Origin of the sequence: Serratia sp. C2(1), from assembly GCF_036352655.1 — a bacterium.
Lineage (GTDB): Bacteria > Pseudomonadota > Gammaproteobacteria > Enterobacterales > Enterobacteriaceae > Serratia > Serratia inhibens.
Genome location: NZ_JAZFBA010000001.1, coordinates 2,296,225 through 2,353,895 on the forward strand (window position 1 = coordinate 2,296,225; position 57,671 = coordinate 2,353,895).

At 54.1% G+C, this 57,671-nt stretch carries 50 protein-coding genes and 1 tRNA gene (2 of these 51 only partly in view); 26 read left to right on the forward strand and 25 right to left on the reverse strand.

The window, feature by feature from the left end; all coding sequences use genetic code 11:
* The 6 genes from V2S86_RS10810 to V2S86_RS10835 all read right to left on the reverse strand — a co-directional run.
* Positions 1 to 950 carry the 5' portion of an OmpA family protein gene (locus tag V2S86_RS10810; RefSeq protein ID WP_330762405.1) on the reverse strand. Its footprint begins 766 nt before the window's first position, so only the first 950 of its 1,716 coding nucleotides appear in the window; it begins with the start codon at positions 948 to 950; its stop codon lies beyond the left edge, outside the window.
* Positions 947 to 1,636 carry a type VI secretion system protein TssL, short form gene (gene tssL / locus V2S86_RS10815; protein WP_330762406.1) on the reverse strand — a complete coding sequence of 230 codons (690 nt, stop codon included), beginning with the start codon at positions 1,634 to 1,636 and terminating at the stop codon, positions 947 to 949. The genes V2S86_RS10810 and tssL overlap by 4 nt, the downstream gene beginning before the upstream one ends.
* Positions 1,633 to 2,973 carry a type VI secretion system baseplate subunit TssK gene (gene tssK / locus V2S86_RS10820; RefSeq protein ID WP_330762407.1) on the reverse strand — a complete coding sequence of 447 codons (1,341 nt, stop codon included), beginning with the start codon at positions 2,971 to 2,973 and terminating at the stop codon, positions 1,633 to 1,635. The genes tssL and tssK overlap by 4 nt, the downstream gene beginning before the upstream one ends.
* Before the next feature lie 16 nt (positions 2,974 to 2,989).
* Positions 2,990 to 4,537 (reverse strand): type VI secretion system contractile sheath large subunit, encoded by a 1,548-nt coding sequence (tssC, locus tag V2S86_RS10825; protein ID WP_330762408.1) that lies wholly within the window; start codon positions 4,535 to 4,537, stop codon positions 2,990 to 2,992.
* Between the two features lie 34 nt (positions 4,538 to 4,571).
* Positions 4,572 to 5,069, reverse strand: coding sequence for a type VI secretion system contractile sheath small subunit (gene tssB, locus V2S86_RS10830; protein ID WP_330762409.1), 498 nt, complete (start codon positions 5,067 to 5,069; stop codon positions 4,572 to 4,574).
* An 807-nt stretch (positions 5,070 to 5,876) separates the two neighbouring features.
* Positions 5,877 to 5,964, reverse strand: a tRNA-Ser gene (locus tag V2S86_RS10835).
* Positions 5,965 to 6,192: 228 nt separating this feature from the next.
* Here V2S86_RS10835 and yccA point away from each other — a divergent pair.
* The gene (yccA, locus tag V2S86_RS10840) at positions 6,193 to 6,852 is read left to right on the forward strand and encodes an FtsH protease modulator YccA (RefSeq protein WP_004942825.1); all 660 of its coding nucleotides are present in this window, start codon (positions 6,193 to 6,195) and stop codon (positions 6,850 to 6,852) included.
* Between the two features lie 111 nt (positions 6,853 to 6,963).
* Positions 6,964 to 7,293: a sulfurtransferase TusE gene (gene tusE, locus V2S86_RS10845; protein ID WP_004942823.1), complete on the forward strand. Its 330-nt coding sequence runs from the start codon at positions 6,964 to 6,966 to the stop codon at positions 7,291 to 7,293.
* A 3-nt stretch (positions 7,294 to 7,296) separates the two neighbouring features.
* Here tusE and yccX read toward each other — a convergent pair whose 3' ends face one another.
* A complete protein-coding gene (gene yccX, locus V2S86_RS10850) occupies positions 7,297 to 7,575 on the reverse strand; it encodes an acylphosphatase (protein WP_037419320.1) in 279 nt (92 codons plus the stop codon).
* A gap of 118 nt (positions 7,576 to 7,693) precedes the next feature.
* On the reverse strand, positions 7,694 to 8,662 hold the full coding sequence (locus V2S86_RS10855) for an acyltransferase (RefSeq protein ID WP_330762410.1): 969 nt from the start codon (positions 8,660 to 8,662) through the stop codon (positions 7,694 to 7,696).
* Positions 8,663 to 8,898: 236 nt separating this feature from the next.
* On the opposite strand from V2S86_RS10855, the gene rlmI reads away from it, so the two are divergent.
* The gene (gene rlmI / locus V2S86_RS10860; RefSeq protein ID WP_330762411.1) at positions 8,899 to 10,089 is read left to right on the forward strand and encodes a 23S rRNA (cytosine(1962)-C(5))-methyltransferase RlmI; all 1,191 of its coding nucleotides are present in this window, start codon (positions 8,899 to 8,901) and stop codon (positions 10,087 to 10,089) included.
* A gap of 61 nt (positions 10,090 to 10,150) precedes the next feature.
* On the forward strand, positions 10,151 to 10,468 hold the full coding sequence (hspQ, locus tag V2S86_RS10865; RefSeq protein WP_004942817.1) for a heat shock protein HspQ: 318 nt from the start codon (positions 10,151 to 10,153) through the stop codon (positions 10,466 to 10,468).
* 61 nt (positions 10,469 to 10,529) lie between these two features.
* On the opposite strand, the gene V2S86_RS10870 is transcribed toward hspQ, so the two are convergent.
* Positions 10,530 to 10,943, reverse strand: coding sequence for a CoA-binding protein (locus V2S86_RS10870; protein WP_330762412.1), 414 nt, complete (start codon positions 10,941 to 10,943; stop codon positions 10,530 to 10,532).
* Positions 10,944 to 11,201: 258 nt separating this feature from the next.
* On the opposite strand from V2S86_RS10870, the gene V2S86_RS10875 reads away from it, so the two are divergent.
* Together V2S86_RS10875 and V2S86_RS10880 are read left to right on the forward strand one after the other, a co-directional pair.
* A complete protein-coding gene (locus tag V2S86_RS10875) occupies positions 11,202 to 11,873 on the forward strand; it encodes a DUF2057 family protein (RefSeq protein ID WP_330762413.1) in 672 nt (223 codons plus the stop codon).
* 121 nt (positions 11,874 to 11,994) lie between these two features.
* Complete coding sequence (locus V2S86_RS10880) at positions 11,995 to 12,453, forward strand: methylglyoxal synthase (protein WP_006320716.1); 459 nt, start codon at positions 11,995 to 11,997, stop codon at positions 12,451 to 12,453.
* A gap of 33 nt (positions 12,454 to 12,486) precedes the next feature.
* On the opposite strand, the gene helD is transcribed toward V2S86_RS10880, so the two are convergent.
* Positions 12,487 to 14,541 (reverse strand): DNA helicase IV, encoded by a 2,055-nt coding sequence (gene helD / locus V2S86_RS10885; RefSeq protein WP_330762414.1) that lies wholly within the window; start codon positions 14,539 to 14,541, stop codon positions 12,487 to 12,489.
* Between the two features lie 166 nt (positions 14,542 to 14,707).
* On the opposite strand from helD, the gene V2S86_RS10890 reads away from it, so the two are divergent.
* Both V2S86_RS10890 and yccS read left to right on the forward strand, forming a co-directional pair.
* Positions 14,708 to 15,160 carry a YccF domain-containing protein gene (locus V2S86_RS10890; protein ID WP_330762415.1) on the forward strand — a complete coding sequence of 151 codons (453 nt, stop codon included), beginning with the start codon at positions 14,708 to 14,710 and terminating at the stop codon, positions 15,158 to 15,160.
* A gap of 26 nt (positions 15,161 to 15,186) precedes the next feature.
* Complete coding sequence (yccS, locus tag V2S86_RS10895; RefSeq protein ID WP_330762416.1) at positions 15,187 to 17,322, forward strand: YccS family putative transporter; 2,136 nt, start codon at positions 15,187 to 15,189, stop codon at positions 17,320 to 17,322.
* Here the strand turns inward: yccS and V2S86_RS10900 are convergent, their stop codons facing one another.
* On the reverse strand, positions 17,323 to 17,982 hold the full coding sequence (locus V2S86_RS10900; protein ID WP_330762417.1) for a TfoX/Sxy family DNA transformation protein: 660 nt from the start codon (positions 17,980 to 17,982) through the stop codon (positions 17,323 to 17,325).
* Positions 17,983 to 18,215: 233 nt separating this feature from the next.
* Here V2S86_RS10900 and sulA point away from each other — a divergent pair, with 233 nt between their 5' ends.
* Together sulA and ompA are read left to right on the forward strand one after the other, a co-directional pair.
* Complete coding sequence (sulA, locus tag V2S86_RS10905; RefSeq protein WP_006320722.1) at positions 18,216 to 18,722, forward strand: SOS-induced cell division inhibitor SulA; 507 nt, start codon at positions 18,216 to 18,218, stop codon at positions 18,720 to 18,722.
* A 358-nt stretch (positions 18,723 to 19,080) separates the two neighbouring features.
* Positions 19,081 to 20,157, forward strand: coding sequence for a porin OmpA (ompA, locus tag V2S86_RS10910; RefSeq protein WP_330762418.1), 1,077 nt, complete (start codon positions 19,081 to 19,083; stop codon positions 20,155 to 20,157).
* 96 nt (positions 20,158 to 20,253) lie between these two features.
* Here ompA and matP read toward each other — a convergent pair whose 3' ends face one another.
* On the reverse strand, positions 20,254 to 20,712 hold the full coding sequence (gene matP, locus V2S86_RS10915; protein ID WP_126481688.1) for a macrodomain Ter protein MatP: 459 nt from the start codon (positions 20,710 to 20,712) through the stop codon (positions 20,254 to 20,256).
* A gap of 209 nt (positions 20,713 to 20,921) precedes the next feature.
* Between matP and V2S86_RS10920 the strand changes: the two genes are divergently transcribed.
* The 4 genes from V2S86_RS10920 (at position 20,922) to fabF (ending at position 25,192) form a co-directional block, all read left to right on the forward strand.
* Positions 20,922 to 22,673: a Lon protease family protein gene (locus V2S86_RS10920; protein WP_330762419.1), complete on the forward strand. Its 1,752-nt coding sequence runs from the start codon at positions 20,922 to 20,924 to the stop codon at positions 22,671 to 22,673.
* Positions 22,674 to 22,741: 68 nt separating this feature from the next.
* Positions 22,742 to 23,260 (forward strand): bifunctional 3-hydroxydecanoyl-ACP dehydratase/trans-2-decenoyl-ACP isomerase, encoded by a 519-nt coding sequence (gene fabA / locus V2S86_RS10925; protein ID WP_006320726.1) that lies wholly within the window; start codon positions 22,742 to 22,744, stop codon positions 23,258 to 23,260.
* A 130-nt stretch (positions 23,261 to 23,390) separates the two neighbouring features.
* Entirely contained in the window at positions 23,391 to 23,918 is a 528-nt protein-coding gene (locus tag V2S86_RS10930) for a winged helix-turn-helix transcriptional regulator (protein ID WP_330762420.1), read from the forward strand.
* Positions 23,915 to 25,192 (forward strand): beta-ketoacyl-ACP synthase II, encoded by a 1,278-nt coding sequence (fabF, locus tag V2S86_RS10935; RefSeq protein ID WP_330762421.1) that lies wholly within the window; start codon positions 23,915 to 23,917, stop codon positions 25,190 to 25,192. Before V2S86_RS10930 ends, fabF begins: the two co-directional genes overlap by 4 nt.
* Before the next feature lie 60 nt (positions 25,193 to 25,252).
* Here the strand turns inward: fabF and rmf are convergent, their stop codons facing one another.
* From rmf to rlmKL, 6 genes are all read right to left on the reverse strand, one after another.
* The gene (gene rmf / locus V2S86_RS10940) at positions 25,253 to 25,423 is read right to left on the reverse strand and encodes a ribosome modulation factor (protein ID WP_006320734.1); all 171 of its coding nucleotides are present in this window, start codon (positions 25,421 to 25,423) and stop codon (positions 25,253 to 25,255) included.
* Positions 25,424 to 25,696: 273 nt separating this feature from the next.
* A complete protein-coding gene (gene pqiC / locus V2S86_RS10945; RefSeq protein ID WP_330762422.1) occupies positions 25,697 to 26,254 on the reverse strand; it encodes a membrane integrity-associated transporter subunit PqiC in 558 nt (185 codons plus the stop codon).
* Complete coding sequence (pqiB, locus tag V2S86_RS10950; protein WP_330762423.1) at positions 26,251 to 27,897, reverse strand: intermembrane transport protein PqiB; 1,647 nt, start codon at positions 27,895 to 27,897, stop codon at positions 26,251 to 26,253. The genes pqiC and pqiB overlap by 4 nt, the downstream gene beginning before the upstream one ends.
* The gene (pqiA, locus tag V2S86_RS10955) at positions 27,884 to 29,200 is read right to left on the reverse strand and encodes a membrane integrity-associated transporter subunit PqiA (RefSeq protein ID WP_330762424.1); all 1,317 of its coding nucleotides are present in this window, start codon (positions 29,198 to 29,200) and stop codon (positions 27,884 to 27,886) included. The genes pqiB and pqiA overlap by 14 nt, the downstream gene beginning before the upstream one ends.
* Before the next feature lie 74 nt (positions 29,201 to 29,274).
* Positions 29,275 to 31,182 carry an ABC transporter ATP-binding protein gene (locus V2S86_RS10960; protein WP_330762425.1) on the reverse strand — a complete coding sequence of 636 codons (1,908 nt, stop codon included), beginning with the start codon at positions 31,180 to 31,182 and terminating at the stop codon, positions 29,275 to 29,277.
* Between the two features lie 5 nt (positions 31,183 to 31,187).
* Entirely contained in the window at positions 31,188 to 33,308 is a 2,121-nt protein-coding gene (rlmKL, locus tag V2S86_RS10965) for a bifunctional 23S rRNA (guanine(2069)-N(7))-methyltransferase RlmK/23S rRNA (guanine(2445)-N(2))-methyltransferase RlmL (RefSeq protein ID WP_330762426.1), read from the reverse strand.
* 103 nt (positions 33,309 to 33,411) lie between these two features.
* Here rlmKL and V2S86_RS10970 point away from each other — a divergent pair, with 103 nt between their 5' ends.
* Positions 33,412 to 34,515: a YcbX family protein gene (locus V2S86_RS10970; RefSeq protein WP_330762427.1), complete on the forward strand. Its 1,104-nt coding sequence runs from the start codon at positions 33,412 to 33,414 to the stop codon at positions 34,513 to 34,515.
* 6 nt (positions 34,516 to 34,521) lie between these two features.
* Here V2S86_RS10970 and V2S86_RS10975 read toward each other — a convergent pair whose 3' ends face one another.
* Together V2S86_RS10975 and pyrD are read right to left on the reverse strand one after the other, a co-directional pair.
* Complete coding sequence (locus V2S86_RS10975; protein ID WP_330762428.1) at positions 34,522 to 35,070, reverse strand: cell division protein ZapC; 549 nt, start codon at positions 35,068 to 35,070, stop codon at positions 34,522 to 34,524.
* 174 nt (positions 35,071 to 35,244) lie between these two features.
* On the reverse strand, positions 35,245 to 36,255 hold the full coding sequence (gene pyrD, locus V2S86_RS10980; protein WP_330762429.1) for a quinone-dependent dihydroorotate dehydrogenase: 1,011 nt from the start codon (positions 36,253 to 36,255) through the stop codon (positions 35,245 to 35,247).
* A 247-nt stretch (positions 36,256 to 36,502) separates the two neighbouring features.
* Between pyrD and ssuE the strand changes: the two genes are divergently transcribed.
* From ssuE to ssuB, 5 genes are read left to right on the forward strand one after another with little or no spacing between them, the layout of a single operon-like run.
* On the forward strand, positions 36,503 to 37,081 hold the full coding sequence (gene ssuE / locus V2S86_RS10985; protein WP_330762430.1) for an NADPH-dependent FMN reductase: 579 nt from the start codon (positions 36,503 to 36,505) through the stop codon (positions 37,079 to 37,081).
* 34 nt (positions 37,082 to 37,115) lie between these two features.
* Positions 37,116 to 38,081: a sulfonate ABC transporter substrate-binding protein gene (locus V2S86_RS10990; protein WP_330763189.1), complete on the forward strand. Its 966-nt coding sequence runs from the start codon at positions 37,116 to 37,118 to the stop codon at positions 38,079 to 38,081.
* Between the two features lie 16 nt (positions 38,082 to 38,097).
* Entirely contained in the window at positions 38,098 to 39,246 is a 1,149-nt protein-coding gene (gene ssuD, locus V2S86_RS10995; protein ID WP_330762431.1) for an FMNH2-dependent alkanesulfonate monooxygenase, read from the forward strand.
* An 11-nt stretch (positions 39,247 to 39,257) separates the two neighbouring features.
* Positions 39,258 to 40,052, forward strand: a complete 795-nt coding sequence (gene ssuC / locus V2S86_RS11000; protein WP_330762432.1) for an aliphatic sulfonate ABC transporter permease SsuC — start codon at positions 39,258 to 39,260, stop codon at positions 40,050 to 40,052.
* Entirely contained in the window at positions 40,049 to 40,825 is a 777-nt protein-coding gene (gene ssuB, locus V2S86_RS11005) for an aliphatic sulfonates ABC transporter ATP-binding protein (RefSeq protein WP_330762433.1), read from the forward strand. The genes ssuC and ssuB overlap by 4 nt, the downstream gene beginning before the upstream one ends.
* 41 nt (positions 40,826 to 40,866) lie before the next feature.
* Here the strand turns inward: ssuB and pepN are convergent, their stop codons facing one another.
* Entirely contained in the window at positions 40,867 to 43,482 is a 2,616-nt protein-coding gene (gene pepN, locus V2S86_RS11010) for an aminopeptidase N (protein ID WP_330762434.1), read from the reverse strand.
* A 424-nt stretch (positions 43,483 to 43,906) separates the two neighbouring features.
* On the opposite strand from pepN, the gene V2S86_RS11015 reads away from it, so the two are divergent.
* The 5 genes from V2S86_RS11015 to V2S86_RS11035 all read left to right on the forward strand — a co-directional run bounded on the left by V2S86_RS11015 (position 43,907) and on the right by V2S86_RS11035 (position 51,541).
* Positions 43,907 to 45,607 (forward strand): GGDEF domain-containing protein, encoded by a 1,701-nt coding sequence (locus V2S86_RS11015; RefSeq protein WP_330762435.1) that lies wholly within the window; start codon positions 43,907 to 43,909, stop codon positions 45,605 to 45,607.
* A 255-nt stretch (positions 45,608 to 45,862) separates the two neighbouring features.
* Positions 45,863 to 47,068, forward strand: coding sequence for a nicotinate phosphoribosyltransferase (pncB, locus tag V2S86_RS11020; protein WP_330762436.1), 1,206 nt, complete (start codon positions 45,863 to 45,865; stop codon positions 47,066 to 47,068).
* A 227-nt stretch (positions 47,069 to 47,295) separates the two neighbouring features.
* The gene (gene asnS, locus V2S86_RS11025; RefSeq protein ID WP_330762437.1) at positions 47,296 to 48,696 is read left to right on the forward strand and encodes an asparagine--tRNA ligase; all 1,401 of its coding nucleotides are present in this window, start codon (positions 47,296 to 47,298) and stop codon (positions 48,694 to 48,696) included.
* A 300-nt stretch (positions 48,697 to 48,996) separates the two neighbouring features.
* Complete coding sequence (gene ompC / locus V2S86_RS11030) at positions 48,997 to 50,106, forward strand: porin OmpC (protein ID WP_330762438.1); 1,110 nt, start codon at positions 48,997 to 48,999, stop codon at positions 50,104 to 50,106.
* A gap of 244 nt (positions 50,107 to 50,350) precedes the next feature.
* The gene (locus V2S86_RS11035) at positions 50,351 to 51,541 is read left to right on the forward strand and encodes an amino acid aminotransferase (RefSeq protein ID WP_330762439.1); all 1,191 of its coding nucleotides are present in this window, start codon (positions 50,351 to 50,353) and stop codon (positions 51,539 to 51,541) included.
* A gap of 70 nt (positions 51,542 to 51,611) precedes the next feature.
* On the opposite strand, the gene V2S86_RS11040 is transcribed toward V2S86_RS11035, so the two are convergent.
* From V2S86_RS11040 to ldtD, 3 genes are all read right to left on the reverse strand, one after another.
* Positions 51,612 to 52,259, reverse strand: a complete 648-nt coding sequence (locus V2S86_RS11040; protein ID WP_004942704.1) for an MBL fold metallo-hydrolase — start codon at positions 52,257 to 52,259, stop codon at positions 51,612 to 51,614.
* A 65-nt stretch (positions 52,260 to 52,324) separates the two neighbouring features.
* The gene (locus tag V2S86_RS11045) at positions 52,325 to 52,873 is read right to left on the reverse strand and encodes a YcbK family protein (RefSeq protein ID WP_006320781.1); all 549 of its coding nucleotides are present in this window, start codon (positions 52,871 to 52,873) and stop codon (positions 52,325 to 52,327) included.
* A 181-nt stretch (positions 52,874 to 53,054) separates the two neighbouring features.
* On the reverse strand, positions 53,055 to 54,767 hold the full coding sequence (ldtD, locus tag V2S86_RS11050; protein WP_330762440.1) for a L,D-transpeptidase: 1,713 nt from the start codon (positions 54,765 to 54,767) through the stop codon (positions 53,055 to 53,057).
* Between ldtD and V2S86_RS11055 the strand changes: the two genes are divergently transcribed.
* Positions 54,766 to 54,987: a hypothetical protein gene (locus V2S86_RS11055; protein ID WP_006324566.1), complete on the forward strand. Its 222-nt coding sequence runs from the start codon at positions 54,766 to 54,768 to the stop codon at positions 54,985 to 54,987. The genes ldtD and V2S86_RS11055 overlap by 2 nt on opposite strands.
* A gap of 125 nt (positions 54,988 to 55,112) precedes the next feature.
* Here the strand turns inward: V2S86_RS11055 and mukB are convergent, their stop codons facing one another.
* Positions 55,113 to 57,671 carry the 3' portion of a chromosome partition protein MukB gene (gene mukB / locus V2S86_RS11060; RefSeq protein WP_330762441.1) on the reverse strand. 1,890 nt of this gene lie beyond the right edge of the window, so only the last 2,559 of its 4,449 coding nucleotides appear in the window; its start codon lies off the right edge, out of view — the gene reads right to left on this strand; the stop codon is at positions 55,113 to 55,115.

Sequence of the window (57,671 nt, forward strand, 5' to 3'; positions counted from 1 at the left end):
CGCCCCCGCGAGGTTAATCCCCGCCCTTCCGGCAGCAACGGCAGGACAAAGTCCGGGAAGGGTGATATCACCGTACTGTCCGTTCCCACCGGCTGCCAGCCCGTCACCTGCTGCATGGCGGTGTGACGGGACAACCACGCCGTCCAGGCCGATGACGCCAGGCTCCCGGCAAGGATAGGGCCCATTCCCCACAGTATCGCTGTAGGTGCAATGGCCGGAACATCGGGGTTCTCATCCAAAAAGACGGCTTTGACGTGCTGATGGAACCAGCTCATCAGGCTGTTAATCAGCACCTGATGCTGCATCGCAGGCGTTCCGCCGGTGGTGACCCATGCGGCGATAGAGCTCGGTGCTGAAGACTCACGCCAGACCCTCACCCCTTCCCCCGGGATAGCCGCCTGCCAGAGCAGATCATTCGTCATCGCGCTGCCAACCTGACCATTCAGAACCAGCGGCACGGAATGCCCGATATCCTTACGCAACTGGCTGATTTGCCAACGCAGAGTCAGCAGGCGGCTGGTCAGTGCTTCGCAGTCAGCGTGCTTCTGCGGGCAGACACTGATCATCACCGACAGCTGACGCCCCCAGTCAGGGCGCTGCCACAGTACCTGTCGGGCCACCTGTTCCAGGCTCTGGTGGTTTTCTACCCGGATCCAACACCCCTGAGTGACAGTCAGCACCGGTAACGGTTCCGGCCAGGCCTGCGGCAGATCGCCGCAGACCAGCACCACCGGCTGGCGATATGTCGCCTCCGGGAGACCTTCCAGACTCAGGGTGACGTCGTGCTGAACACGACGGCCGGCGACGTACCAGGACGCCGCAATCAGCCCCAGAGCAACCAGAAAAACAAAAACGGACACCAGCCGGGATGCAGGCAGAAAAACCAGGCAGACCACTGCACTCAGCAGGACGGCCCACAGCGCAAGCCCGCGCTGTTGTGCTGGACTCATTTCACGGCTCCCGGCAACAGGGTCAACAGCATCTGATCGAGCCAGTTGCTCAGCCCCCACCATAGGGCGGCGACCGCAATCACGCTCAGGCCAATACGCACGGGCCATGACGCCAGCCATCCCCCCATTCCACGCCCGGCACGGCTTTCCGCCAAGACAGGATGGGTTTGTGGATAGCTGAAGGTCGGGACATGTTCACTGAGTGCGCTGACGAGTTTCTGGCGCTCCGGGTCGTTAAGTGAGCGGAAACTGCCGAGAAATCCCAGCATCATGACCCGCTGAAAGCAGGTCACGACAGCCTGGTCAGGAGCCGGTTCACGCAGCACATCGCGCATCCGATCGCACAGGGTGTCACCGGCATCCATGGTGCCGAGGAAATGCCCCTGCAGCGGAATGTCATACCACTGTACGCAGGCATCATCTTCCACGCCGCGACCTTTGACCGCCTCGTCGAGCAGCGCACACTGTGCAGTGAGAATATGCTGACAGCTGGCCTCATCGAGTTCGTTCGCTTTCAACTCACGCTGCACACGCTCGACATCAGCAATACAGCGCTCCCACAGCTTGCGTCCTTCCCCGTCCTGGAATTTCGGGCCGTGGCGCAGGCTGATGACCTGCAGCCAGGTGTCTTGCAGCAGGGCATCGATATCAATGGACGCGGCTGTCCCGCGTTGACGCTCACTCATGTTCTCAGTACCGCAAAGAGTTCGAGCTCCGGCTCACCAAGCATGCCCGGGACATAAAACATGCAGTTGCCGCTGTCGAGCATGTCAGTTGCCAGGGGATGGGAGACATCGAGGCTGAAATATTGGTTCTCCAGACGCAGCGGAATGGCCGCCGGCACGTGGCGCAGCGGTGTCAGCGGAACCCCGACGCGTGAGGAGTTCACGATACCCCTGACATGATCCGGGCTTCCCACTTTGCACTGACGCGGGAACTGCTCCTGCAGCTGCGCCACCGGCATCGGGGAGCGCACCGACAGGTAGTAGTCGGCACCTTCACGCAGACGGGGATCGTGCAGACGTGCCTGCCAGAAGTGCAGCCGCTTATCGTGCTCAAGCTCAATGGACACCACCCGTGACGGCAGGCTCGCTTCCAGCAAGTCGCTCAGTAAATCAAACAGCGGTGGGAAAACGGCATTCAGTTGCTCGTGCTGATAGGCCGGTATCGCACTCACCTGATGTTCCAGGGAGAAGGTCAGCAAACTGCCGGCCAGACGGGACAGTTCGGTATGAAGGCGTTCTGCCGGGCTCTGCAGATTGCGCTGGAACTGACCCAGCACCGGCTCAGCACTGTTGAGGGCATTCAGCAGCCAGAAGAGAGACACGTCAGCCACCGCAAAATCCGCCATCCGCTCATTGCTTTCGCGGCGCATGGCCATCAAACGGGCCAGACGGGCGCGCAGTTGGGTCATCAGCTGTTCGAGTTGAGTCGCCAGCCAGTGGCTGCTCTGTACGGTCAGCAGCGGCGGAAGAAAGCTGTCATCAAGCCGCCAGACGCCCTGCAAATCCTGCTGCAGACGGGCCACCGGGCAGGTCAGATAATCACTGTTGTTCTGATGGGCAAAGCGCAGCGTCAGTTCCGGCTGCATCACCGCTATCTGGCGGGTGTCTTCACCAAACTGGTTACGCACGTCCCGCCAACGCTGACGGAAACGCACCGGACGATCGGCTACCTCATCAGGTTTCAGGCAGTTACCGCCATTCGCCCGCAGCAGAGGCAGAGCCAGTAGCACCACCACATCATGCGATTCGCTGTCCAGTGACAGAACCGGGGGCAACGCATCGGCATTATCCGTATCGATAAGTGTCCCGTCCTGGAAACGGACATGCAGCTTATGGGCCTGCAGACGACCGAGCTTCAGTGCGCCCGGTTCAAAGGCAGACTCAATCATCCCCCAGGGATGATTGAGTCCCATTCGGGCAATGCATTCCGCAGACCAGGTCGCATACGCGGCCTGTTGCTGGAAATGCTGGGGAGAGATCATGATGCCCCTGCCCCATAACGGTTGTTCCGTTTTCATCGGCTTCCTGCCTTATTTAGGCTTTCGCTTTCGGCATCTGGGAAACCAGCGACAGATTCACGTCCATACCTTCCACCTGGAAATGCGGTACGGCATACAGCTTCACGCGGAAGAAACCCGGGTTGTCCTCGATATCTTCCACGATGACTTTCGCATCGCGCAGCGGGTGAGACGCCTGCAGGTCGTCGCCCGGATCGGTCATTTCTGTCACCAGGCTACGCACCCAGGTATTGAGTTCCAGTTCCAGTAGTCGACGGTCCTTGGTGGTGCCGATATTTTCACGCTGAATAAGCTTCAGGTAATGCGCAATACGTGACAGCAGGAAGATATACGGCAGACGCGCGTTGATGCGGCTGTTGGCCGTCGCATCGGCGGTGTCATACAGCGCCGGTTTCTGGGTGGAGTTGGCGGAGAAGAAACAGGAATAATCACGATTTTTGTAGTACGACAGCGGGATAAAGCCCAGGTTGGCGAATTCAAATTCGCGAGTTTCCGGGATCATCACCTCACTTGGGATCTTCACCTGATTGCCGGTGCCCAGATCGTACAGATGGATAGGCAGGTCCTGAACGGCACCACCGGCCTGCGGGCCACGGATTTGTACACACCAACCGTTGTTGATGAAGCTGCGCACCATGTTGGCGGCAAACGCAAAGGAGGCGTTGGTCCACAGGTATTTATCGTGATCCGGGCCTTTCACTTCTTCGACGTAGTTGAAGCTGCGTACCGGCACGGTGTCCGGGCCGTACGGCAGGCGGCCCAGCACGCGCGGTATCACCAGGCCGATATAGCGGGAGTCATCCGTCTCGCGGAAGGATTTCCATTTGATGTATTCGGCCCTGTCGAAGTAGTTGCCGATATCTTTAATCGCCGCCACGTCTTCCATATTGTCTTTGAGGAAAAACTTAGGTCCAGCCGAGCCGATAAACGGCATATGAGCGGCAGCGGAGACTTTGGAGATATTGCGCAGCAGCGCCACGTCCTGGGCAGACGCATCAAATTCATACGCGGAAATCAGTGCGCCAATAGGTTCGCCACCCGGGGTGTCGTACTCATCGATATAGGTATGTTTATACAGTCCGCTCTGAATGATTTCCGGTGCGTCCTCGAAATCCTGACGCAGGTCGTCTTTCGAGAGGTCAAGCAGCTCGATTTTGACGTTCTGACGGAAATCGGTTTTATCCACCAGAGATTTGGCACCACGCCACAGCGATTCAACACGCTGAAATGCCTCATGATGCATGACCGCATCCAGTTGGCGGCTAATCTGATAATCAAGCTCCGCGATATGGTGGTCAATCAGGGTTCTGTCCAGCTTCTCGATTTTTGAACCCGATTTAGTCAGGCATTGCAGAAAGACCTGCATACCGGCCGTCAGCCGCTCATCCGCCGTGGCATCGGACATTGCCTGGTTATCCTGCCAGATATCCAGTGCACTCAACTCGGAGACCGGACTTAAGTTGATTTTCTCAAACAGGGAAGCATACACACCGCTCGCTTCCGGACGCTCCTGCACCACGTTCTCACCGCCAGCGGTATTCTCATTTTTTACAGACATCAGCATTTTCTCTTCGTTAATCCGTTAAACATCGCGACCGTTATGCTTGCTTCGGTGCCAAAGCAGACAGCTCGCGGCGCAGTTCAGCGCTAAGCGCCGGGTCGAGCAGGATTTTTTCCAGCTCTTTGCGGAAAGCCTGGTTATCCAATAGGTTGGCTTTCAGGTCGCGGAGGAGATTGCGCATGGCAAGCATGGCTTTAAGCTGAGGGATCTGGCGAGCTACCTGTTCCGGCGTGAAATCGTTCATCTCACGGAAAGTCAGGCTGACGGTATCGAAGCTGCCGTCACCGGCCAGGGTATTTTCAACGGAAAGATTTACAGAGGGAGAGAATTCGGCCAACACGCTGTCAAAATTGTTTTTATTAACGTTGACCTTTTCACGCTCAGACACCGGACGTTGTTCCGTACCGTGACTGTAATCCCCCACCACCATCAGCTTGAGGGGCAATTCGGTTTTCTTCTGAGCACCACCGGTGTGCAGATCGAGTTTTATGTTGACGCGAGCTTTGGGGATCTCGGACTGGTAGGAGTTAGACATAGCTATCCCTGTTCTATGGAAGAATAGAAATGGTCAATGCCACTGAGAAATTAATAAGAAAGACTTACCCTGTCAGAACAACATCCCGGCTTACGTCATCCAACGCAAATCAAAATCCGGGGTCAAAAGCGGGTACATTCCCTTCACCAGCTAGCATGACACAGTATTTAGGCCTCTATCTGAAAAGTGAAAATTTCAGAAAAAAACCTATTGATTGAAGTGTAAAAACATTAACCAAGTGATGGAAAATTAACATTTGTAACCAAATGTTACATTCATGTGATTTAACAAAAATAGATCATCAATATGATTTATAAGAACTTTCTGACAAAAACTCTTTCAGGCCGCACAGCGCAAGGCTGAATGATAAATGATCAAATTGGCTTGAGTTTAAAAATTGAACAGGGTTAAGCCGGAAGTGAGAAATTTCCGATTTTGGACTTTTTTCGAAAAATGAGACATTGGCGCTCCCACCTTGTCCTTTCATTGAAGGGGAAAACAAAAAACATTCTCATTACTTATGACTCTTAAAAACTCCATTAAACAAGGCTTATAGTTTCGTACCTAAATAAGCTTGAATCTACGGCTGGGGGAGCCCAACCAATGCCCGCAGGCGGTGTTTGAGAGCAGCATTGTCAATGTGTTGAAAGATGTGTTTCTGAATTATAAAAAACAATTAGTCGTGTAAATCAGTTAAGGGGGTTCACAAAGAGGTTGCTCAGTAGCGAGGGAAACGGAAGGAAGGTGTTTCAGTGTACCAGATACAAAAAACCCCGCGCTCGAATAAGAGCACGGGGTCAGAATGTATGGCGGAGGAGCAGAGATTCGAACTCTGGAACGGTTTCCCGTCGACGGTTTTCAAGACCGTTGCCTTCAGCCACTCGGCCACCCCTCCGCAACGAGCCGAACTATAAACAGAGCCGATCCGCTTGTAAAGCCCATTACCGTTCAACCGAACGAAAAAACAGCGACTGGCGCGCGAACGTTGAAGAAACCGCCACCGTTCGCTCAGGGTTGCAGCAATGATAACTAACGGTAAAGATTGGTAAACAAACTTTAATCAAACGCTTGCGCTGCCTATCATCGGAACTAATTTTGTGATGACCTGATAAGAGAGATCATTATGGACCGTATTGTCGTCTCATCCTCCTCGCGCGACTCGTTGCTCAGCACGCATAAAGTTCTGCGCAATACCTACTTCCTGCTTTCGTTAACGCTGGCGTTTTCCGCGCTGACCGCGACTGCCAGCACCATGCTGGGGCTACCGGCACCGGGCTTGTTGCTGATGCTGGTCGGGTTCTATGGCTTGATGTTCCTGACCCACAAACTGGCGAACAGCCCGGCGGGTATCCTGGCAGCATTTGCGCTGACCGGTTTTATGGGGTACGCGCTGGGTCCAATCCTCAGCTCGTTCATTAATACCGGGGCCGGCGATCTGATCATGTTGGCGCTGGGCGGCACCGCCGTGGTGTTCTTCTGCTGTTCAGCCTATGTGCTGACTACGCGCAAGGATATGTCGTTCCTGTCCGGGATGATGATGGCGGGCTTTGTGGTGTTGCTGGTTGCGGTAATCGCTAACCTGTTCCTGCAAATTCCGGCCCTGCATCTGGCGATCAGTGCGCTGTTCATTCTGTTCTCCGCCGGCGCAATCTTGTGGGAAACCAGCAATATCATCCACGGCGGCGAGACCAACTACATCCGCGCCACCGTCAGCCTGTATGTGTCGCTGTACAACATGTTCATCAGCCTGTTAAGCATTTTGGGCTTCGCGCGCAGCAACTGAGCCAACGCTTGCTAAACACTCAAACCCCGCCTCGGCGGGGTTTTGTTTTTTGCGACAACCAAAAATTTGTTAAACTGGCGGACGTTCTGAATCATTCGTTATCGAGGCAGTATGTTGGAGTTTGAAGGCCAGATTATTGAAACTGATGCGCAAGGTTACCTGAAAAACAGCGCTGACTGGCATGAGGGCCTGGCGCCGCTGTTGGCTGCGCAGGAAGAGATAACGCTAAGCGAGGCGCATTGGGAAGTGGTGCGCTTTGTGCGCAATTTTTACCAGGAATTTAATACTTCACCGGCAATCCGCATGCTGGTGAAAGCCATGGCGCAAAAATACGGTGAAGAGAAAGGCAACAGCCGTTACCTGTATCGCCTGTTTCCAAAAGGCCCGGCCAAACAGGCAACCAAAATCGCCGGCTTGCCAAAACCGGTAAAATGCATCTAAACGTTAATAGCGAATACTGAAACCCTGGTAATCGGCCGTGCCGCGGGGCTCTACCAAAACGCGATCGACACGTGCGCTGCGCGGGCCCCCCTTCTTCAGCCATTCCACCAGTTTATCCACCTGCGGTTGTTCACCGCAGGCCACCACTTCGACGCTGCCGTCATCAAGATTGCGCGCATAACCGCTTAACCCCAACGCCGTCGCCTGATGCTGGGTGTTATAGCGAAACCCCACCCCTTGCACCACGCCATAGACATACGCAGCAATGCAAACTTGTGTCATTTTCGTCTCCTTCCGACGCCCTTCAAATATATAAGCATAGAAGACCGACAAATTTTAGAATGGGGACAATGCAGGAAGGTAACATCAGGCCGAGTCCATTCAGCCATATAATTCACATTTACTTATCGGACAGCCACTTGGCACGTTCGCCATAAAAATAAGAATCCAAAAATCGGCTTTTTCCTCGCAGCAAGATGAAGCAAAGTATCAATGCAATGATAGCGGTTACGACACCGATGTAAAAATTAGGCGTCTCTGCCTCAAAAAACATCCCAATAATGAGAATTGGGAGTACATGCCAGAGATAAATAGGTAGCGACACCTGCCCCATTTTCACCAGAACATTATCGGTCTCCAGGCTAATGTTTTTGCACAAACCAAGTAACATGCAAAGTAACGATGCGTTAAAAATAAACCATAACGCCGCATCGTGCAGAGTTCCATTCGCAGTGTAGTAACTCAGCACACCTGAAACCAGTACTACAGGAAGGAATATCAACGGTTTTATCTGTAAAGAACGGTCGGCAATGCAGAACCCCAACAGGAAAAACGAATAGTAATAATAGAATCGTTTATCCCCAATAAATTTCAATAACGCATATTTATCCTCCATCACATCTGCATAGCAATACCACCACACGGACAGTACGGTGGACAGCAACAGAAATACCCCCAGAGCAAAACTGTTGCGATAGATCAAAAAGGTATAAATCACGAAAATAATCACCGCGGGGATATACCACAGATGATAATAAGGATACAAAATTAACCCTATTATCGTTTTCGCACTGATCCCATCAGACTCATAGGCCATATATAAAGCATATGCGCTATAGATAACGAATGCCAACAGGTAAGGAATAATCATCCTCCATTGGTATTTTTTTAATATACTTACTATGCCAGCATCAAGAAAATAGCGTCGAATAAAGTAACCCGTTACCCCCAAAAACAACGGCATATGGAAAAAGTAGATCGCACCGCGCAGCCCAACGTCAGCACTCCCGGGCAACACATGCCCGATGATCACAAGTAAAATAAGAGTTCCTTTCAATAAATCGAATGATAAATCTCTTTTCTTCGACATGTAAACTACATCCTAAACGATTCGATGAATGGGAAATAAAGTAGTTAATAACAGAAGAATAGGTGACTTTTGTCAATGCGAAAGAACCTAAAGCTTACAAAAAAATTACAAAAAAAATACAAAAATCAGATTAATCTCACATCGTATAAAGCCGCTCAAAGAGATTTAGAATTGCATTTTTGCGACCGCAGCCAGACAATGGCGCTCATTTTTCTTAGCTGGCAGCATTCTTGATTATGACCGTACGCCTGTTTCTCGCCAAAGGACGTGAAAAGTCCTTACTCCGTCGCCACCCATGGGTATTCTCCGGTGCCGTTCAACGTATTGAAGGTAAAGCTCTTTCTGGCGAAACCATTGATATTCACGACGCCCAGGGCAAATGGCTGGCGCGCGGTGCCTACTCGCCGGAGTCGCAAATCCGCGCCCGTGTCTGGACATTCCAGCAGGACGAAGAGATTAACATCGATTTCTTTGTCCGCCGCTTGCAGCAGGCACAAAACTGGCGTGATTGGGTTGCGAAACGTGATGGGCTGGATGGTTATCGCCTGATTGCCGGAGAATCCGATGGTATGCCAGGCGTTACCATAGATCGCTTCCAGAATTTCCTGGTCCTGCAATTGCTGTCCGCAGGTGCCGAATACCAACGCGCGGCGCTGATTACCGCCTTGCAGCATTGCTATCCTGAATGTGCAATCTACGATCGTTCAGACGTAGCGGTACGTAAAAAAGAAGGTTTGCCGTTGGCCCACGGGCCGGTGCTGGGCGATCTTCCCCCTGCTTTGCTGCCAATTACCGAGCACGGCATGAAGCTGTTGGTGGATATCCAGCAAGGCCATAAGACCGGTTTTTACCTCGATCAGCGCGACAGCCGCCTGGCGGCACGTAATTATTCCGCCGGCCGTCGCGTACTCAACTGTTTCTCCTACACCGGTGCCTTTGCCGTTTCAGCTCTGATGGGCGGTTGTTCGCAGGTGATCAGCGTAGATACATCGCAAGCAGCGCTGGATATCGCCAAGCAGAACGTCGAACTGAATCAGTTGGACCTGAGCAAAGCTGAATTTGTGCGCGACGACGTATTCCAGTTGCTGCGTGCCTACCGTACGCAGGGCGAAAAATTCGACTTGATCATTATGGATCCACCGAAGTTCGTCGAAAACAAAAACCAACTGGCCAGTGCCTGCCGCGGTTATAAAGATATCAATATGCTGGCGTTGCAGTTGCTCAATCCGGGCGGCATTTTGCTCAGTTTCTCCTGCTCCGGCCTGATGCCAACCGATTTGTTCCAGAAAATTTTGGCCGACGCCGCTGTAGATGCCGGGCGTGATGTACAATTTATAGAGCAGTACCGTCAGGCTGCCGATCACCCGGTTATCGCAACTTATCCTGAAGGGTTGTACTTGAAAGGGTTTGCGTGCCGAGTGATGTAACTTGAAATACGCTGCTTTGCCCTCATATAGAGAGCAAAGCACTGTTTCTCAGGAGGTCATCATGATTGCCAGCAAATTCGGCATCGGACAACAGGTTCGGCATAAGTTGCTGGGGTATTTGGGAGTGATTATCGATATCGACCCTGAATACTCCCTCGAGCAGCCCAAAGCTGATGAGATAGCGGCGAATACCGATCTGCGGTTCGCCCCTTGGTACCACGTGGTGATGGAAGACGAAGAAGGCCAACCGGTACATACCTACCTGGCAGAAGCCCAGTTGGATGGTGAAGCCCAGGACGCCCACCCTGAACAACCCTCGCTGGATGAATTGGCGGAATCCATCCGTCACCAGTTACAAGCGCCACGCCTGCGCAACTGATGCGTAATGGCCTGAGAAACTCGCCTTAAAGGCCTGACGCGATGTCAGGCCTTTATTTTACTCAGCGCTCTAGACCCAGACGCGGGATTTCGATTTTAGGGCAACGATCCATTACCACCTTAAGCCCCGCTTCGTTCGCCAATGCCTCTGCCTGTTCATTAATCACGCCGATTTGCAGCCACAACGCCTTGGCACCGATGGCAATAGCCTCTTGCGCCACTGCGTATGCAGCCTCTGAATTACGGAATACGTCAACCATATCGATCGGGTGGGGAATATCCGCCAGTTTCGCATAAGCCTGCTGGCCCAGGAGCGCCTGCCCCGCCAGCTTGGGGCTAACCGGTGTCACCTGGTAGCCCTGTGAAAGCAAATAGGCCATCACGCCAAAGCTGGCGCGCGCCGGATTATCACTGGCACCCACCAGCGCAATGGTTTTCACCTGTTGCAGCAGGCCGGCAATTTCGTTGTCTTGCATTTTCCGCTCCCAATAGTTGACAGGGATTCCCCTATGATGAGTGTAACTCATTGACCTTGAATCGACGAAACGCGATACCCCGGAAACTCCCTGCCACTTTTGCGGTCTGATGCTGTCACTGCCAACATTCATTCGGCGAATGATGTCAAAATAAATATAAATGTGTATATTTGTAAATAAAATGCGCCATCGAAAAATTCTGACACATTACAGGGTGTATTCGACACTAATAGCGATGCCACTTATAAGGAGATAACGATGAAATTTGGTCTGATGGTTGCGGGGCTGCTCAGCATCAGTATCAGCATGCCTGCCGTAGCTACGACCCTGAGACTCTCCTCTGATATCGACCTGCTGGTGGTTGATGGCAAGAAAATGACGGGTTCGTTGCTAAAAGGCGCCGACAGCCTGGAGCTGGATGGCGGGCAACATCAGTTGCTGTTTAAAGTCGTCAAGTCCGTTCGCTCGGGCCAGCATGAGCTAACGGCCTATTCCTCCCCACCGCTTATCGCCACCTTCAATACGCAGAATGTCAGCTCCGTAGCCATTGAGTTGCCACGCATTGAGAATGTGCGTGATGGCCAGATGTTTGATAAAATGCTTAATTATCAGGTTATTGATAAAAAAGGTACCGCGTTGGCGATGAGACACGACGTGCTGCACCCCGATGGCGTGACGCTCAATGTTGATCTGGAAAAACTGATGGCAGATTACAACAGCCAGAATCGCCCAGCCTCGGTGCCGTCCTTCGCGCAGGTTCGTGCAGGTACGTCGGCCTCCCCACTGGGCAACACGACATTAAACTCCCCCACGGTGACGTTGAAGGGTGAAAACGTTTCCGAACAAATGCTGCAATACTGGTTCCAACAGGCGGATAAAGACACCCAAAAACGTTTCCTGCAGTGGGCCAATAAGCAGGCTGCCCATTAGAATGAGTGGTGTCTTTTATACAAAGGCACGCTTTCTTCGCATTTTCCGGTGTAAACGCTAGGCAGTGAAAAACAGTTTAAGTAATCTGTCGCACATCCCCCGATTAGCGAAGGACATCGAGATGGAATTTACTACCCGCACTATCGCCGCGCGCAAACACATTGCATTGGTGGCACACGATCACCGCAAGCAAGCCCTGCTCAAGTGGGTTGAAGACAATAAATCCGTATTGGAGCAGCATCAGTTGTACGCCACCGGCACCACCGGCAACCTGATCCAGCGGGCCAGTGGCATTCCGGTACAAAGCATGCTGAGCGGCCCGATGGGCGGCGATCAGCAGGTCGGCGCACTGATTGCGGAAGGTAAAATCGATATGCTGATTTTCTTCTGGGACCCCTTAAATGCGGTACCCCATGATCCGGACGTAAAAGCCCTGCTGCGCCTGGCAACAGTATGGAACATTCCCGTCGCCACCAACCGCTCCACCGCAGATTTCCTGATTGATTCTTCGCTGTTTAAAAGCGAAGTGGAAATCGCCATTCCAGATTATCAGCGTTATTTGCAGGATCGCCTGAAGTAGCGATTGCGGCCTGGCAAACACCAGGCCCTGAACTTAAGGTTTTTTCTGCAGCGGCACGCCGAGATCCTGCAAATGCTCAACGAACACCGACGGACGTTCGCGATCCTGCAATAGCCAGACCTGATGCTTAGCGCGCGTCAGCGCCACATACAGCAAACGCCGCTCCTCTGCATCCGGGAAATCTTCCGGTTGGGGCAACAAGACATCCTCCAGTACCGACTCACGCGCTACCGCCGGGAAACCATCGTTGCCTTCGTGCAAACCGGCGATGATCACATATTCCGCCTGCTGCCCTTTGCTGGCGTGAATCGTCATAAATTCGAGGGTCAGTTTTGGCCACCGAGTCGCCGCTTTCGACAACACTTCCGGTTTCAGATGGTGATAACGCGCCAGCACCAGAATGCGCTCATCCGGTTTGGCATAACCGCTCAACTTGTCGAGCAGATTCTCCAGTTGCTCATGCGGTAAAATTACCACCGATTTCTTGTTGCCTTTACTCAGGCTGTTCAACGGTTTTTTTAACTGGTGTGGATTCTGTTGTACAAAGCGGTTTGCCACCTCACCAATACGTTCATTGAAACGATAAGTGGTATCGAGCGCACACTGGGCACCTTCGCCAAAGTTTTCGGCAAACGCCGTGGTTAGCGTCAACTCCGCACCGCTAAAGCGGTAAATAGCCTGCCAATCATCACCCACCGCGAACAGGCAAGTTTGCTTATTTTGCTTGCGTAGCGCTGCCAGCAACTGGGCTCGCTGCGGCGAAATATCCTGGAACTCATCCACCAGGATGTGCTTCCACGGGCTGACAAAACGCCCTTTTTCCAGAATATGGACCGCCTGATGGATAAGGCCGGAGAAATCCACCGCCCCTTCATCTTTCAGCGCGCTTTTCCAGGCTTTCAGCAACGGTGCCATCAGGCGAATGCGTTTTGAAAACAGGTCACGAATCTCTTCATCCGCCTGTTCGATCATTTCCGCCTGGCTGCCACCGTGCATACGCATCAGTCCCAGCCAACGTTCAAGCCGGCCGGCCAACCGATCGGCCAGGCGTTTATCCTGCCAGAAGTCGCCTTCGGGCACGTCCCATTCCAGCTCCTCAATCAGCCACTGACGCCATCCTTTGGCCTGCGTTTTTTTCTCTGCACACTGTTGCTGCCAATGGGTAATCAATAAAGCACGCCGGGCCTTGCTGTCGGTTTCCAACTTGCTGATGGCAGGTACCTTGCGGTTGCCCTGTTGAATGATCTGCAGCGCCAGCGCGTGAAAAGTCTTGGCTTGAATCGCCACGCTGCCCAGACGCTCCTGAATACGCTCATTCATCTCTTCCGCTGCCTGGCGACCAAACGCCAACAGCAGTATCTGCCCGGGGTCAGCCTCCTGACGGCGTAACAGCCAGCCGGCTCGCGCCACCAGTACCGAGGTTTTTCCGCTGCCGGCGCCCGCCAGAACCAGCACCGAGTCTTCACCGTTGACCACTGCACGACTTTGCGAGTCATTCAACGGTGAACTTTCGATAGTCTGGAAGAAATCGTGATATGTCTCCAGCATGCGCTCTGTCCACTGTTGATTACGCTGCCCCACACTGCGCAGCCCGTGCTGCAACCATTGCTGACATAGCAGGTAATCATCCCGACAGTTGTCGAACTCATCCAACCGCGCTACCGGCATTGGCAAGGCGCCAAACGACTGCCGGATCTGCTGCTGCAATTTGCCCAGTTCAGACTTTTTGAACCACTTGTCCTGCTGTTCAATACGTTGGATATGTTCTACCTGCTGTTGTAAAACGCCGGCGCTGATTTCGCTCATCTCGGCGCTCCATTGCTGCCAGGCCTGTTGCAGGTAATGGTAGAAACGCTGAGTTTCTTGCCATTCGGTACCATGCAGACGTACCACTTTTTCATCGGGCAGCTCAAATTCCAGCTCGCCCCAGACGATGCCACGCTTGCATCTGACTTGAATCAACTGATTGAAAGGAATCAGATATTCATGCTTTTCACCGCTCACCTCAACCCCGGCGTGCAGCAACCGCACGCGGTTATAAGGATGCTGAGCCAGGTGTTTCCCCAGCGATGTCGCTTTAAGTTCCATATCGGCGCGCCATGACTATGTTGAGATTAAATAACGGATATCTGCCAGTTTACCTGTGATAAGCAGTGGCACTCTAGCGCTAAAAAAAGGGTAGAATAGATTTTGCGTTTTGATACCAAACGCAACCGCTTCGCGGTTTGGCCATCATTAGAGCAGAATGACGACTATGCGTACTGTACTGAATATTCTTAATTTTGTGTTGGGCGGTTTTTTCACTACCTTTGGCTGGCTGGTCGCAACGGCGTTCAGCGTGATACTGATTATTACCCTGCCCCTGACCCGCTCATGCTGGGAAATCACCAAATTATCGTTTCTGCCTTTCGGCAACGAAGCCATTCACGTTAATGAACTGTATCCGGAAAAAAGCAACGCGCTGCTTTCTGCCAGCGGTTCACTGCTGAATATTGTCTGGCTGATACTTTTCGGTTGGTGGTTGTGCCTGTCCCACATCGCCGCCGGCATTGTGCAGTGCGTGTCGATTATTGGCATCCCTGTTGGCATTGCCAATTTCAAAATCGCCGCCATCGCACTGTGGCCGGTGGGTCGCCGCGTGGTATCGGTTGAGATGGCTCAACAAGCCAGAACTGAAAATGCCCGGCGTCAGTATCAACAGCGTTAATTTTTTCTCCGTCTGAGGAGTTTTTCGTGCTCTCTTTTGCACCAGCAATACGCCGTTATACCTACAACAGCAATCTGCTTTATAACCTGCGTATTTTTATTGCGCTGGCCGGCGCAGCCGCCATTCCTTGGTGGCTAGCCATTCCCAAACTCACGATTCCCCTGACTCTGGGAGTAGTAGCTGCAGCATTGACCGATCTGGATGACCGTCTGAGCGGCAGGCTGCGTAACCTGCTGATCACGCTGGTGTGTTTTTTTATAGCCTCCGCCTCGATTGAGTTGCTGTTTCCTTATCCATGGTTGTTCGCCCTTGGTCTAACCACCTCTACCTGCGGCTTTATTCTGCTGGGGGCCTTGGGGCAACGCTACGCCACCATTGCGTTTGGTGCCTTACTGATCGCGATTTACACCATGCTTGGGACATCAATGTATGACGCCTGGTATCAGCAACCGATACTGCTGATCGTGGGTGCCCTGTGGTACAACCTTCTGACGCTGATTGGTCATCTGATATTTCCTATTCGCCCTTTACAGGAAAATTTGGCGCGCTGTTACGATCATTTGGCGAATTATCTGGATGCCAAGGCCAATCTGTTTGACCCCGATGCCGAGCATGCTGCGGACCTGCCGTGGATGGATGTAGCGATGGCCAACAGCACGCTGGTGACCACTCTCAATCAGACCAAAGTCTCATTGCTGACGCGGCTGAAAGGCGACCGTGGCCAACGCGGTACACGTCGTACCTTGCATTATTATTTTGTAGCTCAGGATATTCACGAACGCGCCAGTTCCGCCCATGTTCAGTATCAGGCGCTGAGCCGACAATTCCGTCATAGCGATATCCTGTTTCGATTCCAGCGCTTGCTCAGCATGCAAGCGCGCGCCTGTAGGCAGTTGGCACAATCGATCCTGCTGCGGCAAAAATACCAGCACAACCTGCGTTTTGAGCCGGCCTTCAGCCGCATTGATGAAGCTTTGGCTCGCGTTACTGTCACCCCGGAAAATCGTGAGCTGACCAAAGCACTATCGCACCTGTTGAAAAACTTGCGAGCGATTGACGCACAATTGGCAAATATCGAATCCGAACAGGCGTTGGCCGACGGTCAGACGGAAGAGAACAGCCTGTCAGATGACCGGCTCACGGGTTGGAGCGACATCCGCCTACGTATTAGTCGCCATTTGACACCCCAATCAGCCTTATTCCGCCATGCCATTCGCATGTCGGTGGTGCTGTGCATCGGGTATGCTTTCATTCAATTTACCGGCATGCAGCACGGTTACTGGATCCTGCTGACCAGCCTGTTTGTTTGCCAGCCAAATTACAATGCCACCCGCCGCAGACTAGCGCTGCGTATTATCGGTACGCTTGCCGGCATTCTTATCGGCCTGCCGGTCCTCTATTTTGTGCCTTCACAGGAAGGCCAGATGGTGTTGATCGTCATTGCCGGCGTCCTGTTTTTTGCTTTTCGCACCGTTCAGTACGCACACGCGACCATGTTTATCACCTTGCTGGTACTGCTATGTTTTAACCTGCTGGGTGAAGGCTTTGAAGTGGCTGCACCACGTGTTTACGACACCCTTTTGGGATGCGCCATCGCTTGGGCAGCGGTCAGTTTTATCTGGCCAGATTGGAAATTCCGCCAATTGCCGGCCGTGGTAAACAAAACGTTGAACGCCAACTGCCGCTATCTGGATGCGATTTTGGTGCAATACCATCAGGGTAAAGATAATGGTCTGCCGTACCGTATCGCCCGTAGGGACGCGCACAACAGCGACGCAGAGTTGGCCTCGGTGATTTCAAACATGTCGGCCGATCCCAAGACCGATAAAGTGGTTCAGGATGCCGCTTTTCGCCTGCTATGCCTGAACCACACCTTGTTGAGTTATATCTCCGCATTGGGTGCACACCGTGAACGCATGAACAATCCCGCCACGCTGGCGTTGCTGAATGATGCCGTATGCTATGTCGATGGCGCCTTGCATCAGGAAGAGCAAGGCGGCCTCTACATCGCTCAGGCGTTAGAAAACCTGACTGAGCGTATCCAACTCGGGGCTCCAGAACCAGAAAGCAAAGAGCAACTGGTATTGCAGCAGATCGGCCTGGTCATTGAACTGCTGCCGGAACTCATGACGCTAAAAACGCAGATAGCTAAATCGGCATAATCACGCGAGATCTTTCATCACCCCCCTGATTCCTGGAGTGTGCCCATGGCTAAGCAGAGCCATGGTATGTTCAAACCACTGGGTTAGCTCACTGCGCAGGGCCAGGGGCAAAGCGGCATAGTGATAACCGGCAATCGCCCCACCTAACGAAAGCAGCACCCGCAATCCTAAATTGCGTTGCTGTTGCAACAGCCGCAGAAAGCTGCGCTTGGCACCGTTCAAGCGCAAGTCATAAACATTGCGAATGCCGGCGCGCCATAGTAAACGCTCCATGTTAATGTCGATGTTCGGCAACGTTTTCAGCCGCCCATGAGTACCCGTTTTGACCTGAAGCTCTTGGCAGGCCTCCAGGATAGCCTGCCTCGCCAACCCGATAAGCTCATCCCTTTCCCGCCACAAATATTCATCGACCCAATAATAACGCAGGGTTATCGGTACGCCCCGCTTGGAGTAAACCATATTGACCATTCCGCGGGCGCGAAAAGCGGGCTCCAGGCTACCCGTCGCACGAAGATACAGCTCGCCTTCCGCTACCACCCCAAACATAACGCCATCAGCCAGCAGCCCATAACCGCCAAACTGCGAACGCGTTGTAATGCTCCCTAATGCGCAGAAACACGCTTTGGCCTGTTTGACCCTTTCTATTGATATCCCTTTCATAGAACTTCTCCTTGTGTAGGTTCTAATTGTATTATTTCTCACATCAATGAAATAAAAGTAACGTGAACAAGTAATTAGAAAAATACGCACTATCCGCAGTCCTGCCAATCATAAATACAGTACGTATAAAAAATAATCGCAATTATGCGAGGTACTACGAAAATTTGGGTTGATCTTACTTATCGTTAGCTATACTGTATAAACATACAGTGACACTACGGGCGGGATACTTTATGCGTACTCAATCACTCTACAAACCCCATTTCAGCCACACCTCTTTTGCGGTGAACAATGCTGCGAAAAACACGGATGCCGGTAAAGAAAATGGCCTTATCAGTGAACTTGTTTACAACGAGCATCAACCCGCGGTGGCGCAACTATTGCTGCCCCTGTTGCAACAGTTAGGCAGACAATCGCGCTGGTTATTATGGCTAACGCCGCAACAAAAACTGAGTAGATTGTGGCTTCAGCAGTCCGGTTTGCCTGTCAATAAAGTGGTGCAACTGAGCCAAATTACTCCGCTTGCCACTGTTGAAGCGATGGAAAAAGCGCTTCTGACGGGTAATTACAGTGTCGTGCTCGGATGGTTGCCCGATCTTACGGAAGAAGATCGGCTAAAATTAAGACGTGCGGCAGAATTGGGTAACGCTTATGGGTTCATTATGCGTCCACAACGTGACATAAACCCGACTCAGGGACAGTGTTCCACGCTAAAAATTCACTCTTCTTTGTATCATTAAGTAAATTTAGGATTTTTCCCATCATTTTTATCTCTCTGGGAGGGAACCTTTGGTGGATCAGGTGCAAAGCGAGTCCTGCTGCGGTTCCGCACGAAAAAATACAGACTGAATTGCCCCATTTTTTACCGGTTAGTGTTAGTAAATATGTACGATTCTGCGTTTTTTTTTAGAGCTTTATCACATCACACTTGTAACTTTCGCGCCACGTTGTAGACTTTACATCGCCAAGGTTGCTCTATAACGCCAGAAAAACTGGCCGAGTAACAAACGAGGGCTCAAACCTTGGCGAAGGAATTTAACCAAGGGCTTAAAACAGCTTTAAAGCTCATTGCCTATTTGGATGATAACGAGGCGCAAAATGAAAAAGACAGCTATCGCATTAGCAGTGGCACTGGCTGGTTTCGCTACCGTAGCGCAAGCCGCCCCAAAAGATAACACCTGGTACACCGGTGCTAAACTGGGCTGGTCCCAGTACCATGACACTGGTTTCTACGGCAACGGTTACCAGAATGGTATCGGCAATGGTCCGAACCATAAAGATCAACTGGGTGCTGGCGCGTTCCTGGGTTACCAGGCGAACCAATACCTGGGCTTCGAGCTGGGCTATGACTGGCTTGGCCGTATGCCTTACAAAGGCAGCGTGAACAACGGTGCTTTCAAAGCACAAGGCGTTCAACTGGCAGCTAAACTGAGCTACCCAATTGCTGACGATCTGGACATCTACACTCGTCTGGGTGGTATGGTATGGCGTGCAGACTCCAAAGCTAACTACGGCAATGGCACTCGTCTGAGCGACCACGACACCGGCGTTTCTCCGCTGGCTGCAGTGGGTGTTGAATACGCACTGACCAAAAACTGGGCTACTCGCCTGGACTACCAGTTCGTTAGCAACATCGGTGATGCAGGTACTGTCGGCGCACGTCCAGACAACACCATGCTGAGCCTGGGTGTTTCTTACCGTTTCGGTCAGGATGATGTTGTTGCTCCAGCACCAGCACCAGCTCCGGCTCCAGTTGTTGAAACCAAGCGTTTCACTCTGAAGTCTGACGTGCTGTTCAACTTCAACAAATCTACTCTGAAAGCAGAAGGCCAACAGGCTCTGGACCAGCTGTACACTCAGCTGAGCTCCATGGATCCTAAAGACGGTTCTGTTGTAGTTCTGGGTTACACCGACGCAGTTGGTTCTGACCAGTACAACCAGAAACTGTCTGAAAAACGCGCACAAAGCGTTGTTGACTACCTGGTTTCTAAAGGCATCCCGTCAGACAAAATCTCTGCACGTGGTATGGGCGAAGCTGATTCCGTCACTGGCAACACCTGTGGCTACAAAGCTGGCCGTGCTACTAAAGCTCAGATCGCTTGCCTGGCACCAGATCGTCGCGTAGAGATCGAAGTTAAAGGTATCAAAGACGTTGTAACTCAGCCACAGGCTTAAGTTACCACTGCTTAGTAAAAAACCCCGCAATGCGGGGTTTTTTTTCGTCTATACGCGGTAAGTTTTGCAACAACGGCCCTTTTCTTGCTGGGCAGGTTACTTTTCGTCTTTGCCGAGGATCGCCTTCAGATCCTGTTTCAACGACGACATCTGACTGGCATACTTCTCTTTACGTTCAGCATCTTCGATCAGTTGCACTATCGTCTCTGATAGCGTTACTCCGCGGCGGCGAGCAAGCGCGGCCAGGCGTTGCCATACCAGAAACTCCAGGTCGATAGATTTTTTACGCGTGTGTTGATGTTCTGCGTTAAAATGACGTTTACGCCTTGCGCGGATAGTTTGTTTCATCCGGTTATCGAGTTCCGGATTCATATGCCTGCTAATCCACGTCAGCACTTTTACCGGCTCATTTTCCAGCTTAAGCAGCTCGTCAATGGCTTCCTGAGCTACACTGTTTTCAATGTGGCGGGTAATAGATTCACCTTCCCGGTGCTTTTTCACCAGGTATTTCCATTTCCAACCGCTCTCCAGGTTTTCCAGTTGCTGATATTTCATCTTGAACTCTTCAGTGACCGCGTAACTTTATTAAGCATAACAGCTTTACACCGAATTTCCCCGGCAATTACGCCCCATTTTAGACTGTTTTTTGCACAGTCGTCGCGCGATGTCAAACTCCCTGATGCCAACTGTGACTCTGTATGTATCAAGCTGCCGTTATTCTTGTATAATCGCCCTTTCCCTTTTTGACGATTGCATCTAACACTTTGACCAATAACCGACTTGAATGGCAATCTCTGTTGCCGGACGTTACGCCTTATCAAGCGATATTTGATACCGCCGCTCAGTTGGCACCAGTGCCTTTTGCCGCCATTCAGCCTCGGCTGGAAAATGCATTGACGCTGTTTTGCCACCCACAGTCGCCACCGCGTTTCATGTTGCTGAAAGCGCAGGAAACCCGCGAGTATCTGGCGTTGATTGCCCGAGCGATTGAGCCATTGCAGCCACAGAACACTGCTTTCAAAGGCAGCCACTATGTGATCCAGGGAAGCAAGATAAGCGTAGAGCCTGCCAGCCACGGTAATGAGCCATTTGCCGCCGGTGGCGCCTGTGTGTTTCAAGAATGGGTTGAGCCGGAACAGCTGTTTGGCTGCGTCAGAATTTACAATGATGAAATCTCGCTGCAACCGGGCCTGGTTCATCAGGCTAATGGCGGCGTACTGATTCTGTCGGCACGTTCTCTGCTGGCCCAACCCTTGCTCTGGCTGCGGTTAAAACAAATGATCACCCAGCGCCAGTTCCACTGGGTTTCTCCCGATGAAACGCGCCCGCTTCCGGTCACTATCCCACCGATGCCGCTGGAGTTGCGTCTGATCGTGGTAGGCGATCGCCACGGTCTTGCCGATTTCCATGATATCGAACCGGAGCTGGGCGAGCAGGCCGTCTACGGCGAATACGAAGATGACCTGCAGCTCACCGAAGCCGAGGATATGGTGCAGTGGTGCAGCTACGTCAACACGGTTATCGATGAACAGCAACTGCCCTCGCTGGCGGCAGACGCCTGGCTCCCATTGATGATACAGGCGGTACGCTACAGCGGCGATCAAGGCAACCTGCCGCTCTCACCGTTGTGGATCGGCCAGCAGCTTTCTGAAGCGGCTCTGTACGCAGAAGAAGAAAGCATCACGGCCAAAGCCTTTGAAGCCGCCTTGAATGCGCGTGAGTGGCGCGAAAGCTACCTTGCCGAACGGATGCAGGATGAGATCGAACTGGGTCAGATTCTGATTGAAACCGAAGGCGAAGTAGTAGGTCAAATCAACGGACTCTCCGTGCTGGAATACCCAGGGCATCCGCGCAGCTTCGGTGAACCCTCTCGTATCAGCTGCGTGGTGCATCTTGGCGACGGTGAATTTACCGACGTTGAGCGTAAGGCCGAGCTCGGCGGTAATCTGCATGCCAAAGGCATGATGATTATGCAGGCATTTCTGATTTCCGAACTGGAACTTGATCAACCGCTGCCCTTCTCCGCTTCAATCGTATTTGAACAATCCTACGGTGAAGTAGATGGCGATAGTGCCTCGCTGGCCGAGCTGTGTGCATTGATCAGCGCGCTGTCATTACAACCGATCACCCAGCAAATTGCGGTCACCGGCTCCGTCGATCAGTTCGGTAATGTTCAGCCGATTGGCGGCGTCAACGAGAAGATCGAAGGCTTTTTTGAAGTTTGCCAGCGTCGTGGTTTGACGGGCAAACAGGGCATCATTCTGCCCGCAACTAACATGCGTCACCTGTGTCTGCGCCAGGACGTGGTCGATGCGGTGCGCGAAGGGCAATTCCATCTGTGGGCCGTCAACAGCGCCGCAGAAGCCTTGCCATTACTCACCGGTTACCCCTACTCTGATGAGCAGCAACCGAATCTGTTAGCTGCTATTCAGGAACGAATTGCGCAGGTGAATCCGCAGGAACGTCGACGCTGGCCATGGCCGTTTCGTTGGCTCAACTGGTTCAACCACGGCTGATCGGACTTGTTCAGCGTACACGTGTTAGCTAATCTGCGTCCTTCAATAAAATAAGGCTTACTGAGAACATGGTAGAAAAACGCGACTCCTATACGAAAGAAGACCTCGAAGCATCCGGCCGTGGCGAGCTGTTTGGCGCCGGTGGCCCGCCGTTGCCGGCAGGTAACATGTTGATGATGGACCGCGTGGTCAAGATGACCGAAGACGGTGGCTCCCACAACAAGGGTTATGTGGAAGCGGAACTGGATATCAATCCGGACCTATGGTTCTTTGGTTGCCACTTTATCGGCGATCCAGTCATGCCAGGCTGCCTGGGTCTGGACGCAATGTGGCAGCTGGTAGGTTTCTATCTCGGCTGGCTGGGTGGCGAAGGTAAAGGCCGTGCGTTGGGCGTGGGCGAAGTAAAATTCACCGGCCAGGTACTGCCTACCGCGAAGAAAGTCACCTACCGCATTAACTTCAAACGTGTCATCACCCGTAAATTGATTATGGGTGTGGCTGATGGTGAAGTCCTGGTCGATGGTCAGGTCATTTATACCGCCAGCGATCTGAAAGTGGGCCTGTTCAAGGACACTACTGCGTTCTAATCGCAGTGACGGCGGCCCTTCCCGGCCGCCGTTTGTTTTTCCCGCCGTTATCTTGTTGCGAACTGCAAAGCTCGCATCCATAGCGGCCAATAAGTTACTACAATTATTGTAGTCACCTAAGAGGTGTGCCATGCAAAGAACCCGTTTTGATAACATGCCATGCCCGATAGCACGCTCACTTGATCGCGTCGGCGAATGGTGGAGCATCCTGATACTTCGCGATGCGTTTCAAGGACTGTCAAAGTTTGATGAATTCCAGCAAAGCCTCGGCCTTTCACCCACCATACTGACGCGTCGCCTGAAATATCTGGTTGAAAGCGGCATTCTGCATAAACAACGTTATCAGACGCGACCGGTACGTTATGAGTATTTGCTCACCGAACGCGGCCAGGATTTTTTCCCGGTGCTGGCGGCTCTGTTTCACTGGGGCAACACCCACCTGGCCGATGAAGGCATCACTGCCGAACTGGTCGATCGCCGTACCGGGCAACCGATATACGTGCAACTGGTCGACAGCGTCACCCGACAGCCAATCGCATTGCACGACATCACTTTAGCGCCAGGGCCGGCGGCAAGCGACGGTATACGTCGGCGTGCAGCCCTGATGCAACAAAATCATTCTGCATTACCCCCCGAATTATCCAAGGAGTCACTATGAACAGTCGTCGTATAGTCATTACCGGCATGGGCGCCGTTTCACCACTGGGATGCGGCGTAGAGGCTATCTGGCAGCGTCTGCTAAATGGCCAGTCAGGCATTCGTCCGCTTCCGGAAGCGATCGTGGCCGACCTGCAGGTAAAAATCGGTGGTCAGGTTCCTACGCTGGAACAGGATGCCGAAGCGGGCTTTGATCCCGATCTTTCCGTTGCGCCAAAAGACCAGAAAAAAATGGACCGTTTTATTCTGTTCGCCATGGCGGCGGCCGATGAAGCGATCCGCCAAGCAGGCTGGGTTGCGGATACGGAAGAGAAAAAAGAACGCACCGCAACCGTGATCGCCTCCGGTATCGGCGGCTTCCCTGCCATTGCCCATGCGGTTCGCACCACCGACAGTCGCGGTACCAAACGTCTGTCGCCATTTACCATTCCCTCCTTCCTGGTAAACCTGGCCGCCGGTCATGTGTCGATTAAACACCAGTTCAAGGGCCCGATTGGCGCCCCCGTTACCGCGTGTGCCGCGGGCGTACAGGCCATCGGCGACGCGGTGCGTATGATTCGTAACGATGAGGCCGATATCGCGCTGTGTGGCGGTACAGAGGCCGCTATCGATACTGTCAGCCTGGGGGGCTTTGCCGCCGCACGCGCCATGTCCACTACGCCGCCAGAAGCGGCAGAAAAAGCGTCTCGGCCTTTCGACAGCGCTCGTGACGGCTTTGTCATGGGCGAAGGTGCCGGCATGCTGGTCATTGAGACGCTGGAACATGCGTTGGCACGCGGAGCAACGCCGCTGGCGGAGATTGTCGGTTACGGTACCAGTGCAGACGCCTACCACATGACCTCCGGCGCAGAAGATGGTGACGGTGCCTACCGCGCGATGAAAATTGCTCTGAAACAGGCCGGTGTCATACCCGAGCAGATCCAGCATCTGAACGCCCACGCCACGTCTACGCCAGTGGGCGATCTGGGGGAAATCAACGCGATTAAACACCTGTTCGGTACCGGTGGCGGCGTGGCGGTGACCTCAACCAAATCTGCGACCGGCCATTTACTGGGCGCTGCGGGCGGGCTTGAAACCATCTTTACTGCGCTGGCGCTGCGCGATCAGATCGCACCGGCTACGCTGAATTTGGATAATCCGGATCCGGCTGCCGAGGGGTTAAATCTGGTGGCGAAAAAAGCGCAGCCCATGGTCATCAACTATGCACTGTCGAACGGGTTTGGTTTTGGTGGGGTAAACGCGAGTATCTTGCTGAAACGTTGGCAGGGTGAATAAGGCTAAAACAAAAACCTCCGCTTTAAGCGGAGGTTGTTCCTTTTTATGACAGGGAGCCGCTTAAGCGGTCACAGCCCTGTCCTCCATGGCTTCTCGCCAACCTCCCAGCCATTGAGACCGGCTGTCCACAGTCGTTTTGTAGGGACAATAATCTTTCGAATGCCCTAAAATACCTGCCTGATAACCTTTCGAATGCGCCCTTTCCAGACGATCGCGTTTCTGTCTCTTCATGCCTCGTTTCCCTCACTTTTTTGGTCAGTTGGAAAGAAAACAATGGCTGCTTTTTGCGCAACCACCTATAAGCAATAGCGCTAAATGAAGGGAAGATCAATGCGCAAAATTCACGCCAATGTCATATTTGTGAGCTACGTACGCAGAATTTTCTAAGTGGCTGATATGCCAGAAAAGATGCTAATTCATTGAAATAAAATAAAAATCCCTTCCAGCGAAGCGTTTTAATATCTCTCGCCGGAAGGGATTAGACCGTTTTAGTACAAATTATGACTAAAAATGACCCGCCTGTGAGGCGATAGCCTGGGCTTCCTGCTGCCAGCCCTGCGCCAGCGTTCGGACCAGCGCGTCGTAACCGTCCTCACCCTGTTTCAATTCCAGGCTGAACGGCCGTTTGGTCAGATTGCCTTGATGATTCAGCACCCACTCGCCACGGATAATCGCCTTGCCGTCAAAGCGGCCATGAAAACCGCTGATAGTGACGTTAAGCACATCCTGCTCACTGCTCATCGGCTGAGAAGACACCACCCAACCTGGCAACGCGCTGCTCAGGTTGGTGACCAGCGTCTGCTGTAGCTGTTGATCGAGCGGACTGGCCCACAGGTTGTTTTGGGCGATGACATACTGCACATCATTGGTCTGGTAAACCACACCGTTTTGCGCCAGGTAATCCGCCACGCTGACGTGTTCCAACCACAGCTGACGCGTCGCAGTGCCAGTGCTGACCGGCGCCGACGCCCCCAGCGCCGGCAGTTGGTAGTAGGTTTTCTGTGGTGTGCTGCTACAGGCGCTGAGTAACAGCGCCAGGGCTACCGGAATCCATTTCATCATTTATTGGCCTTCTTCGGCTGAGGATCGTTACTGCCCGCGGCTTCAAATACCAGCGCGTTGCTCTTTTCGTTCAGGGTACGCAGCACGGGCTGCAGTTCACGCAGTACCTGATCAAGACGTTGCATATCACCGACCATCTTGTTGTAGGCCGGAGAACCTGGCTGGAACCCTTTCATGCTGCGGTTCAGTTCCTGCAGGGTTTTCTGCATATCCTGCGGCAGCGCCTTCATCTCTTTGCTGGCGATGATGTCATTCAGCGACTGCATGGTTTTCTGCGTCGACTGCATGGTTTTCTGGCTTTCCGCCAGGGTTTTGGTCGCTTCGTTGATCATCGGGTTCAATGGCATCGAGTTGATCTTATCCAGCGTCTGCATCAGTTTCTGCTGGATCTGCGCCAGACCGCCGCTGGTGGTCGGCATCAGCGGATAACCGAACAGTTCGCGCGGCCCTTTCCAGGCTTTCTCCTGCGGATAGAAGTCCAGATCGATATACAGCGAACCGGTCAGCAGATTAGCGGACTTCAGCGAAGCGCGCATACCACGTGACTCAGCGTCTTTCAGATGGCCTTCGATATCGAAGTTGCCGCCCAGCTGTTTCTGGAAGCGATCCGGCTCAATGCGGATCAGCACCGGAATGCGGTAGTCGTTATCCAAACGCTGCGCCATCCCTTCTTTATAGAACGGCACCTGCGCGACCGTACCGAGACGAATGCCGCGGAATTCTACCGGCGCGCCCGGCTGCAAGCCGCGAACCGAGTCGGAGAAGAACATCAGGTAATCTTTGTGTACGGTATACAACGAGTCCTGGATGCTGCGCTGGTTGTCGAACAACTGATATTCCGTCTTCTCTTTCGCCAGTTCACCGCGATCCCAACCGTCCGGCACGTCAAAACTTACACCGCCGCTGAACAGGGTTGCCAGCGAGCCCATTTCCACACGCATGCCCTGCGCCGACATGTCGAATGCCACACCGCTGTCTTTCCAGAATCGCACGTTGCTGGTTACCAGTTGATCATAAGGCGCCGAAATAAACAGCTGATAACGCATGGCGCGCTGCTTGGGATCAAAGTAGCTGGTCTCTACCGAACCCACGCGATAGCCACGGAACAGCACCGGATCGCCGGCATTCAACTGGCCCGATTTGTCGCTGTCCAGTACGATCCGCAACCCTTTGGCATCTGGAGAAGCCAACGGCGGTGCATCCAGCAGTTGGTAATTATCTTTGCCCTCCTTGCCTTTGGTGCCCGGCTGCAGCTCAATGTAAGCGCCGGAAAGCAGCGTGCCCAGACCAGAAATGCCTTCACGGCCGATCTGCGGTTTAACCACCCAAAAAGCACTGTCCTGACGCAACAATTTATCCATGCCGGCGTTAAGCCGCGCCTGTACCACAACCTTGTTCAGGTCATCGCTCAGCGTCACGGTTTCTACTACCCCGACATTAACGCTGCGGCTGGTGATTTTGGTTTTACCGGCTTCCAGCCCTTCCGCTGTGGTGGTGATCAGCGTCACCTGCGGCCCTTGGTGGCTGAAATGGTAGAACAGGATCCACGCACCGATCAGCGCGGTGACGATGGGAATGATCCACACCGGCGACCAGCGCTTGATCTTTTCAACGTCCGCGACGCTATGATTATTTTCCGTCACCTTGCGGCTCCTTTTTTATTGTCTCGTTTACGCGATCCCAACTCAGGCGGGGATCAAACGTCATGGCTGCAAACATGGTGAGGATCACCACCAGGGCGAACAGCAGCGCGCCAGTAGCAGGATAAATACTCATCAATTGTCCCATCCGTACCAATGCCGACAGCACGGCGATCACAAACACGTCTATCATTGACCAGCGGCCGACAAACTCAACCACTTCATAAATCAGGTGCATTCGTTCGCTGTCGGCCCTGTCTTGCTTCTTGCCGTTGGCATCCCAGCACAACCAGCCAATCGCCAACATCTTCAGTGAAGGCACCATAATGCTGGCGATGAAAATGACCATCGCCACAGGATAGGATCCTTCGCCCCACAGCAGGATCACCCCAGCCATGATGGTGGACGTGATTTTGTTGCCCAGCGCCTCGGTCACCATAATAGGCATTAGATTCGCCGGAATATACAGCATGATCGACGTAAACAGCAGCGCCAGCGTCCATTGCAGACTGTGGCGGCGGCGCACGTAACCATGGGTATGGCAGCGCGGACAATGGGCCAGCTCCGCCGGCAGGACCGCCGTACAACACGGGCAGGAACGCAACCCCTGGCGTAGCCCGATCCGCCCTACCGTCACTGGACGATCGATGCGCGGCATCGGCTCTATGTCATTCCACAGCCAACGGCGATCTACGCACTGGAAGGCGCGTACCTGCAGCAAGCAAAACAGGCAATATGCCGCAAAGCTGCTGCCGACGCCAATATCCCCGTAGGCCATCAACTTAACGAAACTGACCAGCACCCCAGCGAGAAAAATCTCTACCATGCACCAGGTTTTAAACTGGAACAGCATCTTGGCCATCCACTCTTTCAGGCCAAGAGGCATGCGCACCCTGGCGCATAACAAGACAATCGCCACCATGCAAAACGCCGGGATCAACTGAACGAATACCATAAACAGCGTAGCCATGCTGGCGTAGTCTTCCGCCACCATCACCTGCGGGATCTGGATCAGTTTGATTTCGTTACCTATACCGGCAACGCGCATATTGATAAACGGGAAAATATTCGCCAGCAGCAACATAAACAAAGCGCTGACGGCATAGCCGATGGGCCGCTTGCGCGGTTCTTCCCAGCGGGAGCTGAGGGTCGTTTTACAGCGCGGACACACCGCTTTTGTGCCATATGCCAGCGGCGGCAACGCCACCATCATGTCGCATTGCGGGCACAGCATCAGGTTGTCCTGTTGCCGTTCAGCAGGCTTTGCCTGGCTGTGCTGCTCGTGATTGTCGTGGGAACACACCATATTCCTCCTTAATAACGTTGCTCACCGGTACGGCAATACCGCCCGCAGCAGCGCGCGGACGGTATTCTCAACGGTCAGCCGTTTTTCATCGCTTCCAGCTCTTCCCAACGGGCGAACGCCTCTTCCAGCGCCCCTTCAGCGGCGGCCAGCGCCGTCAACACCTGCTGTGTTTCACTGTGTGGACGCGTGAAGAAACTCGCGTCGCTCATTTGTGCCTGCAGCGCTTCGATTTCCGCTTCCAGCTGTTCCAGGCGCTGTGGCAGCTGTTCCAACTCACGCAACAGGTTATAGCTCAGTTTAACCGTTGATTTCTTCGGCTGTTCAGCCTTTTTTTCTACCGACGGTTTGTTCTGTTCGGCCGTTGCAGCCTGACGGATAGGTTTCGCCGTGGCCCGTTGATGATGCGCATCATAGTAACCGCCGACGAAGGTGCTGATCTCGCCCTTGCCTTCGAAGATCCAACACTCGGTCACCGAGTTATCAACGAATTGACGATCGTGGCTCACCAGCAGCACGGTGCCCTGATAGCCATCGATCAACTCTTCCAGCAACTCCAGCGTTTCGACGTCGAGATCGTTGGTTGGTTCATCGAGGATCAGCAAGTTGCTTGGTTTCAGGAACAGCTTGGCCAACAACAGGCGGTTGCGTTCACCGCCCGACAGCGCTTTCACCGGCGTCATCGCGCGTTTTGGGTGGAACAGGAAGTCCTGCAAATAGCCCAGCACGTGGCGGGACCGGCCGTTGACCATCACTTCCTGTTTGCCTTCCGCCAGGTTGTCCATCACCGTTCGTTCCGGATCCAGATCGGCGCGGTGTTGGTCAAAGTAAGCCACTTCCAGCTTGGTGCCGCAGTGCACGCGCCCGCTGTCGGCTTTCAGTTGGCCGAGCATCAGTTTCAGCAACGTGGTTTTACCGCAACCGTTAGGACCAACCAACGCAACCTTGTCGCCACGCTGCACCTGGGCGGAGAAATTACGCACCAGCACTTTGTCGCCGACCTGATAGTTGACGTCTTCCATCTCGAACACGATCTTGCCGGAGCGCACCGCTTCTTCCACCTGCATTTTGGCGGTACCCATCACTTCACGGCGTTCCGAACGCTCATTGCGCAACGCTTTCAGGGCGCGTACACGGCCTTCGTTACGGGTACGGCGCGCCTTGATGCCCTGGCGGATCCAGACTTCTTCTTGCGCCAGCTTGCGGTCAAATTCGGCGTTCTGCAACTCTTCCACCCGCAGCGCCTCTTCTTTGCTCAGCAGATACAGATCGTAGTTGCCCGGCCAAGACACCAGCTTGCCGCGATCGAGATCGACAATGCGCGTCGCCATGTTACGGATAAAGGAACGGTCGTGGGAAATGAACACGATGCTGCCCTGGAACTCTTTCAGGAAACCTTCCAGCCAATCGATGGTTGAAATATCCAGGTGGTTGGTCGGTTCGTCGAGCAGCAACACGCGCGGTGAACTGACCAGCGCGCGGCCCAATGCGGCCTTGCGCAACCAGCCGCCGGAGAGCGAGGACAGCTCCGCATCGCCGTCCAGCCCCAATTGCAACAGCACTTCGCTGATACGGCTGTCGAGTTGCCACAGCCCCTGGTGATCGAGGATCTCCATAATCTGCGCCATGCGCGTCAGGTTTTTCTCGCTGGGATCGGTTTCCACCAAATGCGAAATCGCGTGATAGGCTTTCAGATGTTCCGCCTGCTCGGCTACGCCTTCAGCGACAAAATCGAATACCGTACCGCCGATATTGCGCGGGGGATCCTGCTGCAGACGCGCCACAATCAGATCCTGTTCGTAAATCACCCGGCCATCGTCCAGCGGGATTTCTTTGCCGAGGATCTTCAACAGCGTGGATTTACCGGCGCCGTTGCGCCCAACCAGACAAACGCGCTCGTTGTCTTCAATATGAATTTCGGTGTTGTCTAAAAGTGGCGCATCGCTGAAGGACAGCCAGGCACCGGACATGCTGATTAACGACATAGTAATTATTTTCCTTCGCCGGCATGGGTGAGCAGCCAGCAGTTATGAATTTGACGGTTACGGGCAAAGTCCTGCGACTGCGTCTGGGCGGTGATCTCTTTCGCCTCAAGACCCAGCGCGTTCAGGCCGGCCATATCCATCTGGAAACCGCGCTTGTTGTTCGAAAACATGATGGTCCCGTTACGGCGCAGCAACCGTTTTAAATCTTGCATCAGCACCAGATGGTCGCGCTGAACGTCAAAGGTGTTCTCCATCCGCTTGGAATTGGAGAACGTCGGCGGATCGATAAAGATCACGTCGAACTGTTCGTCGGCATTATGCAGCCATGACAGGCAGTCCGCATGGATCAATCGATGCTGTTTACCGGTCAGGCCATTGACGCGCAGGTTCTTCTCCGCCCATTCCAGGTAGGTACGCGACATATCCACGGTAGTGGTACTGCGCGCGCCACCCAGCCCGGCATGCACGCTGGCGGTGCCGGTATAAGCGAAGAGATTGAGGAAGTCTTTGCCTTTGCTCATCTCGCCCAACATGCGGCGCGCAATGCGGTGATCGAGGAACAAGCCGGTATCGAGATAATCGGTCAGGTTAACCCACAGCTTGGCATTGAACTCTTCCACCAGCAAGAACTCGCCTTTCTGAGCCAGCTTTTCGTACTGGTTTTTGCCTTTCTGACGCTCACGGGTTTTCAGGATCAACTGATTGGACGGCAGGTCTAGCACCGACAACGTGGCGTTGATCACATCGAACAGACGCTGACGCGCCTTCTGAGCATCAACGGTTTTCGGCGGCGCATACTCCTGTACCACAACTTTGCTGCCGTAACGGTCAACCGCGACATTGTATTCCGGCAGGTCGGCATCATACAGGCGATAGCATTCAATGCCCTGCTGCCTGGCCCATTTGTCGAGCTTCTTCAGGTTCTTGCGCAGACGGTTGGCAAAGTCTTCCGCCGCCAGCACGCCGCCGGCGCCCTGCGGGTTTTCCGCCAATTGGTAGTTTTTCTGTACGCAATCCAGCGGGCCATTCTTAGCCTTGAACTGGCGTTCTGCGCGCAGTTGCAGACAGCTCAGCAGCTCCGGCGATGCGCTGAACAGCGACAGTTGCCAGCCGCCGAATGCGCTCTTCATGATGCGGCCCAGCATGTTATGCAGCGCAATCAGCGCCGGCTCGCTTTCCAGACGTTCGCCGTAAGGCGGGTTGCTGACCACGGTGCCCTTCGGGCCTTCCGGCAGCGGGTTGGTCAGTTTGCTGACGTCGCTGACGTTAAAAGTAATCAGTTCGGCAACGCCGGCACGGCGGGCGTTGCCGCGCGCCATCTCGATCACCCGGCGATCGATATCCGAGCCGAAGAAACGCGAGGTGGTTTCCTGCAAACCGCGGCGTGCACGCACCTGCGCTTCGGTGATCACTTCACGCCACAAATCGACATTGTGGCCGTTCCAGGCGGTAAAGCCCCAATGCTGCCGGTGCAAGCCCGGCGCGCGATCGGAGGCAATCATCGCCGCTTCAATCAGCAAGGTGCCTGAACCGCACATTGGGTCAAGCATCGGCGTACCCGGTTGCCAGCCTGAACGTTGCACAATGGCCGCCGCCAGGCTTTCCTTCAGAGGTGCCTGCCCGGTCAGATCGCGGTAGCCGCGCTGATGCAGGCCTTCACCGCTCAGATCGAGCGCTACGCTGGCCATATCGCGTTGCAGGAACACGTTAACGCGAATGTCCGGCTGTTGCTTCGCCACCGTCGGGCGTTGATCGATCTTGCGGGTGAAACTATCAACAATGGCGTCCTTGACCTTTAGCGCGCCATATTGGCTGTTACGGATCTCTTCGTTAACGCCGCTGAAGTGAACGGCGAAGGTTTTATCCACGCCAAAAATGCTGGTCCAGTCGATCGCCTGCACGCCAAGGTACAGATCCAGATCGCTATGTACGCGGAATTCGTTGAGCGGCAACAAAATACGTGAGGCCAGACGGCTCCACAGCAGGCTTTGGTACAGAAGACGATCGTCACCCTGAAAATGTACCCCACCCTGCACCACTTTGCAGGCGTGAGCGCCCAGCGCTTCCAGTTCGCTTTTTAACAGTTCTTCCAGTCCACGCGCCGTGCTGGCAAACAGAGAGTTCATATCGTACTTATCACCAAAAAGAAAATTGTTGCGCATTATAGCTAATCCAGACCGCTTGTCATAAAGTTGCACCCTTCTATTTAATAATCGCACGGGGGCAAGGGTGATTACGCTTTCCAGGCTGTACGTTCATCCGGTTAAATCGCTTCGAGGTTTGCAACTTTCTCACGCCCAGGTTTCCAGCAGCGGTCTGGCGTTCGATCGCACCTTTATGATCACCGCGCCGGATGGCACCTTTATTACCGCACGCCAATATCCGCAGATGGTTCTGTTTACCCCCGCACTGCTGGCTGACGGCCTGTTCCTGAGTGCACCCGATGGGGAAAGCGCCACCATTCGCTTCAACGATTTTTCCACTGAAGCGCAGCCAACCGAAGTGTGGGGTAATCATTTCACCGCCCTGATTGCACCGCAGGCTATTAACAGCTGGCTGAGCGGTTATTTCCAGCGTGAGGTTCAGCTGCGTTGGCTCGGCCCTGAGCTGACCCGGCGAGTCAAGAAGCACCCGGAAATCCCTTTGTCTTTCGCCGACGGCTACCCTTATCTGCTGATTAACGAAGCCTCGTTCAACGATTTGCAGCAACGCTGCCCCGGCAGTATCAAGCTGGAACAGTTCCGCCCCAATCTGGTGGTGACCGGTGCCAGCGCCTGGGCCGAAGACGGCTGGCAGGTGATCCGCGTCGGCGACGTGATGTTCGATCTGGTAAAACCGTGCAGCCGGTGCGTGCTCACCACCGTCAGTACCGAGCGCGGGCGCAAACACCCCAGCGGTGAGCCACTGAGCACCCTGCAAAAATTCCGTACCGCCGATAACGGCGATATCGATTTTGGCCAGAATATGGTGGCGCGCAACAGCGGTATTATCCGCGTTGGCGATGCGGTGGAAGTGTTATCTACCAAGCCGCCACGCCCTTATGGCACAGGTAAAGTGGTTGAAAGCGTGCAGGCACCGCAAGACAGTGCGCAGAGCGTCACCATCGAATACGCGGGGAAGGTATTTACCGGCAATAATCAACAGATCTTGCTTGAACAGTTGGAACAGCAAGGGATCCGCGTGCCTTATTCATGTCGTGCGGGGATTTGCGGCAGTTGCCGTATTGAGTTGGTCAGTGGCGAAGTGGCGCCGCTGAAGAAAAGCGCGGTCGCCGGCAACGGCACCATTCTCTCCTGCAGCTGTATTCCGAAAAGCGATTTGACGCTGGCCTAATCTGTCTTATACCGCCCTGTCGTAAGCCGGGGCGGAAGCTTCATCCTGCGCACAGGGTTTAAGGCGATCGTGCATCACCTTGATCGCATCACCCAGCACCATGGTACGCCCGGCCAGCGACAGCTGATTTTGCGCCAGCAGGCACAGACTGGCGTTATCGCCGGCCTCTACCACCAACAGACGGGCATCCACGCCGCTGTCCATGACCTTCACCGCCGCCAGCTCGCCGTTCTTCGGCTGCAGCGGGTAGTGTTGCTGGGCGAAGTGCCAGCTTTTCGGCATCAATGGTTTCAGGAAGCGATAGGCCACCAGCGCGTTTAATACCAACTCTGCGCGTTGCTCATGGCTGAGCTTTATCTGTTTGCACTGCTCTTCATAATTAAAATAAAGCGCAGCGTCATCAACGCAAAAGGCGCATTCATCGAAGGCATCCGGCGTTAACATTTTGGCAGGGAAGCGTGAGCGGAAGATCATCCCATTGGCTAAATCCAGCATTAGCCGATCGTGTTCGGCGTCAAAATACCAACGCCAATTATCGTCAGGTTTTATCTTCATCTCTTATCCTTCTCGCTGCCCATGCCACGCTGTATTTACCCAAAAGGCGATTTTATCACCGATAAAGTAGCTCAAACATCAGATAATTCCGCGAACGATATTTATGCTAGTGGACAAAATATAGACGAGCCGGGGGAAGAAATAAACCCCCGGTTGAAAATGAAACAAAAAATATTAGATGTAGTTAACGATATCTTTAATCAGGCGTGGACCGTGGAAGATAAATCCGGAATAAATTTGCACCAGCGAAGCACCGGCTGCCATTTTTTCGCGCGCTGCCGTCAGAGAGTCAATTCCGCCAACGCCGATAATCGGCAAACGCCCCTGCAACTCAATCGACAGACGGCGGATCACTTCGGTGCTGCTCGCCTGCAGCGGACGACCGCTGAGGCCCCCCATTTGCTCGCAGTAATTCAGCCCCTGGATCAACTTGCGATCCAGCGTTGTATTGGTCGCGATCACGCCATCGATATTATGACGCACCAGGCTGTCGGCTATTTGGATCAATTCTTCTTCAGAAAGATCCGGCGCGATCTTTACCGCGACCGGTACATATTTGTGATGCCGCTCATGCAATTCCTGCTGCTTATTTTTAATGGCGGCTAAAAGATCGTCCAACGCTTCACCATACTGTAAGGATCGTAACCCTGGTGTATTTGGTGACGAAATGTTAATCGCGATATAGCCGGCATACGGATAAACTTTATCCATGCAGATCAGATAATCGTCTTTTCCTTGCTCTACCGGGGTATCTTTATTCTTGCCGATATTGATCCCCAAAATACCGCCAAAATGGGATTTTTTAACGTTTTCAACCAGATTATCCACCCCCTGGTTATTAAAACCCATGCGATTGATCAGGCCTTCTGCTTCCACGATACGGAAGAGGCGCGGCTTATCATTGCCCGGCTGCGGACGTGGCGTCACAGTGCCGACTTCGACAAAGCCAAACCCCATGGCGCCGAACGCATCGATGCACTCGCCATCTTTATCCAAACCGGCGGCCAACCCCAATGGGTTTTTAAAAGAGAGCCCCATGCAGCTAACCGGCTTGGCCGGCACAGACTGACGAATGAGAAATTCTAACGGGGTGCCGGTGATACGGCGAAGCTGATGAAAGGTCAATTCATGCGCACGCTCGGGATCGAGCTGGAACAACGCTTTCCTGATGATGGGGTAGTACATGTACTCTCCTGATTTCCCGGTTGCAAACCGGGGGCCGATTATCCGGCATACCCCGATCAATTGGAATTGATTAAAAGCAAAAAAAGCGGTTTTTACGCAATCGTTTTCCTCTTATCGCCGCCAATCCGCATTTGCGCATATCAAAATCAAAAAATGAGATTTAAGCAACCTGCTCCTAACTGGTAGTTTTAAAACAGATCACGAACATTTCCTGATTAAACCTAACTTTTAGTTATAAGGAGTGGCAATGCGCGTTATATCACTGGCCGGCAGCCCCCGCATCCCCTCGCGCTCAGCCGCGCTGCTTACCCTGAGTCAAAACTGGTTACAGCAACAAGGCGTGGAAGTCATTGCCTACACGCTGCACGATTTTGATGCCGAGGATTTGCTTTACGCCAATTTTAACAGCCCGGCAATCAAAGCCTTTGCCGAGCAGTTAGCTCAGGCAGACGGTTTGTTGGTGTCGACGCCGGTCTATAAAGCCTCGTTCTCCGGCGCGCTGAAAACCCTGCTGGATCTGCTGCCGGAACGTGCCCTGGAGCATAAGGTCGTGTTGCCACTGGCCACCGGCGGCTCCATTGGCCACATGCTGGCGGTGGACTACGCCCTCAAGCCAGTGCTGGCGGCATTGAAAGCGCAGGAAGTGCTGCACGGCGTGTTTGCCGACGACAGCCAGGTGGTGCTGAGAGATGAAGAGATCAGCCTGTCTGACGGCGTGGCAACCCGCCTGGAAGAGGCGCTGGAAAGCTTTTATCTTGCGCTCGGCCGCCGTAAGCCGCCCAGGGTAAAGCACTCCCCTTCCCTGTTTGCCCGTCAAACTGCCTGACTGAGAAGAGAATAATAAGGAAAAGGACATCATGATGAAGCGACTTTCTTCACTCCGCCGCTGGCTTGGCGCCGGCACTTTAGCCGGCATCCTCTCCCTTGCGTGGAACAATGCCGCCAACGCGCAGGATCCGGCGCAGTTTCGCATCGGTTACCAAAAAGGATCGGTCAGCCTGGTATTGGCAAAAACCCATAAGCTGTTGGAACAGCGTTTTCCCTCGACCAAAATCAGCTGGATAGAATTCCCCGCCGGCCCGCAAATGCTCGAAGCGCTGAACGTCGGCAGTATCGATCTGGGCAGCACCGGCGATATCCCCCCGATCTTCGCCCAAGCCGCCGGCGCCGATCTGCTTTATGTCGGCGTAGAGCCGCCAAAACCCAAGGCGGAAGTGATCCTGGTACCGGAAAACAGCTCGATCAAAACCGTCGCTGAGTTGAAAGGCCATAAGGTCGCTTTCCAGAAAGGCTCCAGTTCCCACAACCTGCTGTTGCGCTCCCTGCAGAAAGCCGGGCTGCAATTTACCGATATCCAACCCATTTACCTGACCCCGGCCGATGCCCGCGCCGCCTTCCAGCAAGGCAACGTTGATGCCTGGGCGATTTGGGATCCGTACTATTCCGCCGCATTGCTGCAGGGCGGCGTACGGGTGCTGGGCGACGGCAGTGGTCTGAATCAAACAGGTTCGTTTTATTTGGCGGTTCGCCCTTATGCGCAAGCGCACGGACCCTTTATCAGCCAGGTGCTTGAGGTGCTGACCCAGGCCGATGCGCTCACCCGCAGCGATCGCGCACAAAGCGTCACGCTGCTGGCAAACGCCATGGGCCTGCCGGAAAAGGTGATCGCCACCTATCTGGACCATCGTCCTCCGACCGCCATTAAACCTTTGGATGCGCACACCATCGCCGCCCAACAGCAAACCGCCGATCTGTTTTATGCCAACCGTCTGGTGCCGGTGAAGGTCGATATCTCTCAACGCATCTGGCACCCAAGCGCGCAATAACTTTGGAGAACAAACGATGAGCCTAAACGTATTCTGGTTTTTACCTACTCATGGCGACGGCCATTATCTCGGCAGCACGGAAGGTGCACGCAGCGTAGATTACGGCTATTTGCAGCAGATCGCTCAGGCCGCTGATCGGCTAGGTTTCGGCGGTGTGCTGATCCCCACCGGCCGCTCGTGCGAAGACTCCTGGCTGGTCGCTGCTTCACTGATCCCGGTCACCCAGCGGTTAAAGTTTCTGGTGGCTCTGCGCCCCGGCATCATTTCGCCCACGCTGGCGGCTCGCCAGGCCGCGACGCTGGATCGTCTTTCCAACGGCCGAGCGCTGTTTAACCTGGTCACCGGCGGTGATCCAGATGAGCTTGCGGCAGAAGGTCTGCACCTGAACCACGAAGAACGCTACGAAGCCTCGGCAGAGTTCACCCACGTTTGGCGTAAGGTGTTGGAAGGGGAAACCGTCGATTTCCAGGGCAAGCATATTCAGGTGAAAGGCGCCAAATTGCTGTATCCGCCGGTGCAACTGCCGCGTCCGCCGCTGTATTTTGGCGGATCCTCTGCCGCCGCGCAGGATCTGGCCGCGGAACAGGTTGAAATGTACCTCACCTGGGGGGAGCCGCCGGCGCAGGTAAAAGAAAAAATTGCCGAAGTTCGCGCCAAAGCCGCAGCCAGGGGTCGCACGGTGCGTTTCGGTATTCGTTTGCATGTGATCGTACGTGAAACCACAGATGAAGCCTGGCGGGCGGCCGACCGGCTGATCGCCAATCTGGATGAAGAGACCATCGCCAACGCACAGGCAGCCTTCGCTCGTTTTGATTCCGTTGGGCAACGGCGCATGGCGGCACTGCACGGCGGCAAGAAAGACAATCTGGAGATCAGCCCTAACCTGTGGGCCGGGGTTGGCCTGGTGCGCGGCGGCGCCGGCACTGCGCTGGTCGGCGATGGCCCGACGGTGGCGGCACGCATGCAGGAATATGCCGATCTGGGCATCGATACCTTTATTTTGTCCGGTTATCCGCATCTGGAAGAAGCCTATCGCGTCGGCGAGTTGCTGTTCCCGCATCTCGATGTGGCGCAAAACGAAGCCCCCGCCCAACACCGGCCGATCAAACCGCAGGGCGAAGTGGTCGGCAATATTTATATGCCGCAAAAAGCGTCGCAAAGCTGAGGAGCAACCCTATGGCAAACGGCACACAACGCATCTTGCACCGGCTGGCGCCCTGGGTATTACCGGTCGCACTGGTGGTTATCTGGCAAATCTCCGTTGAAGCCGGCTGGTTGTCGAACCGCATTCTGCCGGCCCCGAGCGCAGTCGTGACCGCTTTCTGGGCGCTAACCAAAAGCGGCGAATTGTGGCAACACCTGACCATCAGCAGTTGGCGCGCGCTGATCGGTTTTAGCATCGGCGGCAGTATCGGGTTGGCGCTGGGTTTTATCACCGGTTTGTCGCGCTGGGGCGAGCGCCTGTTGGACAGCTCCGTGCAGATGATCCGTAATGTCCCGCATCTGGCGCTGATCCCGTTGGTGATCTTGTGGTTCGGCATCGATGAATCCGCCAAGATTTTTCTGGTCGCGCTGGGCACCCTGTTCCCTATCTATCTGAACACCTATCACGGCATCAAGAATATCGATCGCGGTCTGCTTGAAATGGCGCGCAGCTATGGCCTGAGCGGTTTCCGGTTATTTACCCAGGTAGTATTGCCGGGCGCATTGCCCTCAATCATGGTCGGCGTGCGTTTCGCTCTGGGCTTTATGTGGCTGACGCTGATCGTGGCCGAAACCATTTCCGCCAACTCGGGGATTGGTTATCTGGCGATGAACGCTCGCGAATTCCTGCAGACCGACGTGGTGGTGGTGGCGATTGTGCTGTACGCCCTGCTCGGCAAGCTGGCGGACGTCAGCGCGCAATTGCTGGAACGTGTCTGGCTACGCTGGCATCCGGCTTATCAACTTAAATCAGGAGAAGCGTTATGACGACTCCCGCCCGAATTCCCCAGGGCACCCCGGTGACGCTGGACTCTATTGCCAAGCGCTATGGCAACCGTACGGTGCTGGACAATATTCAGTTGCGCATCCGTTCCGGGCAATTTGTCGCCGTGGTCGGCCGCAGCGGTTGTGGCAAAAGCACGTTACTGCGTTTGATGGCCGGGTTGGAAAAAGCCAGCAGTGGCGTGCTGCTGAGTGGAAACGCCCCCCTCGCCAGCGCCAAAGAGGATACCCGCCTGATGTTTCAGGATGCGCGCCTACTGCCCTGGAAAAAGGTGATCGACAACGTGGGCCTCGGCCTGCGTGGCGACTGGCGCGCCGACGCGTTGCAGGCGCTGGAAGCCGTTGGGCTGGCCGATCGCGCCAATGAATGGCCGGCAGCGCTGTCCGGCGGACAAAAACAACGAGTGGCGCTGGCACGCGCGCTGATTCATCGTCCTCGCCTGCTGTTGCTGGACGAGCCTTTGGGGGCGCTTGATGCGTTAACAAGGATTGAAATGCAGGGGTTGATTGAAGGCCTGTGGCAACAGCATGGTTTCACCGTGCTGCTGGTGACGCACGATGTCAGCGAAGCCATTGCGCTGGCGGATCGGGTGATCTTGATTGAAGAGGGACGTATCGGGCTGGATCTGACGATTGATCTGCCACGTCCGCGCCGTAAAGGGTCGGCCAGGTTGGCGGAACTGGAAGCCGAGGTGCTGGACAGGGTGCTTTCACCGCCCCCGCAGGTGGCTGAAAGCCCACGCCGGGCAACGAATTGAAACCAGGGACGGCATATCGCAGCGCCGTCCCTGGTCGGTTTTTATGCGTCGAGCGCTTTGCTGACTTTCTCGAACAGATCGCCGGAGAGGTTTTCCAGCCCTTTCAACTGTTCGAGCGCCTTGCGCATCAGCGCCTGACGCGAAGCATCATAACGTTTCAGGCGGATCAAAGGTTCAATCAAACGAGCGGCAATCTGTGGGTTGCGTTGGTTCAGATCGCTGAGGATCTCCACCAGGAACTGATAACCGCTGCCGTCCGTCGCATGGAACGCCGCCGGGTTGGCAGACGCGAAACCGCCGATCAGCGAGCGGGTACGGTTTGGATTGCTCAGGCTGAACGAACGGTGTTTCAGCAGGCCGCGTACCTGGGTCAGCACGTCTGCCGCCGGGCTGGTCGCCTGCAACACGAACCATTTGTCCATGACCAGGCCATCCTGATGCCAGCGATCATCGAACGCCGACAGCAGCACATTGCGGCACGGCAACTGCGCCGCTACCGCCGCCGCCAGTGCCGCCAGCGAATCGGTCATGTTGTCCGCCTGACGATACTGCTCGGCCACCAGCCGATCGGCCAGCGCCTCGTCGCCAAAGGCCAGATAACCCAGGCACAGATTGCGCAGAGCGCGTTTGCCGATATCGGCATGCTCCACCCGGTAACCGTCGGTTTTGTTGGCGTTATAAACCGCCAGCCACTCGTCGGCCATTTCCTTCGCCAGGCAACGGACAATCGCTTCGCGCACCGCGGCGATCGCTTCCGGATCGATAGTGGCGAACAGTTCGGCAATCTCGGTTTCCGAAGGCAGCGTCAGGATCTGCGCGGCAAGCGCCGGATCCAGCTTCTCGTCCAGCAGCACCGCGCGGAACGCGTCGGCAACGTGCAACGGCAGAGACAGCGGCTGTTTCTGCTGATGCTTGGCTACGTTCAGTTTGATATAGGTAGCCAGCAGGCTCTGCGCCGCGTCCCAACGGGCAAACTCATTGCGCGCGTGCTGCATCAGGAAAGTCAGTTGCTGATCGCTGTACGGGTAATCCAGCTTCACCGGCGCGGAGAACTCGCGCAACAGCGAAGGTACCGGTTTGTGCGCCACGCCATCAAACACGAAGGTCTGCTCGGCTTCAGTGACGTTCAGCACGTTACCTATCGCCGCACCGTCTTTCTGCAGGGCAATCACGTTGCCTTCGGCGTCGTACAATTCGATATCCAGCGGAATATGCAACGGCAGCTTCTCTGGCTGATCGGCGGTCGGTTCGGTTTTTTGGCTGACGTGCAGGCGGTATTGTTGGCGCTCCGCATCGTATTCATCGCGAACGGTCAGCAACGGCGTGCCGGACTGGCTGTACCAGCGGCGGAACAGCGACAGATCGACGTTGGAGGCATCCTCCATCGCCTGAACGAAATCATCGCAAGTCGCCGCACTGCCGTCATGACGCTCAAAATACAGTTGAATGCCTTTCTGGAACTGCTCTTCCCCCAGCAGCGTGTGCATCATGCGGATCACTTCTGACCCTTTCTCATACACCGTCAGGGTGTAGAAGTTGTTCATTTCGATCACTTTATCCGGACGAATCGCGTGCGCCATCGGGCTGGCGTCTTCGGCGAACTGCGCGCCGCGCATGACACGCACGTTATCGATGCGGTTGACCGAGCGTGAACCCAGATCTGAACTGAACTCCTGATCGCGGAACACCGTCAGGCCTTCTTTCAAGCTAAGCTGGAACCAATCGCGACAGGTCACGCGGTTGCCGGTCCAGTTGTGGAAATATTCGTGGCCAATCACCGCTTCAATATTCAGGTAATCCTTGTCGGTGGCGGTTTCCGCTTTCGCCAGCACGTATTTGGAGTTAAAGATATTTAACCCTTTGTTCTCCATCGCACCCATATTGAAGAAATCGACGGCCACGATCATATAAATGTCGAGGTCATATTCCAGACCGAAACGGGTTTCGTCCCATTTCATCGAGTTCTTCAGTGAAGTCATCGCCCAATCGGCGCGATCCAGGTTGCCACGGTCGACGAACAGTTCCAACGCCACCTCACGCCCGGAACGGGTGGTGAAGCTGTCGCGCAGCACGTCGAAGTCACCGGCCACCAGCGCGAACAGATAACAAGGTTTTGGGAACGGATCTTGCCACTGTACCCAGTGACGCCCATCCTCCAGTTCGCCCTGGCCCACGCGGTTGCCGTTCGACAGCAGGAAGGGATAACGCGCCTTATCCGCCACAATACGGGTAGTGAAGCGCGCCAACACGTCCGGACGATCCAGGTAATAGGTGATGTGACGAAAACCTTCCGCCTCACACTGGGTACACAACGCTTCGCCTGACAGATACAACCCTTCGAGTGCAGTATTCTTCGCAGGGTGAATATCATTGACGATGGTCATGGTAAATTGTGCTGGTAATTCCTCGACAACCAGCTTGTTATCCTGCAACTGATAGGCGCTCCACGGCTGCCCATCGATCTGAATGCTCACCAGCGTAAGATCTTCGCCGTTCAGCACCAACGCCGCATCGGCCGCGCCCTGGCGTTTAATCTTGCTGACTGCGGTGACGCGTGTCGTTTCTGCGTCCAGCTCAAAATCCAAATCAATGTCAGTGATGCTGTAGTCTGGCGCGCGATAATCGTGGCGATACTTCGCCTGTGGCTGTTGTGTCATAAAAACCCTTCGACGTCTCAGTGAGTTACAGGTGCCAGGTGATCATCATTGGCTTATTTCACCCTCAGCAGAGGCGCGAAAATATCGATGAACCTGATTGTAAATAAACTGTATCACAGTCACGAAAAAAGCCTAGATATGCCGGGACGCTGGAACGGAGAAATCGGAGGTGGATCTAAAAGCTGTCGCCGAATGCCCCACTCCATCAGGTTCCTTCACCTGATGCAGAGCAAAAATCAGCATTTAATGCTAAAAGCCTCCCGTCATGTTAGCCACTTGCGGATGCTTTATAATTGCGGAGGATATCCCGTCTCAACGTTCCCCGAGCCGCTACCCACCGATAGGCTCTCTGCGGGTATAGTTAAGACATTTCGGCTGACTCGATGATATAATTGACAAATCTGGCTCAAGGACTCTCGGCAATATGAAAGTAAAATATCTGATCTATTTTTTTACCTTTGCCCTGATGTCATCCTTCGCCATATTTATTTCCGATGAATTGATTGAAGCCCATACCGACTATCGCGACAATCAACTTAATCTGTATAAGATAAATCGCGCCAAAGAGATCTCGGAAGCGTTTCAAGCCACTCTGTTGGCGCACCGTTTAAAACGTCTGAGCCTGGTTAATGCGGATATTACCCCGGCGCAATGGCAGGAGGCCGACCGCCTGGCGCGCGGAAAAATTGACCGGATCAAGCCGCATATCGACGGCAAGATTTCGCAACAGCTCGGCATACGGCAAAAAGTCGCCGCGCTTTCCATGCTCGGCCTGATGGAACAATTGCTGGATAACGATAATCGACAGCTTTCATATGTGACCGACGCCAATGCCAATCTGTTTAATATCAACAGCGCCTACTACATTTCTCAGACCAGCAAAAGCTACTACCGTTATACCTACGATACCCGCATGATCGACGCCGACTCGTTTCTGTTTCTGGAAGCCGTGCGCCTGAATAACCGGCTGAATATGTCCCTGACCGAATTAATCGATCAGGTCATTGACGTAAATACCAATCCGTTAGAGCGTAAAGACGCCTATCTGAAAGCCGTACAGCTCACCGGGGTGTTGAATGCACTAAGCACCCGGCTTATTTTTATGAAGCTGACCTACAACGATGTTCCCACCACCCTGCTGGTGAATGAGCTGCTCCGTCAGCTGTCGAAAGGGCAGCTCGACCGGATTACCCAAGGGCTGTATAGCGCGGTCGATAATCATATCCCCTACTCCGCCGATTTTATTTATCGGTACGTCAAAAATCTGAGTGAGCTTTCACAACGGCTCTATCAACGCAGTTTTGAACTGGAAATCGCCGCATCACAACATAAGATCTACACCAGCCAAACGGCTATTTATGGCTTGATTTCCCTCGGTGGTCTGATCGTGCTGTTTATTTTTCTGCCGACGCTGGTTTACTGTTCAAATATCAGCCGTTGGCTGACCAAAACGCATAACAATATTTTGCGGCTGTCACGCGGCAATATGAATATCGATCGCAATGAGGTGTTTTACGGCCAGGAGTTAATCGCCATCAGCGACGCCATTAAACAGCTCAAACAGTATCAATTGGAAAAGGTGACGTTGGAAAATGAAAAACAGTTGTTGATCAAAGAGCTGGAAGCCTCTTCGTTTCTTGATCCCTTGACCAATATCTATAACCGCCGCAAGTTCTTCCGTGAATGCAAATCCCTGTCAACCCGCAGTTACCCGTTGGCTTTCTGTTTGATTGATATCGATAATTTCAAAAACCTGAATGACAGTTACGGGCATGACATCGGCGACCGCGTGCTGGTGGCCTTCGGCAAACTGCTGCAAAGCGCCTTCCGCTCCAGCGATATTTTCTGCCGCTATGGCGGTGAGGAATTCGCCGTGATCCTCGGCAACTGCACGCTGGAGAATGCACGAGAAATTATGGCTAAGCTGCGGGAGCGTACCCACCAACTCATCCTCACCGTCGCCGACGGGCAAAACGTGCGTTTCACGACCAGTTGCGGTATTGCGCAGGTGGACAGCCTTGGGATGTTACCAACGGCAATCAAACAAGCAGATGAAGCGCTCTATTTCTGCAAGAAAAACGGTAAAGATCGGATCAGCATTCACACGCCGACCGGTTTTATCTGAATTGTTGTTTAAAATAATTAACATTATAATTTTTATGACTAATTAGGCTAAGTCATTCACCTTACAGGCTTATCTGGCTTTTCTGTCTGGAACCTGACGACAAGCCGACATAAAGGCACGTTTAATCCTCGACCCGCTCCGGCGATTTGTGGTGTGATGCAGCTTCAATAACAGGATAATCCGGGTATACTCGCTCAACTTTTTTATAACTATCCGGATTTGGACTCGCGCCTGACGAGGATGCAGTAACGCGCTATGACTCAATACGCTTCCCCGATTTTGACATCACTGCTTGATACTGACGCCTACAAGCTTCATATGCAGCAAGCCGTGTTCCATCGCTACCCCGCGATCAGCGTGGCGGCGGAATTCCGCTGCCGTGGTGATGAACTGCTGGGTGAATATGCAGACGAAATCCGTGCGCAAGTTGCGCTGATGAGCCAACTGGCACTGACCGAGGCTGAATTTGGCTATCTTTCAGGGTTGCCTTTCTTCCGTCAGGACTACCTAAGCTGGTTGCGTGATTTCCGCTATGATCCGCAGCAGGTTCAAATCGACGATCGTGACGGCAGGCTGCATATCCGCATTGCCGGCCCGTGGCGCGAAGTGATTCTGTGGGAGGTCCCCCTGCTGGCGGTGATCAGCGAAGTGGTGCACCGTCACCGTTCGCCGCAGGTGACACCGGACATGGCGATCGCCCATCTGCGCAGCAAACTGGCGCAGTTTAAAGCCGTGAGCGCCGACGTGGATATCTCCCGCTTCAAACTGATGGATTTCGGCACCCGCCGCCGTTTCTCCAAAAGCGTGCAGCAGGCGATCGTCAGCACGCTGAAAAACGAGTTCCCCTACCTGGTCGGCACCAGCAATTACGATCTGGCGCATCAACTCGACCTGACGCCGGTAGGTACCCAGGCACATGAATGGTTCCAGGCGCATCAACAGATAAGCCCGGTGCTGGCCAACAGCCAGCGCGCAGCATTGCAGGCCTGGCTGGACGAATATCCAGATCAGCTCGGCATCGCGCTGACCGACTGTATCGCCATGGACGCCTTCCTGCGTGATTTCGGCCCACAGTTCGCATCGCGCTATCAGGGGCTGCGCCATGACTCCGGCGACCCATTTGAATGGGGCGAGAAAGCCATCGCGCATTACCAGACGTTGGGTATCGATCCGATGAGCAAAACGCTGGTGTTCTCCGACAACCTGGATCTGGACAAGGCGTTGGCGCTTTATCGCCACTTCTATCAGCGCATCAACCTGGTATTCGGCATCGGCACGCGGTTGACCTGCGACATTCCGGGCGTGAAACCGCTGAATATCGTCATCAAACTGGTCGAATGCAAAGGCAAACCGGTGGCTAAACTGTCCGACAGTCCGGGCAAAACCATCTGTCAGGATCAGGCCTTTGTGAAGGCGTTGCGTAAAGCCTTCGATCTGCCACTGGTGAAGAAAGCCAGCTAGGCTGGCCAGACGCTGTAAGCGATAACAAGCCGGCTGAAAACTTCGGGCCGGCTTTTTTCTTCTTTATAAGACACTTTCCGTCGCCCCCTTTTCGCCCAGCCCCAAGAAATGTTGCACCAATCCGGCGATTTCTGCTTGTGCTCTGCATCGCGGCAAGTAACATAGCAGCATCCCCATATTGTTGGGTTGTAAGCTATTTCCAAACCAAATTATAAAGAGAGAAATCTATGAGCGTAGTGCCTGTAGTCGACGTACTGCAAGGCCGTGCTGCGGTTGACAGTGAAGTCACCGTACGCGGTTGGGTGCGTACCCGGAGAGATTCTAAAGCTGGTATCTCCTTCCTGGCCGTCTATGACGGTTCCTGCTTTGATCCGTTACAGGCCGTCGTTAATAATTCTCTGCCGAATTATCAGGATGAAGTGCTGCATCTGACCACCGGCTGCTCGATTGAAGTCACCGGCAAAGTCGTTGCCTCGCCGGGCGAAGGCCAGAGTTTCGAACTGCAGGCGACTGCCATCAACGTGGTTGGCTGGGTTGACGATCCCGACACTTATCCGATGGCAGCCAAGCGCCACAGCATCGAGTACCTGCGCGAGGTCGCTCACCTGCGCCCACGCACCAATCTGATCGGCGCCGTGGCCCGCGTGCGGCATACGCTGGCGCAGGCGATCCACCGCTTCTACCACGAGAACGGGTTCTTCTGGGTTTCCACCCCGCTGATCACCGCTTCCGATACCGAAGGCGCCGGCGAAATGTTCCGGGTTTCGACGCTGGATCTGGAAAACCTGCCGCGCACCGATAAAGGCGCGGTTGATTTCAGCCAAGACTTTTTCGGCAAAGAAGCTTTCCTGACCGTTTCCGGGCAGTTGAACGGTGAAACATATGCCTGTGCGCTGTCGAAAGTGTATACCTTCGGCCCAACCTTCCGCGCAGAGAACTCCAACACCAGCCGCCACCTGGCGGAATTTTGGATGATCGAACCGGAAGTGGCGTTTGCCGACCTCGAAGACATCGCCGAACTGGCGGAAAAAATGCTGAAGTATGTGTTCCAGGCCGTATTGAACGAGCGTATGGATGACATGCAGTTCTTCGCCGAGCGTGTGGACAAAGATGCGATTGAGCGCCTAAAGCGCTTTGTTTCTTCCGATTTCGCCCAGGTAGATTACACCGAAGCGGTGGAAATCCTGATCGCCTCCGGCCAGACCTTCGAAAACCCGGTATCCTGGGGCATCGACCTGTCTTCCGAACATGAGCGTTATTTGGCCGAGAAACACTTTAAAGCGCCGGTGGTGGTGAAAAACTACCCGAAAGACATTAAAGCTTTCTATATGCGCATGAACGATGACGGCAAAACCGTCGCGGCCATGGACGTTCTGGCACCTGGCATTGGCGAGATCATCGGCGGTGCCCAGCGTGAGGAACGTTTGGACATATTGGATCAGCGTCTGGAAGCGATGGGCCTGAATAAAGAAGATTACTGGTGGTATCGTGATCTGCGTCGTTACGGCACCGTCCCTCATGCCGGTTTCGGTTTAGGCTTTGAACGTTTAATCGCCTATGTTACCGGCGTGCAAAACGTGCGCGATGTCATTCCGTTCCCACGTACCCCGCGTAACGCAAGCTTTTAATTAATCAGTCTAAACATTTCTAAATAATTTAGTTACAAAATCAGGGCCAGCTTTGCTGGCCCTTCGCATTTTTTAATATTGACCCGCGTCACAAAGTTCCGTGAATATTACATTTTGTTACATATACTTTCCTTTTGAAACCTCATTAGGACATTGGTAGCATTTTCGTTCTAGATTAACCCGCCTGCGAATGGAACACTGCGTGCAGACACAGGACGACACCAATCTATCTACAATAGTTCCAAAAGAATTATTGGCGGCAGTGGCAAAGGTGTCCGAATAACACCAATGAGGGTAATAATGATGAAGCGCAACATTCTTGCAGTGGTAATCCCGGCTCTGTTAGCTGCTGGTGCAGCAAACGCAGCTGAAATCTACAACAAAGACGGCAACAAGCTGGATCTGTACGGCAAAGTTGACGGTCTGCACTACTTCTCCGACGACAAAGGCAATGACGGCGACCAGACCTATGTTCGTTTCGGCTTCAAAGGTGAAACCCAGATTACTGACCAACTGACCGGTTACGGCCAGTGGGAATACAACGTTCAAGCTAACCACGCTGAATCTCAAGGCACCGAAGGCACCAAGACTCGTCTGGGCTTCGCGGGTCTGAAATTTGCTGACTACGGTTCATTCGACTACGGCCGTAACTACGGCGTACTGTACGACGTGGAAGGCTGGACAGATATGCTGCCAGAGTTCGGTGGCGATACTTACACCTACACCGACAACTACATGACCGGCCGTACCAACGGCGTTGCTACTTACCGTAACAACAACTTCTTCGGTCTGGTTGACGGCCTGAACTTCGCTGTTCAGTACCAAGGCAAGAACGAAAACGACGGTCGCGCTCTGAAGAAACAAAACGGCGACGGTTGGGGCCTGTCTTCTACTTATGACATCGGCGAAGGCGTAAGCTTCGGTGCTGCATACGCGTCTTCTGACCGTACTGATGACCAGACCAACCACTCCACCGCTAAAGGCGACAAAGCTGACGCGTGGACTGTGGGCGCTAAATACGACGCGAACAACGTCTACCTGGCAGCCATGTACTCCGAAACCCGTAACATGACGCCATACGGTGATTTCGATGCCGGCATCGCTGACAAAACTCAGAACTTCGAAGTGACTGCTCAGTACCAGTTCGACTTCGGTCTGCGTCCAGAAGTGTCTTACCTGCAGTCTAAAGGTAAAAACCTGGCTGGCCATACCAATCACGGCTCAAGCTTCGCTGGCGGCGATGCCGACCTGGTTAAATATGTTTCTGTTGGTACCACTTACTACTTCAACAAAAACATGTCCACCTATGTTGATTACAAAATCAACCTGCTGGACGACAACGAGTTCACTAAAGCCACTGGCACCGCTACCGATGATATCGTAGGTGTTGGTCTGGTTTACCAGTTCTAAGTTGTCACGCTTGACGGCGGTTCACCGCCGGCTGAGTTAAAAACAGGGCTTCGGCCCTGTTTTTGTTTTTAGGCCGCGAGTAACTTTTTATTCTGCCAACACCCCCTTCTCCCTCATTTTTTATGCTGAACCCGCCCCCTTCACAAGATCGATGTGTTTTTCTCGCAAACGGTTGGCAAAGCGCATAACTGGCGCTACCCTGATGCTTCTGTCTGCTTAACTCCGAGCCATGGAAGCACCTGACATGTTTGAAAAAATCACTGCTGCACCCGCCGACCCAATTCTGGGTCTGACCGACATTTTCCGCGCGGACGCCCGCCCTAATAAAATCAATCTGGGCATTGGCGTTTACAAAGATGAAACCGGTAAAACGCCGGTGCTGACCAGCGTGAAAAAAGCTGAGCAATACCTGCTGGAAAATGAAACCACCAAAAACTATCTCGGCATTGAAGGCATCCCTGCGTTCGCCAACTGCACGCAAGAACTGCTGTTCGGCAAGCAAAGCCCAATCATCGCCGACAAGCGTGCGCGTACTGCGCAAACGCCTGGTGGCACCGGCGGCCTGCGTGTGGCAGCGGACTTTATCGCCAACCAAACCAACGCAAAACGCATCTGGATCAGCAACCCAAGCTGGCCGAACCACAAAAACGTGTTCAGCGCCGTTGGCCTGGACGTCCTGGAATACGCCTACTACGATGCCGCCAATCATGCGCTGGATTTCAATGGCCTGCTGAACAGCCTGAAACAGGCGCAGGCCGGCGATGTGGTACTGTTCCACGGCTGCTGCCATAACCCGACCGGCATCGACCCTACCGCCGAGCAGTGGGCCCAGTTGGCTGAGCTGTCCGTCGCCAATGGCTGGTTGCCGCTGTTCGACTTCGCCTATCAGGGCTTTGCCAAAGGCTTGGAAGAGGATGCCGAAGGGCTGCGCATTTTCGCCGCCAAGCATCAGGAACTGATCGTCGCCAGTTCTTACTCGAAGAACTTCGGCCTGTACAATGAACGCGTCGGTGCCTGTACCGTGGTTGCTGCGGATGCGGATACCGCCGATCGCGCCTTCAGCCAGGTGAAAGCCGCTATTCGCGCCAACTACTCCAACCCACCGTCACACGGTGCGGCCGTCGTGGCGACCATTCTGGGCGACGATGCGCTGCGCGCGCTGTGGGAGCAGGAACTGACCGATATGCGTCAGCGTATCCATCGCATGCGTCAGTTGTTCGTCAATACGCTGCAAGAGAAAGGTGCAGAACAGGACTTCAGCTTTATCATCAACCAGAACGGCATGTTCTCGTTCAGTGGGCTAACTAAAGAGCAGGTGCTGCGCCTGCGCGACGAGTTTGGCGTTTATGCGGTCAACTCCGGCCGCATCAACGTTGCAGGTATGACGCCGGACAATATGGCGCCGCTGTGCGAAGCCATCGTCGCCGTGCTGTAAAACGTTGCGGCTGAAATAAGCAAAAGGGGCGCTTAGAGCGCCCCTTAGTTATTTCTGCCGGGAAATAACCTTACCAGATAGCCGGCTCTTCGCGCAGGAACGGGTTGGTTTCACGCTCCTGACCAAAGGTGGACATAGGTCCATGGCCGGGGATAAACGCCATGTCATCGCCCTGCGGCAACAGCTTGGTACGAATAGAGTTAATCAGCGCCTGATGATCGCCACGCGGGAAATCGCTACGCCCGACACCGCCGTTAAACAGCACATCGCCCACCAGCGCCAGCCGCGCCTTTTCATTAATAAAGACGATATGGCCAGGCGTATGGCCAGGGCAATGCAACACGTTGAACGTCATCTCGCCCACCTGCACCTTGTCGCCTTCTTGCAGCCATTGGGTCGGCGTCAGCGGCGCGCACTCTTCCAGCCCAAACATCCGGCTCTGCGCCGGCAGGCCGTCCAGCCAGAAAGCGTCTTCCTTATCCGGGCCGTAAATCGGCACCTGATAATGCTCAGCCAGTTCCGCCGCAGCACCTACGTGATCGAGATGGCCGTGCGTCAGCAAGATTTGCGTGATTGTAACGCCCTGCTTCGCCACTTCGGCCTTCAATTTTTCTGCCTCGCCACCGGGATCGACCAATGCCGCCTGCTGCGTGCTTTCACACCAGATCAGGCTGCAATTTTGACTAAAGGCGGTAACGGGAATAATTTGGTATTTCATAAGGCTCCAACGACAACAGCGCCACACCCTCGCAGGCTGGCGCTATTCACAATGGTGCACAGCGATTACCAGGTCCGCACCGGGCCGGTATCGATGTGTACAAAGTTGCTACGTGGGTAATATCCTACACCACCGCCGCGCATTTTTAACGCCGCTTTACGGATATTACTCAACTGGATACCTTCGATATGGAAATCCATCGCCTGGCCTTTGGTGTGATAACTGTGCTTGGCCACACCGCGGCTGCGCTCGCGCAGTTCGTTGTTGGTATCCAGAGAACGGTAACCTGAAACCAACTGTACCGGCTTGTTGGTACCCAATAGGCCTTGCAGACGATAGAGCTGATCAAACAGGCGGGGATCGATCGGCTTAACCTTATTGGCGCGATAATCACGGAAAAGATGATTAAGACGAACCAGCTCGTCTTTATTATAACCCTTCCCATCAAAGAATTCGGCCTTCAACGTTTCGCCCGTATGCATGTTATTTACGACCAGAATACGTGGGCGCGAAGTAGAAAGACTGGCAAAAGCCTGCCCTGGAAGCAGGGCTATACCCATGGCGGCGCTACCTAACGCCAGCCATTTACGGCGATGATGATCAATTTTGTCCATGTTTCTGTTAAACCCGGCAAGAATATCAAAATATATGCACAAAACAGCGCACTGCCTGAACCATAACCGCCCACACAGCCTGAGTCAACCCGTGATGTCCCGCGGTTTGCAGGCACTCACCGAATGAGTGCCTGCATCATGGTCCGATATTCAGACCGTTATTTATTTATAATTACTGCATTTATTGCATTAATTTTTCGGCCTGAGCCAAAATTTGTGCACCCGATCTCACCGTATCATCATAATTGTAAATATCTGTACGGAATTGTGGCTTTCCGTCATCAGAAACCCAGGCGGTTAAATAATACAATTTAACCGGAATATGCTGTCGAATATTTACGTAGGTGGTATTTCCGCCTTTAAGGGTGGAGGAGACGCGGGTATTGTTCCAGCCGGCATCTTGCAGCAGCATATTCGCCAAATCAGATGCCTTGTTAACGCGCACGCAACCGGAACTCAGGGCTCGAATATCTTTCTGGAACAAATTATGGTTCGGCGTATCGTGCAGATAGATAGCATCCGAGCTCGGCATGTTGAATTTGAAACGCCCCAGTGAGTTGGTGGCGCCTGGCGCCTGGCGAATGCGGTAAGGGAAATTACGCGCGGACACCATATTCCAGTCAATCATCGCCGGGTTAATGACTTCGGCGTCATTGCTCCAGCCGGAAAGCACGGTATAGCCATGTTTCTGGAAATAGCTGCCGTCACGCATTGCCTTTGGCACAATATCTTCACGTACCAGCGTGGTCGGCACATTCCACGGCGGGTTGACCACGACGTTGTTCAGCGCGCTGCTCATCAGCGGCGTCTTGCGGCTAGGCCGACCGACGATGACCCGCGAGGAAAGCACTTCATTGCCGTTCTGGTAGTAAGTCAGCGAGTAATTGGGAATGTTAACCATGATGCCGGTGTCGACGTAGCCTGGGAGGATGCGTAAACGCTGGATATTCAATGCCAGCAGCGAAGCACGCATTTGCGGTGACACGTTGAGCCATTCGCGGGTACGAGCGCCGATCACCCCGTCAGCGCTCAAACCTTGCCATTTCTGGAAGCGTTTAACGCCTTCAACCAGATCGGGGGTATAGGCGTTATCAGTGACGGTCACCGGGCCGGCAGGTTGCTGGGCGAATGGCGACTCCGGCGATGCGGCAAGATCTTTTACCGGTGCGGCAGACGGGCTGATAACCACACTTTTGCTCTCGCGGTTTTTTTCTTCATCTACCGACAAGCCGCCATCGTCCGGTTCATTGCGCGAGCCGGTCAGTACCGCAGGCGGATCCTGCGTTTGCACCGGGGTAGTAGTCAGCATGCCATTGCGCGCCAGGATCTCACGCAGGGCGGCAATGTCGCTGCTCAGTTGATCGGGGCGCAAGCTCGGGCCGTTGGCCATCTGCGGCCACGGACGATTGTCGGCCAGCATATCGCGCAGCGCCTGATGCATCTTGGCATATTGCGGGTGCTGCGGCGCCAGCGTGGTGACATAAGCCAACGTCTTGCCCTGACGCACCGCCAGTTGCCATTGATTAATCACCGCATTAGGCGGCAGGCCGAGTTTGTAGGGAATATTGCTATATAGCCAGCTGTTACCGTTGGCGCCGATGGCTGAAACGAACTGCAAATACCCCAGCATGGCATCAGACAGGACAACGTCGCGTGCCACGCCGGTAATCGCCGGATCGGTCAGCAGCTTCACCCATTGGGTAAACTGCGGCTGCACGCCGGACATGGCCAGTTCGGCCAACTGCTGCTGGAACTGCTGAACCGCCTCGCGATCCTGCCACATCAGTTGCATTCGGTTCGCGGCGTACAAAGGAGCCAGCGTTGAAAGATAGTGCGGTGTAATCCCTTTCGGCAATGCTGCCAACAATTCCGAACGGCTTTGCGCAACTGACATGCCGGACGACGCCACCGGAAACGCAGGCACGGTTGCCCATGCGGGTAACGACGACGCAAGTCCAGACGCGATTGCGCAGCTCAGTGCCAGACGCCGTAAAGTGTTTCCATTTTTAAGCAACATCCATTGCCCCCTGTATGCTCACAAAAAATACATCAAAAACCGCTTGTTAATTTCAGTATACGAACAGAAAGGCCATTTTGCCCTTGGACGCCGCTAATAACTGTTATTTCATTAAGCTACCCGGTTTTTAGCGGATAAAAAAGCAGGACCATCATCCATGCACACAAAAAAATAGCCACCCCAGGGCGGCTATTTTCAGATTATTAGCGGACTTTTTTGCGTTTACGGCGTTTCTACCGTAGCCGCGCCCAGCGCAGGCGGCTCATTGGCGAAACCGCGCAGCCCCACTACGTGCACGTGCTCATGGTTCTGGAACACCTTACGCACCAGCTTATAAGTGGTGCCTTTTTCCGGGCTGATGTTTTCCGGCGCGGCGATAATCAGCTGCATTTCCAGACGATCGCACAGCTCGAACAGCGTTGCGATGGACTTCGCATCCAGTCGTGCCGCTTCATCGAGGAACAGCAGGCGGCAAGGTGAGATATCCTTGCCACGCAGGCGGCGAGACTCCTCTTCCCAGCTCTGCACCACCATCACCAGAATAGACATCCCGGTTCCTATCGCTTCCCCGGTTGACAGCGCGCCGCTCTCGGCACGCAGCCAACCGTCAGAACCGCGGAACACTTCCACTTCCAGCTCCAGATAGTTACGGTAATCCAGCAACTCTTCGCCGATGGTCTGCGGCGTGCGTTGCCCCATATCAATCTGCGGGTTCAGGCGCTGATACAGCTTGGCCAAGGCTTCAGAGAAGGTCAGACGGTTGCTGTTGAACAGATCCTGATGCTGCTCTCGCTGCTCGGCAAGCACATCCAGCAGCGTCGCATGCGCTTCGCGCACGTTGACGTTCAGCCGTACGCTCTTCACCTGACCGAAAGATACCGCCTGCAGACCCTGGTTGAGCATGCGGATGCGGTTCTGTTCACGCTGAATGGTTTTGCGGATGATATTCGCCACGCTCTTGGAACTGATCGCCAGTTTCTGCTCACGCGCAGTCAGTTCTTCGGTCAGGCGACCCAGTTCGATCTCCATCTGTTCGATGGCCTCAACCGGGTCATCGGTACGAATGATATCCTGGCGGATACGCTCGCGCAGATGCTGATACACCGCAATATAGAACTGAATCTTGCGTTCCGGGCGCTTTGGATCTTCCGACAAGCGCAGAACGTCGCGCAGATGTTCGTTATCCGACACCGCCAGACGCAACGCACCCAGCGCCTTATCCGACATCGAGCGCAGCTCGTCACCGTCCATATAAGCCAGTTCGCGTCGATGCAGACGGCGTTCAACCCCGTTGTCTTTCACCATGCGCATGACCGCACACCAGCCCGCCTTGGCGGTCACCACCTGCTCACGCAGTTGGTGGTAGTCGCGCTCCAGCTTGCGCAGTTTCTTCTGCAGGCTGTCCATTTCCGCTTCGCAGAAGGTCAGCTGCTTTTCCAACTGGTTACGCCGCGCGCGGTTGGTACTCAGCGCCGCATGCAGCTCGTCACGACGCGATCGTGCACGCGCCTCGGCATTGGCATCGGCTTGCACGCCGATATCCACCAGCTCCTGGCTCAGCTCTTTCAGCATGTCGCGCTTGGCGTCATAGGAGCTTTTCAGCGATGCCAATACTTGGCTGTACTGGGTAAATTGGGTTTGATACTGACGCAGTTGCTCACGGGCACGGGTACGTTCCGCTTCCGCATGCTCCAGACGCTGGCGCAGCTTGTCGTTAAGATCGTTGTTGGCGTTCTGCATGCCGGCGGAATCGGTATAACCAAAGTGCGCGCGACGCTGTACCACTTCGATCAGAGCAAACGCCTGCTGCTTGGCCTGGCGCTGTACGCTCTGCGCCTGGGTATAATCCTGTTGCAACTGTTCATGCTGTTGCGGGTCGCTTTGCAACACCGACAGCAAGGGTTCCAGCTTGGCCAGGGAGACACCGTGTTGCTGAATATGGCGCGCGGCATCCTGCGCCTCTTCCAGCTCTTCGCGGATCTCTTCCACCCGGTCCTGCAGAGTGTCGTCGTTCAACAGTGACACTAATGGCATCAGACGGTTGAGCGCCGAGATGCCCTCTTTCGCCTGATCGTACTGCTGCCGCTGCTGCTGGTTCTGCGCTTCATGGTTATTCAGCGCACGCTCGATTTCACCGCGACGGGTATTGAGGCCACGGATCTCCGCTTCCGGATCGGCGTCAAACGCCACTGCCAGATGGGAGCCGATAAAGCGGCTGAAAGCCTGATGCGAACGCTGGGTCTTTTGCACATCGAATGACAGCGTCGCGTAACGCTCGGCCAAGGTTTCACGCTCGACATGCAGCACTTCCAGGCGGTTTTCACGCGCGGCGCGGCCAAACAGCGGCACTTCCGGGTAACGCGAATAACGCCACTGACGATCGGCGGTTTTCACCAACACCGCCCTGTCCTGCTCTTCGACGGCGAACACGCTGTCATCGAACGACTGCGGATCCCCTTCGATCAAATAGAGATCTTCCGGACAGTCTTCGAGACCTTCCAGCATCTCGCGCACCAGCGACAGATCCGGTACCACAATCGCGTGGCGCGATGGGCCGTACAGCGCCGAGAAGTAAGGTGCATCGTCGATGGTGACATCGTCATAAATTTCAGAGAGCAGCACGCCGCCAAAACGTTCGGCCAGCGTCACCAGACGCTGATCTTCGGCACCGCCAGGCTGGCTAAGGCGTTCGATCTGCGCTTCAACTTCACGCTTGCGGGCAGCCACTTCGTCGCGCTCAACGGTAGTTTCACGTTCGCGCTCCAGCAGTTGCTGCATGAA

What these genes read in the sequence shown, in the direction of transcription:
- rlmKL (WP_330762426.1), bottom strand. Translation starts at nt 33,308, where the DNA reads ATGAACTCTCTGTTTGCCAGCACGGCGCGTGGACTGGAAGAACTGTTA.
- ompC (WP_330762438.1), top strand. Translation starts at nt 48,997, where the DNA reads ATGATGAAGCGCAACATTCTTGCAGTGGTAATCCCGGCTCTGTTAGCT.
- tusE (WP_004942823.1), top strand. Translation starts at nt 6,964, where the DNA reads ATGTTGGAGTTTGAAGGCCAGATTATTGAAACTGATGCGCAAGGTTAC.
- V2S86_RS10975 (WP_330762428.1), bottom strand. Translation starts at nt 35,070, where the DNA reads ATGAAGATAAAACCTGACGATAATTGGCGTTGGTATTTTGACGCCGAA.
- sulA (WP_006320722.1), top strand. Translation starts at nt 18,216, where the DNA reads ATGCGTACTCAATCACTCTACAAACCCCATTTCAGCCACACCTCTTTT.
- V2S86_RS10880 (WP_006320716.1), top strand. Translation starts at nt 11,995, where the DNA reads ATGGAATTTACTACCCGCACTATCGCCGCGCGCAAACACATTGCATTG.
- rmf (WP_006320734.1), bottom strand. Translation starts at nt 25,423, where the DNA reads ATGAAGAGACAGAAACGCGATCGTCTGGAAAGGGCGCATTCGAAAGGT.
- ssuB (WP_330762433.1), top strand. Translation starts at nt 40,049, where the DNA reads ATGACGACTCCCGCCCGAATTCCCCAGGGCACCCCGGTGACGCTGGAC.
- ssuE (WP_330762430.1), top strand. Translation starts at nt 36,503, where the DNA reads ATGCGCGTTATATCACTGGCCGGCAGCCCCCGCATCCCCTCGCGCTCA.
- V2S86_RS11015 (WP_330762435.1), top strand. Translation starts at nt 43,907, where the DNA reads ATGAAAGTAAAATATCTGATCTATTTTTTTACCTTTGCCCTGATGTCA.
- V2S86_RS10960 (WP_330762425.1), bottom strand. Translation starts at nt 31,182, where the DNA reads ATGTCGTTAATCAGCATGTCCGGTGCCTGGCTGTCCTTCAGCGATGCG.
- V2S86_RS11035 (WP_330762439.1), top strand. Translation starts at nt 50,351, where the DNA reads ATGTTTGAAAAAATCACTGCTGCACCCGCCGACCCAATTCTGGGTCTG.
- pqiA (WP_330762424.1), bottom strand. Translation starts at nt 29,200, where the DNA reads ATGGTGTGTTCCCACGACAATCACGAGCAGCACAGCCAGGCAAAGCCT.
- tssB (WP_330762409.1), bottom strand. Translation starts at nt 5,069, where the DNA reads ATGTCTAACTCCTACCAGTCCGAGATCCCCAAAGCTCGCGTCAACATA.
- tssC (WP_330762408.1), bottom strand. Translation starts at nt 4,537, where the DNA reads ATGCTGATGTCTGTAAAAAATGAGAATACCGCTGGCGGTGAGAACGTG.
- rlmI (WP_330762411.1), top strand. Translation starts at nt 8,899, where the DNA reads ATGACCGTACGCCTGTTTCTCGCCAAAGGACGTGAAAAGTCCTTACTC.
- tssK (WP_330762407.1), bottom strand. Translation starts at nt 2,973, where the DNA reads ATGAAAACGGAACAACCGTTATGGGGCAGGGGCATCATGATCTCTCCC.
- V2S86_RS10990 (WP_330763189.1), top strand. Translation starts at nt 37,116, where the DNA reads ATGAAGCGACTTTCTTCACTCCGCCGCTGGCTTGGCGCCGGCACTTTA.
- fabA (WP_006320726.1), top strand. Translation starts at nt 22,742, where the DNA reads ATGGTAGAAAAACGCGACTCCTATACGAAAGAAGACCTCGAAGCATCC.
- fabF (WP_330762421.1), top strand. Translation starts at nt 23,915, where the DNA reads ATGAACAGTCGTCGTATAGTCATTACCGGCATGGGCGCCGTTTCACCA.
- V2S86_RS10900 (WP_330762417.1), bottom strand. Translation starts at nt 17,982, where the DNA reads ATGAAAGGGATATCAATAGAAAGGGTCAAACAGGCCAAAGCGTGTTTC.
- hspQ (WP_004942817.1), top strand. Translation starts at nt 10,151, where the DNA reads ATGATTGCCAGCAAATTCGGCATCGGACAACAGGTTCGGCATAAGTTG.
- yccA (WP_004942825.1), top strand. Translation starts at nt 6,193, where the DNA reads ATGGACCGTATTGTCGTCTCATCCTCCTCGCGCGACTCGTTGCTCAGC.
- V2S86_RS11055 (WP_006324566.1), top strand. Translation starts at nt 54,766, where the DNA reads ATGCCGGACGACGCCACCGGAAACGCAGGCACGGTTGCCCATGCGGGT.
- ompA (WP_330762418.1), top strand. Translation starts at nt 19,081, where the DNA reads ATGAAAAAGACAGCTATCGCATTAGCAGTGGCACTGGCTGGTTTCGCT.
- ssuC (WP_330762432.1), top strand. Translation starts at nt 39,258, where the DNA reads ATGGCAAACGGCACACAACGCATCTTGCACCGGCTGGCGCCCTGGGTA.
- V2S86_RS10875 (WP_330762413.1), top strand. Translation starts at nt 11,202, where the DNA reads ATGAAATTTGGTCTGATGGTTGCGGGGCTGCTCAGCATCAGTATCAGC.
- pyrD (WP_330762429.1), bottom strand. Translation starts at nt 36,255, where the DNA reads ATGTACTACCCCATCATCAGGAAAGCGTTGTTCCAGCTCGATCCCGAG.
- ldtD (WP_330762440.1), bottom strand. Translation starts at nt 54,767, where the DNA reads ATGTCAGTTGCGCAAAGCCGTTCGGAATTGTTGGCAGCATTGCCGAAA.
- ssuD (WP_330762431.1), top strand. Translation starts at nt 38,098, where the DNA reads ATGAGCCTAAACGTATTCTGGTTTTTACCTACTCATGGCGACGGCCAT.
- tssL (WP_330762406.1), bottom strand. Translation starts at nt 1,636, where the DNA reads ATGAGTGAGCGTCAACGCGGGACAGCCGCGTCCATTGATATCGATGCC.
- V2S86_RS11045 (WP_006320781.1), bottom strand. Translation starts at nt 52,873, where the DNA reads ATGGACAAAATTGATCATCATCGCCGTAAATGGCTGGCGTTAGGTAGC.
- pepN (WP_330762434.1), bottom strand. Translation starts at nt 43,482, where the DNA reads ATGACACAACAGCCACAGGCGAAGTATCGCCACGATTATCGCGCGCCA.
- pncB (WP_330762436.1), top strand. Translation starts at nt 45,863, where the DNA reads ATGACTCAATACGCTTCCCCGATTTTGACATCACTGCTTGATACTGAC.
- yccX (WP_037419320.1), bottom strand. Translation starts at nt 7,575, where the DNA reads ATGACACAAGTTTGCATTGCTGCGTATGTCTATGGCGTGGTGCAAGGG.
- V2S86_RS10870 (WP_330762412.1), bottom strand. Translation starts at nt 10,943, where the DNA reads ATGCAAGACAACGAAATTGCCGGCCTGCTGCAACAGGTGAAAACCATT.
- matP (WP_126481688.1), bottom strand. Translation starts at nt 20,712, where the DNA reads ATGAAATATCAGCAACTGGAAAACCTGGAGAGCGGTTGGAAATGGAAA.
- V2S86_RS10855 (WP_330762410.1), bottom strand. Translation starts at nt 8,662, where the DNA reads ATGTCGAAGAAAAGAGATTTATCATTCGATTTATTGAAAGGAACTCTT.
- V2S86_RS10930 (WP_330762420.1), top strand. Translation starts at nt 23,391, where the DNA reads ATGCAAAGAACCCGTTTTGATAACATGCCATGCCCGATAGCACGCTCA.
- pqiC (WP_330762422.1), bottom strand. Translation starts at nt 26,254, where the DNA reads ATGATGAAATGGATTCCGGTAGCCCTGGCGCTGTTACTCAGCGCCTGT.
- V2S86_RS11040 (WP_004942704.1), bottom strand. Translation starts at nt 52,259, where the DNA reads ATGAAATACCAAATTATTCCCGTTACCGCCTTTAGTCAAAATTGCAGC.
- asnS (WP_330762437.1), top strand. Translation starts at nt 47,296, where the DNA reads ATGAGCGTAGTGCCTGTAGTCGACGTACTGCAAGGCCGTGCTGCGGTT.
- V2S86_RS10890 (WP_330762415.1), top strand. Translation starts at nt 14,708, where the DNA reads ATGCGTACTGTACTGAATATTCTTAATTTTGTGTTGGGCGGTTTTTTC.
- helD (WP_330762414.1), bottom strand. Translation starts at nt 14,541, where the DNA reads ATGGAACTTAAAGCGACATCGCTGGGGAAACACCTGGCTCAGCATCCT.